This window comes from Vibrio sp. OPT20 (assembly GCF_963889365.1).
GTDB classification, from domain to species: Bacteria; Pseudomonadota; Gammaproteobacteria; order Enterobacterales; family Vibrionaceae; genus Vibrio; species Vibrio splendidus.
Window position 1 is genome coordinate 23,490 of record NZ_CAWPOA010000101.1, and the last position, 51,306, is coordinate 74,795.

General features: G+C 42.8%; 44 protein-coding genes and 1 pseudogene. 30 read left to right on the top strand and 15 right to left on the bottom strand.

Features of this window, described 5'->3' with window-relative positions; genetic code table 11:
- From AACR09_RS20090 to AACR09_RS20100, 3 genes are all read right to left on the bottom strand, one after another.
- Positions 1-1,122, bottom strand: a 1,122-nt coding sequence (locus tag AACR09_RS20090; protein WP_228010766.1) for a PqiB family protein, incomplete at its 3' end; no start/stop codon positions are given.
- Positions 1,109-2,482: a paraquat-inducible protein A gene (locus AACR09_RS20095; protein ID WP_193835576.1), complete on the bottom strand. Its 1,374-nt coding sequence runs from the start codon at positions 2,480-2,482 to the stop codon at positions 1,109-1,111. The genes AACR09_RS20095 and AACR09_RS20090, both read right to left, overlap by 14 nt.
- 78 nt (positions 2,483-2,560) lie before the next feature.
- Positions 2,561-4,357, bottom strand: a complete 1,797-nt coding sequence (locus AACR09_RS20100) for an ABC transporter ATP-binding protein (protein ID WP_017082219.1) — start codon at positions 4,355-4,357, stop codon at positions 2,561-2,563.
- An 89-nt stretch (positions 4,358-4,446) separates the two neighbouring features.
- Here AACR09_RS20100 and AACR09_RS20105 point away from each other — a divergent pair, with 89 nt between their 5' ends.
- The 14 genes from AACR09_RS20105 (at position 4,447) to rmf (ending at position 26,034) form a co-directional block, all read left to right on the top strand.
- On the top strand, positions 4,447-4,938 hold the full coding sequence (locus AACR09_RS20105; RefSeq protein WP_065682447.1) for a GAF domain-containing protein: 492 nt from the start codon (positions 4,447-4,449) through the stop codon (positions 4,936-4,938).
- A 97-nt stretch (positions 4,939-5,035) separates the two neighbouring features.
- Entirely contained in the window at positions 5,036-5,659 is a 624-nt protein-coding gene (gene proQ / locus AACR09_RS20110; protein WP_004733641.1) for an RNA chaperone ProQ, read from the top strand.
- Positions 5,660-5,676: 17 nt separating this feature from the next.
- A complete protein-coding gene (prc, locus tag AACR09_RS20115) occupies positions 5,677-7,671 on the top strand; it encodes a carboxy terminal-processing peptidase (RefSeq protein ID WP_004733642.1) in 1,995 nt (664 codons plus the stop codon).
- 275 nt (positions 7,672-7,946) lie between these two features.
- Complete coding sequence (locus AACR09_RS20120; RefSeq protein ID WP_004733643.1) at positions 7,947-8,630, top strand: hypothetical protein; 684 nt, start codon at positions 7,947-7,949, stop codon at positions 8,628-8,630.
- A 218-nt stretch (positions 8,631-8,848) separates the two neighbouring features.
- A complete protein-coding gene (gene pepN, locus AACR09_RS20125) occupies positions 8,849-11,455 on the top strand; it encodes an aminopeptidase N (RefSeq protein WP_193835577.1) in 2,607 nt (868 codons plus the stop codon).
- A gap of 222 nt (positions 11,456-11,677) precedes the next feature.
- Entirely contained in the window at positions 11,678-11,896 is a 219-nt protein-coding gene (locus tag AACR09_RS20130) for a DUF2835 domain-containing protein (RefSeq protein WP_004733645.1), read from the top strand.
- A gap of 228 nt (positions 11,897-12,124) precedes the next feature.
- Positions 12,125-16,966 carry an NAD-glutamate dehydrogenase gene (locus tag AACR09_RS20135; protein WP_193835578.1) on the top strand — a complete coding sequence of 1,614 codons (4,842 nt, stop codon included), beginning with the start codon at positions 12,125-12,127 and terminating at the stop codon, positions 16,964-16,966.
- Between the two features lie 371 nt (positions 16,967-17,337).
- Positions 17,338-18,348, top strand: a complete 1,011-nt coding sequence (gene pyrD / locus AACR09_RS20140; RefSeq protein ID WP_017077215.1) for a quinone-dependent dihydroorotate dehydrogenase — start codon at positions 17,338-17,340, stop codon at positions 18,346-18,348.
- Positions 18,349-18,553: 205 nt separating this feature from the next.
- Entirely contained in the window at positions 18,554-19,102 is a 549-nt protein-coding gene (locus tag AACR09_RS20145; protein ID WP_004733648.1) for a cell division protein ZapC, read from the top strand.
- A 539-nt stretch (positions 19,103-19,641) separates the two neighbouring features.
- Positions 19,642-21,762, top strand: coding sequence for a bifunctional 23S rRNA (guanine(2069)-N(7))-methyltransferase RlmK/23S rRNA (guanine(2445)-N(2))-methyltransferase RlmL (gene rlmKL / locus AACR09_RS20150; protein ID WP_017088510.1), 2,121 nt, complete (start codon positions 19,642-19,644; stop codon positions 21,760-21,762).
- Positions 21,763-21,787: 25 nt separating this feature from the next.
- Positions 21,788-22,048, top strand: a complete 261-nt coding sequence (locus tag AACR09_RS20155; protein WP_017077217.1) for a glutaredoxin family protein — start codon at positions 21,788-21,790, stop codon at positions 22,046-22,048.
- Positions 22,026-23,942, top strand: coding sequence for an ABC transporter ATP-binding protein (locus AACR09_RS20160; protein ID WP_102456310.1), 1,917 nt, complete (start codon positions 22,026-22,028; stop codon positions 23,940-23,942). Before AACR09_RS20155 ends, AACR09_RS20160 begins: the two co-directional genes overlap by 23 nt.
- 9 nt (positions 23,943-23,951) lie before the next feature.
- Positions 23,952-25,700, top strand: a complete 1,749-nt coding sequence (locus AACR09_RS20165; protein ID WP_193835579.1) for a DUF3466 family protein — start codon at positions 23,952-23,954, stop codon at positions 25,698-25,700.
- A 160-nt stretch (positions 25,701-25,860) separates the two neighbouring features.
- A complete protein-coding gene (gene rmf, locus AACR09_RS20170) occupies positions 25,861-26,034 on the top strand; it encodes a ribosome modulation factor (RefSeq protein ID WP_017074275.1) in 174 nt (57 codons plus the stop codon).
- A gap of 249 nt (positions 26,035-26,283) precedes the next feature.
- Here the strand turns inward: rmf and fabA are convergent, their stop codons facing one another.
- Positions 26,284-26,799: a bifunctional 3-hydroxydecanoyl-ACP dehydratase/trans-2-decenoyl-ACP isomerase gene (fabA, locus tag AACR09_RS20175; RefSeq protein ID WP_010440782.1), complete on the bottom strand. Its 516-nt coding sequence runs from the start codon at positions 26,797-26,799 to the stop codon at positions 26,284-26,286.
- Positions 26,800-26,869: 70 nt separating this feature from the next.
- The gene (locus tag AACR09_RS20180) at positions 26,870-28,522 is read right to left on the bottom strand and encodes an AAA family ATPase (protein ID WP_193835580.1); all 1,653 of its coding nucleotides are present in this window, start codon (positions 28,520-28,522) and stop codon (positions 26,870-26,872) included.
- Between the two features lie 188 nt (positions 28,523-28,710).
- On the opposite strand from AACR09_RS20180, the gene matP reads away from it, so the two are divergent.
- The 4 genes from matP to AACR09_RS20200 all read left to right on the top strand — a co-directional run bounded on the left by matP (position 28,711) and on the right by AACR09_RS20200 (position 31,279).
- Complete coding sequence (gene matP / locus AACR09_RS20185) at positions 28,711-29,166, top strand: macrodomain Ter protein MatP (RefSeq protein WP_004733655.1); 456 nt, start codon at positions 28,711-28,713, stop codon at positions 29,164-29,166.
- 23 nt (positions 29,167-29,189) lie between these two features.
- Positions 29,190-29,498: a DUF3634 family protein gene (locus AACR09_RS20190; RefSeq protein ID WP_017082208.1), complete on the top strand. Its 309-nt coding sequence runs from the start codon at positions 29,190-29,192 to the stop codon at positions 29,496-29,498.
- 105 nt (positions 29,499-29,603) lie between these two features.
- Positions 29,604-29,912 (top strand): hypothetical protein, encoded by a 309-nt coding sequence (locus AACR09_RS20195; RefSeq protein ID WP_193835581.1) that lies wholly within the window; start codon positions 29,604-29,606, stop codon positions 29,910-29,912.
- 146 nt (positions 29,913-30,058) lie between these two features.
- On the top strand, positions 30,059-31,279 hold the full coding sequence (locus AACR09_RS20200) for a hypothetical protein (protein WP_193835582.1): 1,221 nt from the start codon (positions 30,059-30,061) through the stop codon (positions 31,277-31,279).
- A gap of 98 nt (positions 31,280-31,377) precedes the next feature.
- On the opposite strand, the gene AACR09_RS20205 is transcribed toward AACR09_RS20200, so the two are convergent.
- Positions 31,378-31,980: a DUF2971 domain-containing protein gene (locus AACR09_RS20205; RefSeq protein WP_029224369.1), complete on the bottom strand. Its 603-nt coding sequence runs from the start codon at positions 31,978-31,980 to the stop codon at positions 31,378-31,380.
- A 446-nt stretch (positions 31,981-32,426) separates the two neighbouring features.
- On the bottom strand, positions 32,427-33,101 hold the full coding sequence (locus AACR09_RS20210; RefSeq protein ID WP_193835583.1) for a hypothetical protein: 675 nt from the start codon (positions 33,099-33,101) through the stop codon (positions 32,427-32,429).
- Positions 33,102-33,309: 208 nt separating this feature from the next.
- Between AACR09_RS20210 and AACR09_RS20215 the strand changes: the two are divergent.
- Positions 33,310-33,471: pseudogene (locus tag AACR09_RS20215) on the top strand (M15 family metallopeptidase); the annotation flags it as partial.
- A 439-nt stretch (positions 33,472-33,910) separates the two neighbouring features.
- On the opposite strand, the gene AACR09_RS20220 reads toward AACR09_RS20215, so the two are convergent.
- The 4 genes from AACR09_RS20220 to AACR09_RS20235 form a co-directional block, all read right to left on the bottom strand.
- Complete coding sequence (locus AACR09_RS20220; protein ID WP_193835584.1) at positions 33,911-34,069, bottom strand: hypothetical protein; 159 nt, start codon at positions 34,067-34,069, stop codon at positions 33,911-33,913.
- Between the two features lie 270 nt (positions 34,070-34,339).
- On the bottom strand, positions 34,340-36,064 hold the full coding sequence (locus tag AACR09_RS20225; RefSeq protein WP_193835585.1) for an ATP-binding protein: 1,725 nt from the start codon (positions 36,062-36,064) through the stop codon (positions 34,340-34,342).
- The gene (locus tag AACR09_RS20230; RefSeq protein ID WP_017088518.1) at positions 36,064-37,248 is read right to left on the bottom strand and encodes an FIST signal transduction protein; all 1,185 of its coding nucleotides are present in this window, start codon (positions 37,246-37,248) and stop codon (positions 36,064-36,066) included. Before AACR09_RS20230 ends, AACR09_RS20225 begins: the two co-directional genes overlap by 1 nt.
- A gap of 115 nt (positions 37,249-37,363) precedes the next feature.
- Entirely contained in the window at positions 37,364-37,729 is a 366-nt protein-coding gene (locus AACR09_RS20235) for a hypothetical protein (protein ID WP_193835586.1), read from the bottom strand.
- Between the two features lie 258 nt (positions 37,730-37,987).
- Here AACR09_RS20235 and ccoN point away from each other — a divergent pair, with 258 nt between their 5' ends.
- From ccoN to uspE, 10 genes are all read left to right on the top strand, one after another.
- Positions 37,988-39,415 carry a cytochrome-c oxidase, cbb3-type subunit I gene (gene ccoN / locus AACR09_RS20240; RefSeq protein WP_032497766.1) on the top strand — a complete coding sequence of 476 codons (1,428 nt, stop codon included), beginning with the start codon at positions 37,988-37,990 and terminating at the stop codon, positions 39,413-39,415.
- Between the two features lie 11 nt (positions 39,416-39,426).
- Positions 39,427-40,047, top strand: a complete 621-nt coding sequence (gene ccoO, locus AACR09_RS20245; protein ID WP_004733677.1) for a cytochrome-c oxidase, cbb3-type subunit II — start codon at positions 39,427-39,429, stop codon at positions 40,045-40,047.
- Between the two features lie 9 nt (positions 40,048-40,056).
- On the top strand, positions 40,057-40,230 hold the full coding sequence (locus tag AACR09_RS20250; RefSeq protein ID WP_004733679.1) for a CcoQ/FixQ family Cbb3-type cytochrome c oxidase assembly chaperone: 174 nt from the start codon (positions 40,057-40,059) through the stop codon (positions 40,228-40,230).
- A complete protein-coding gene (gene ccoP, locus AACR09_RS20255; protein ID WP_004733681.1) occupies positions 40,230-41,204 on the top strand; it encodes a cytochrome-c oxidase, cbb3-type subunit III in 975 nt (324 codons plus the stop codon). The genes AACR09_RS20250 and ccoP overlap by 1 nt, the downstream gene beginning before the upstream one ends.
- Positions 41,205-41,312: 108 nt before the next feature.
- The gene (locus tag AACR09_RS20260; RefSeq protein WP_004733683.1) at positions 41,313-41,792 is read left to right on the top strand and encodes a FixH family protein; all 480 of its coding nucleotides are present in this window, start codon (positions 41,313-41,315) and stop codon (positions 41,790-41,792) included.
- Positions 41,793-41,797: 5 nt separating this feature from the next.
- On the top strand, positions 41,798-44,170 hold the full coding sequence (locus AACR09_RS20265; RefSeq protein ID WP_193835587.1) for a heavy metal translocating P-type ATPase: 2,373 nt from the start codon (positions 41,798-41,800) through the stop codon (positions 44,168-44,170).
- Positions 44,170-44,406 (top strand): cbb3-type cytochrome oxidase assembly protein CcoS, encoded by a 237-nt coding sequence (gene ccoS, locus AACR09_RS20270; protein WP_004733686.1) that lies wholly within the window; start codon positions 44,170-44,172, stop codon positions 44,404-44,406. Before AACR09_RS20265 ends, ccoS begins: the two co-directional genes overlap by 1 nt.
- A complete protein-coding gene (locus tag AACR09_RS20275) occupies positions 44,396-45,070 on the top strand; it encodes a sulfite exporter TauE/SafE family protein (protein WP_004733688.1) in 675 nt (224 codons plus the stop codon). The genes ccoS and AACR09_RS20275 overlap by 11 nt, the downstream gene beginning before the upstream one ends.
- An 86-nt stretch (positions 45,071-45,156) precedes the next feature.
- Entirely contained in the window at positions 45,157-45,903 is a 747-nt protein-coding gene (locus tag AACR09_RS20280; RefSeq protein WP_004733691.1) for an FNR family transcription factor, read from the top strand.
- Positions 45,904-46,035: 132 nt separating this feature from the next.
- A complete protein-coding gene (gene uspE, locus AACR09_RS20285; protein WP_004733693.1) occupies positions 46,036-46,983 on the top strand; it encodes a universal stress protein UspE in 948 nt (315 codons plus the stop codon).
- 98 nt (positions 46,984-47,081) lie between these two features.
- On the opposite strand, the gene ttcA is transcribed toward uspE, so the two are convergent.
- From ttcA to AACR09_RS20305, 4 genes are all read right to left on the bottom strand, one after another.
- Entirely contained in the window at positions 47,082-47,975 is an 894-nt protein-coding gene (gene ttcA / locus AACR09_RS20290; RefSeq protein ID WP_004733695.1) for a tRNA 2-thiocytidine(32) synthetase TtcA, read from the bottom strand.
- A gap of 342 nt (positions 47,976-48,317) precedes the next feature.
- Positions 48,318-48,968, bottom strand: a complete 651-nt coding sequence (locus AACR09_RS20295; RefSeq protein WP_193835588.1) for a DUF2987 domain-containing protein — start codon at positions 48,966-48,968, stop codon at positions 48,318-48,320.
- A 123-nt stretch (positions 48,969-49,091) separates the two neighbouring features.
- Positions 49,092-49,940, bottom strand: coding sequence for a glucosaminidase domain-containing protein (locus AACR09_RS20300; protein ID WP_193835589.1), 849 nt, complete (start codon positions 49,938-49,940; stop codon positions 49,092-49,094).
- On the bottom strand, positions 49,933-50,787 hold the full coding sequence (locus tag AACR09_RS20305; RefSeq protein ID WP_102557211.1) for a hypothetical protein: 855 nt from the start codon (positions 50,785-50,787) through the stop codon (positions 49,933-49,935). Before AACR09_RS20305 ends, AACR09_RS20300 begins: the two co-directional genes overlap by 8 nt.
- A gap of 329 nt (positions 50,788-51,116) precedes the next feature.
- Between AACR09_RS20305 and AACR09_RS20310 the strand changes: the two genes are divergently transcribed.
- Positions 51,117-51,306, top strand: a 190-nt coding sequence (locus AACR09_RS20310; RefSeq protein WP_228010768.1) for an ATP-binding cassette domain-containing protein, incomplete at its 3' end; no start/stop codon positions are given.

Consider the following 51,306-nt stretch of genomic DNA (forward strand, 5'->3'; position numbering starts at 1 on the left):
GCCCGGTACCAAGGTTAAAAAGTTACCTGTCACTAAGTTGGCAATGTTTTTCATACCAGTGAGTGACAGTTCAGCTTCTTCTAAAACGAATTTACTGCCGCTATTCAAAAAGTCGCTGAATGCCGGTTGGATAGCCGCAGATGCGATCACGTTTTCGCGACCTTCGCTTAAAGATAAATCAGTGATCTGACCGATTTCAATGCCTCGATACATGATCGGAGCGCCAGTTGCGCTGATCTTGTTGTCATCTGGCACGGCTATCTTGATAGAGATACCACGACCGGCGGTTTTCAAATCTGGGTAGAGCTTGAACTTGGTGTTCATCTCGACGGGCTGACCTTCACCGGGAGAGTCAACCGCAATTGAACCGCCAAGCAGCGCGCTTAGGCTTTCTAAGCGCACATCGACGCCTGAAAATCCAATACTTGCACCTAAACCACTGACATTCCAAAAACGGCTTTGGTCGGTAATGATATGGCTGTATTCATCTTTAATCGACGCTTGGATCGTAACGGATTTCGCGTTGTCGTTTAACTGGTAGTTGTAAACCTCACCAATTGGAATTTTACGATAAACGATTTGAGAGCCAACAGACACACCGCCCAGATCTTTGGTCGTCAGTGAGATATTTAGACCTTCAGAGGCCAATAAATCAGAAGGGGACGATTCTAGAGCTTGGAAAACGGTTTCTGGTTCTTCTTTGGTTTCGCTAGGATGAATAGCAATGTAGTTACCCGAAACAAGCGCGTCTAACCCTGAGATGCCAGACAAACTCGCCGTTGGTTTTACGAGCCAGAAACGTGTGCCCTTTGAAAGTAACTTTTTCGCTTCTGGGTAGATGTCAGCATCGACATAGATGCTCGATAAATCTTTGGACAAGGTGATGTCGCGCACCATACCCACCTCTAAGCCTTGGTAACGAATCGTTGTTCGACCTGCGACTAAACCTGCGGCATCTGAAAAGTATATCTGCACACGTTGCCCTGCATCGTGTATCGATTTCATGACCAACCAACCGGCTAAGGCGACGGTTAATATCGGCAGAATCCACAAAGGTGAGATGCCTTTGTTTTTTCTTACTTCTGGTGAATATGACGTTTGTGATTGGTTATCGTTGTTCATTCACTGACTCATCTTTAGAGGTGTAGTTATCCCAAATTAGCCTAGGATCTAAGCTTTCCGCTGCCAGCATCGTGAGAACAACAACGACACCAAAAGCGACTGCACCATAACCTGGTGTAAAGTTTAAAATCTGTCCACGGTCGACCAAGGTCATCATGATCGAAATAACGAACAGATCCATCACCGACCATTTTCCCACCCACTTCACAATGAAATAGATGGTCATACGCTGCCTGTGGTAAACCGCGCGCTTCATCTTGATACAAATTAAGATGTACGTTAGGCCAAGTATTTTCGCAACAGGCACGACGATACTGGCAATAAAAATGATCGCTGCGATGCCATACATGTCGCTATTGATCAGCGAAGCGACACCAGAAATTATCGTGTCTTCTAGCCTTTGTCCGTTTGTAATAAGGATAGAAATAGGAATAACGTTGGCTGGTATGATAGCCACTGACGCAGCAAACAACAGAGCCCATGTCTTCTGTATAGAGTAGGGCTTACGGTGATATAAGTCATGGTGACAACGTACGCAAGTATGACCGTCAGGTTGAGAAAGGTGGCAGTTGTGACAGTGTACGTTCTTACTTTCTACAAAAGAGTAATCAGACTCTTGAGCCCAAGCTTCCCAATAGCGACGCACACTGATACGGCTTACCAGTAATACACTGAAAAGCTGCAGTAAAATCAATCCAACTAAACCAGGGCCGACAAAAATATCGGAGTAATCCTGCAGTTTGAAGCATGAGACAGCCAAACTTACCAGAAATACATCCAACATCATCCAATGCTTTAATGTCTGGATGATGGATAACGCATACCTAAATGGCGTGAAAATCTTAAAGCGCAGTGCTGCATGAGTGACGAGTACAGAGGTGCAAACGAGTAACGGGGCGATCGAACTGCAGAATAGGATGAGTAGGCCTAATAGAGGGAAGCCTTCACCCATTAAAGTAAAGACACCTGATGGTAACGTCGCAGGTATCATGACGCCAATCAGACGAATACTGATAAATTCAAAAAAGTGTGAGGGGATAAATAGCAATAAGCAGGTAATCGCGATTGCGAGGTTTCCAGACAGGCTAGGTGTACCGCCTCGGTAAAGCTGGGTGCCACACCTTGGACAATATGCGGATTTCCCCAGAGGGATATCCATTTTATCAACGGGGAGTTCGCAGCCCTGACAAAGGCGTACAGAGCTGCTATCGCACTGGTGCCCGGTTCTTAACGGAGACTTAGTTGCTAACGGAGACTTAGTTGCTAACGGAGACTTAGTTGTCAACGGAGACTCAGTTGACAACTGGTGCTGAGTCGATAAAGAGTTGGTTTCGGATGGGGAGGTCACGCGACCTCCCAAGTTGAAACACTAATCAAGCTGAAAACCTGATTTAAATGCCCAGAACTACACGGACTTAAATCCCTAGAACAATAAACATCAGGCGTGCGATTGCACACTGCCATAGAGTGTTTGATATAGTCCTTGTTGTTCAACCAATTCACCATGCGTTCCCGTCTGTGTGACTTGCCCATCTTCTAAAACATAGATTAGATCGGCCTGTTTCACCGCTGATAATCGATGAGCCACTATCAAAGTTGTGCGATCTTTCAAAAACTCGCTTAGTGCTTTATGCAGTGCTGACTCTGTTGCTGTATCCAGTGCAGATGTCGCTTCGTCAAGAATAACAAACTTAGGATTACTCAGCACCATGCGGGCGATCGCTAAGCGTTGTCGTTGACCGCCAGACAGTCGAACGCCATTCCTACCAATTTGCGTATCCAAGCCATTACTCAGCTGTTTGATAACATCTTGCATTTGAGAGACTTCAAGCGCCCGCCACAACGACATTTCATCGTATTCAGCACCAAGGGTCAGATTATGCCTTAATGTATCGTTAAAGAGTATAGGTTGTTGTAAAACAACGGCAATTTGGCTGCGTATTATGTCAAAGCTGATGTCGTCCGTTGTTTCACCATTAAAGCGTATACAACCAGAGTCGGCTTGATAAACCCCAATTAACAACTGGATCAACGTTGATTTACCACCACCGCTAGCACCCACTAGGGCGACTTTTTTTCCTGCTGGAATGTGTAGCGACAGCCTGTTTAAAACAGTGTTTTCTAATGTGTAAGAGAATGTAACGTCTTCAATGTCGACTGTCACTTCTTTATGGTCATCAAAAGGGTTTACCTTGCTAACAGGGCGATGTTCTTCTTCTAGTTGCAGTAGGTCGTTAATACGTTGCAGCGCTGCTTTCGCGCTATACCAAGAGAATTGAATCCCTAGCAATTCTTGGACAGGGCCTAACATGAACCATAAATAGCCGAATACCGCAAAAATCTGACCTATCGTCAAGTCACTGAACAACACCATTAGCATGGCTACGGCTCGGAACAGTTCGAAACCTAATAAGAACAGTAGAAACGAAACACGGCCGGCAGCTTCCGATTGCCAAGCGTATTTATCAGCATCGATTCTTACTTGGTTTGCTTGAACTTTAAGTTCATCAAGAAAGATACGCTCCTTATTAGCGGCACGGAGTTGATAGATGCCATCTAAGGTTTCCACTAAGCGATTCTGAAAACGCTCAAAAGACTGGTTCTCATATTTTTTGAGGTGTTTAACTCGGCTGCCGAGTTTACGAGAAAAATAAATAACAACAGGATTGACCAGTAAGATAAATAGCCCAAGTCGCCACTCTAACCATAGTAGGACGATAGCGGTTCCGAATACCGTTAAGAAACTGATGATAAATTTAGAAAGGGTCGAGCCAATGAACTTATCAATGGTCTCTATGTCTGTAATTAGGTGGGCATTAATACCGCCGCTGCCCTTGGTCTCATATTGTCGGATGCTAATACGACCAAGTTTATCGATCATCTTGCTACGCATCTGGTAGGTGATCGTTTTGGAAACCAAAGTAAATTGGCGACCTTGTAGAATATTCAGCGCTTGGCTGGCCGAGCGCATTAAGATAACCAACAAGAGAGTAAGCGCAATATAACCAGTCGGCGTTTGCAATGAGACTGGAAGTAGATGATTCATCATCTCTAACCCTGAAGCTGGCTTATCAAGCAAAACTTCATCGACCATGAGTGGCATAAGCAGAGGGATAGGGACGCTAATCAGGGTTGCAATAACGGCAACAAAGTTAGCAAACAGTAATTTGGACTTGTGTTTTTTTACTTGAGTTATCAACCAAGAACGGCTAATAGTGTCTTCTGAATTGTTCATTGTAATGAGAATAAGTCCTATTTAGTTTGATGGCCGCATTTTACTGCGTTCTCTTGATAATGGAAGTCTCAATTTAATTGGAAGTTAATATGAAAATAGAACATTACCAACGCTTAACCAAACAAGCCGTTGCATTAATTGAATCTGAAACCGATCTAATTGCAAATCTTGCAAATATTAGTTCATTATTATTCATGGAATTGGATGAACTGAATTGGGCGGGTTTCTATTTAATGAAGCAGGATCTAGCTAAGGAAAAAGACGAACTAGTACTGGGTCCATTCCAAGGTCAACCTGCTTGCGTTCGAATTCCGGTAGGGCGCGGTGTGTGTGGAACTGCGGTTGCGACAAACACAGTTCAGCGTATTCATGATGTGCATGAGTTCGAAGGTCACATCGCTTGTGACGCTGCAAGTAACTCAGAAATCGTTATTCCATTCTCTATCGATGGCAAAGTTGTGGGTGTTCTTGATATCGATAGTCCAAATATTGGTCGTTTTTCTCAAATTGATGAAGACGGATTGACATTTTTTATGGCTGAAGTGGAAAAGGTGCTTAATTCGCACGCGAACAAGGCATAAATTATTCTCTTACTGTGGTTTTTCCCAAGCATCTCTCTATAATACGTAAAAATATTTTCTTAATGCTCGCGGAAAACCGCAAAAACCAGGAACCCACATGGAAAACACTGAAAAGTTAAAAAACAGCAAAGAAGTTATCGCATATATTGCTGAATGTTTCCCTAAATGCTTTACTCTAGAAGGTGAAGCAAAACCACTTAAAATTGGTATTTTTCAAGATCTTGCTGAACGTCTAAATGAAGACGAAAAAGTAAGTAAGACTCAGCTTCGTGCAGCGTTAAGACAGTACACATCATCATGGCGTTACCTGCACGGCGTAAAAGCTGGCGCAGATCGTGTTGACCTAGACGGCAACACGTGTGGCACGTTAGAAGAAGAGCACGTTGAGCACGCTAAAGCTACACTTGCAGAAAGCAAAGCGAAAGTTCAGGCTCGTCGTAAAGAACAAGCACAGAAAGCTCGTGAAGAAGGCAAAGCGAAAGCTAAGGCGAAGAAAGCTCAACAGCCTCGTCGTCAAGCGCCTAAAGCACCGAAAGTAGAAAAGCCTGTAGAAACACGCGCTTTGAACGCTGACGAATTCATCGCTGGCAAAGAAGTAAATGTGAACATGGGTACAGGAAACATGGCTGCGACCATTGTTGAAATCAATAAGGAAGATGTGCGTGTTCAGTTAGCAAACGGCCTACAAATGGTTGTTAAAGCGGAGCACTTGCGCGCTTAAAGGAGATACTCCTACGCATGAAATGCCGTTCAAAATTGACACTGATTGCTGCTAGCTTTTGTCTAGCAGCTTCAGCTCAGGCTCTTGAAGCCAAATTAGATCAGGACGATTTACCTTTACTCGTTCCTGAGGCCCAACACGAAACTGCTAGTAAACGTGTTACTTCTCGATTTACTCGTTCTCACTATAAACACTTCAATCTCAACGATGATTTCTCTCAAGCTATCTTTAATCGTTATTTAGAGATGCTGGATTATAATCGTAATATCTTCACTCAAGCTGATATTGACTCTTTCTCCTCATCATCTGTTCAAATTGATGATCAGCTGAAAGCGGGTAATAACCAGATTGCTTTCGATGTTTATAATCTTTCTATGCAGAAGCGTTTTGAACGTTTTCAGTATGCGCTGTCTTTGCTAGACACTGAGATTAAGTTTGATACCGATGAAAGTATTGAGCTCAATCGCAATGAAGCGGAATGGCCGAAAGATATCGCCGAGGTGAATGAGCTTTGGAGGAAGCGTGTTAAATACGATGCGTTGAACCTAAAACTTACTGGTAAAGAGTGGCCAGAGATTCAAGAAGTTTTGGAAAAGCGTTACAACAATGCGATGAAGCGTATCACGCAATCGCATAATGAAGATGCTTTCCAAATCTACATGAACGCATTTGCGCGTGAAGTTGATCCTCACACCAGCTACCTTTCTCCAAGAAATGCAGAGCAATTCCAATCAGAGATGAATCTATCTCTAGAAGGTATTGGTGCTGTACTTCAGATGACAGACGACTACACCGTTATTCGATCTTTAGTTGCTGGTGGCCCTGCGTCAAATAGCAAACAATTGAGCGATGGCGACCGTATTGTTGGCGTTGGTCAAGATGGCGAAGAGATTGTTGATGTTATCGGCTGGCGTTTAGACGATGTAGTGCAATTAATCAAAGGACCGAAAGGGACCAAAGTTAAGCTACAGATCCTGCCAGATGGTAAAGATGCAAAAAGTCACGTTGTCACAATTGTACGCGATAAGATTCGTTTAGAAGACCGCGCTGTTAAGTCAGAAGTTATCGAGAAAGATGGCAAGAAGATTGGTGTACTAGAAGTACCAAGTTTCTATGTTGGTCTTTCTAAAGATACAGACAAACTGATCACTGAGCTTAAAGGGCAAGGTGTTGAAGGCATTATTGTTGATCTGAGAAACAACGGTGGTGGTGCACTCACTGAAGCAACTGAACTCTCTGGTTTGTTTATCAAAGAGGGACCCGTTGTTCAGGTGCGTGATAGCTACGGTCGTGTCAAAGTGAACAGTGATACTGATGGCGAAATTAGTTACCAAGGTCCACTAACGGTATTGGTCAATCGCTACAGTGCTTCAGCCTCTGAGATCTTTGCGGCAGCGATGCAAGATTACGGTCGTGCAATCATCCTTGGCGAAAACTCTTTCGGTAAAGGAACGGTGCAACAACATCGCTCTTTGAATCATATCTATGATTTATTCGATAAAGAGTTGGGCTACGTTCAATACACAATCCAGAAATTCTATCGAATCAATGGTGGCAGTACGCAAAACAAAGGTGTAGTGCCTGATATTGCTTATCCAACGCCAATTGATCCTGCTGATACTGGTGAAAGTGTTGAAGATAATGCTCTGCCTTGGGACAGTATTGATAAAGCAAATTATTCAGTGTTACAGCGTAACGATGAAGAAATAATTGCTTTGACTGCCCAACATCAAGCTCGCATTGCTACTGACATGGAATTCGGCTTTATCGCGCAAGATATTGAAAAATATAAGGCAGATAAAGACGATAACGACCTTTCTTTGAATGAAAAGGTACGTCAGCAAGAGAGCGATGATGCGGATACGCTTCGTCTAGATCGTATCAACCAACGTCAAAAAGCCGCTAAATTAGAGGCATTTAAAACGTTAGATGATATTCCTAAAGACTATGAAGCCCCGGATGCTTATCTTGATGAGTCTGTTGCTATCATGCTGGATATGATCAAGAAATAGAGCAAATACCTGTTAAAAGGTGATTGTTTAAAGATGCACAATTTAAAAAGCGGGCCTAGGCTCGCTTTTTTTGTGTCTATGATTTGACAGGTATACCTGATTGTAACCGTTGAGATTGTCGCAAAGAACATTCAATACTCAGGGTCATTTAGCTCTATTTTGCGTCGAACAATGACATTTAAGTTACTTTGCACTTAAAATTTAGTGACTTGGATCATATTTTTTCGCTTTCTAATCATTACGTGCCTAAGCTTAAAGAAAACGAGGGGGTGCGTATGAAATGGATTCTACTATTTTTATCTTGTTTAAGTTTTGTTGCTTTTGGAAGTGAGGTCGCTTCGAGCGATCAACAATCAAAAAGTGATAGCAATCTATCTCATTTTGACCTTCCTCTGTTGCTTGGTGATTGGTATTTGATGAACCCAGATCCTGAACAAGGCACTGAAAATTTTAGAGCAATCAAGCTGACTCTCGACTCAAATTACTCTTTCTCTATTGATATTCAGAAGAAAGACTACAGTGTCGACCATTGGGAAGGTTTGTATAACGCTAATGAAGACACGATTATTTTGGGATTAAATACTTCTGAGCCTCAGGTTTACGCTTACAGCAGTAATCACAATATGTTGAATCTTAACGGTGTTATGTTCACCAAAGCCTTGCCTAACGCCCTGGCAGGAATATGGTCAAGTGCCGAACTGTCCGGAAGCGATTTGCGTGCCAGTAACATTCAAAAAATGGATTTAGTGCTTCAGCCTGACTTTATCTTCATGTTCCGAGTGTCCGATGAAGAAGGGGGTGAAGTGATTCGTCGCGGAGTGTATTACACCGAAGGCGACCAATTAGTATTGCTGTATGAAAATGGCGAACACGGTACTCGTTACACACTGAACAGTGATGTGTTGACGCTTCAAGGTGAAGAAGGAGACATGTTTGCGGTGCTCAATCGCATTCGTTAAGCACTATATCTCGCCGTAAAGTCGGGCTCGTTGATAATATGGCTCACAGTTCATTTCTTAGCCGTTCCTGTCTGATTTGATTGATAAAATAGCAAAACATGGAGGCATTTTCCTACAATGCCTCCTTTTTTCAATAATCCTCTTGTGTTCTTGGCGCTCAACCTTTAGATATATACAGTTAAAATATAATTACGTATAACGATCAAAAGGAACCCGTCATGGCACATACACCTCAAGCCAAATATCGTAAAGATTATCAATCACCATCTCACACTATTTCTGAAATCGATCTTACTTTCGATTTGTACGATTCGGCATCCATCATTACCGCTGTTTCTAGTGTTAAGCAGGAGAAAGAAAGCTCGACATTAGTACTTGATGGTGAAGGCTTGAAGTTGGTGTCTGTTTTGGTAGAAGGTACGGAGTGGACGCAGTATGAGCAGTCTGAAACTCTACTTACTCTGAATGACCTTCCGAAAGAATTTACGCTAACGATCGTGACTGAAGTCGACCCTGAAGGGAACAGCGCTCTTGAAGGCTTGTATAAATCGGGTGGTGCATTCTGTACTCAATGTGAAGCGGAAGGTTTCCGTCGTATTACTTACTATATGGATCGCCCAGATGTGTTGGCGAAATTCACGACAACAGTCATCGCAGACAAAGCTGAAAACCCATTCTTATTAAGTAATGGTAACCGTGTAGATGAAGGCGTAGCTGAAAACGGTCGTCACTGGGTGAAATGGCAAGACCCACATCCAAAACCTGCGTACCTGTTTGCTTTAGTTGCGGGTGACTTCGATGTACTTCGTGACGCATACACCACACAATCAGGTCGTAATGTCGATCTAGAAATCTTTGTCGACAAAGGCAACCTAGACCGCGCAAATCACGCGATGGTTTCTTTGATTAACTCAATGAAGTGGGACGAAGAGCGTTTCAATCTTGAGTATGACTTAGACATCTACATGATCGTAGCCGTTGATTTCTTCAACATGGGTGCGATGGAAAACAAAGGCCTGAACGTATTCAACTCTAAGTTCGTTTTAGCGAACGACCAAACAGCAACAGATACTGACTACCTAGGTATCGAAGCGGTTATTGGTCACGAATACTTCCATAACTGGACCGGTAACCGAGTAACGTGTCGCGATTGGTTCCAGTTAAGCTTAAAAGAAGGTTTAACGGTATTCCGTGACCAAGAGTTCTCTTCTGATCTTGGTTCTCGTGCAGTAAACCGCATCAATAACGTTCGTATTATTCGCGGCCCACAATTCGCTGAAGATGCGAGCCCAATGTCTCATCCAATTCGCCCTGAAAAAGTGATAGAAATGAACAACTTCTACACATTAACTGTGTACGAAAAGGGCAGTGAAGTGATCCGAATGATCCACACATTGTTGGGTGAGGAAGGTTTCCAAAAAGGCATGAAGCTGTACTTCGAACGTCACGATGGCACGGCTGCAACGTGTGAAGACTTCGTTGCGGCAATGGAAGATGCATCGGGTGTTGATCTGTCTCAGTTCCGTTTATGGTACAGCCAGTCTGGTACGCCGACGCTTTCTGTTGAAAGCCACTACGATGCAGAGAACAAAGAGTACACGTTAACGACTCGCCAAGTAACAGCGCCAACTCATGAGCAAACCGAAAAGCAGGCTCTGCATATTCCTCTAGACATCGAACTATACACAGCGTCGGGTGATGTGATTGAGTTACAATGTAACGGTCAGCCAGTTCACAATGTATTAGGTGTGAAAGAAGCGGAACAAACGTTTGTGTTTGAAAACGTTTCAGATCAACCGATCCCATCGCTACTTCGTGAATTCTCTGCGCCAGTGAAATTGGAATACGATTATTCAGATGAAGAGCTGATCTTCCTGATGGTGAATGCTCGCAATGAGTTCTCTCGTTGGGATGCGGGTCAAATGCTATTGGCGAAGTACATCCGCAGTAACGTTGAGAAGGTTCAACAAGGTCAAGAGTTTGAACTTTCAGCTTCTGTTGTTGATGCATTCCGTGGCGTACTGCTTAGTGATTCTTTAGAGCCAGCGTTTATTGCAGAGATGCTTTCTCTACCAAGTCATAATGAAGTGTCTGGTTGGTATGAGCGTGTCGATATCGATGCGGTTGCATCTGTATTGAAAGCGATGAAAGTGACGCTAGCGAAAGAGCTTGAAGATGAACTTGCTGCGGTTTACCACAGTAACGCATTAGCAGAATACACGATTGACCATGACTCAATTGGCAAGCGTACGTTGCGTAAAGTTTGTCTAAGTTACTTGGCTCATACTGAAAAGGGTAATGACTTGGTTGTCGCTATGTACCAGCAAGCAAACAACATGACAGACACAATGGCAGCAATGGGCGCGGCGAACAGTGCACAACTCCCATGTCGTGAAACTTTAATGGCGGATTACAGCGATAAGTGGAAACACGATGGTCTTGTCATGGACAAGTGGTTTGCTCTTCAAGGAACGAACCCAAGTTCAAACGCACTTGAAGTGATCAAGGCGTCTATGTCACACCAAGCGTTCAGTTTGAAAAACCCGAACCGTACTCGTAACTTGGTCGGTTCATTCTTAAACATGAACCCGGTTCAATTCCATGACAAGTCAGGACAAGGTTATGCGTTTGCTGGCGAGATCCTACGTGAGCTGAACAGCAGCAACCCGCAAGTGGCTTCGCGCTTGATTGACCCGCTGCTTAAGTTCCGTAAGTACGACGATGCCCGCCAAGCTCTGATCAGAAAAGAACTTGAGACGTTAAAGAACATGGACAACCTAGCAAAAGACTTGTTTGAGAAAGTGACGAAAGCACTAGAGGCTTAAGCTCGCGCTCATTCACGTAACTGTTTGTTAATAAGCGGCTTGCTAACAAACGGTTTACTAATAACAAAAAGTCATCAGTGGTAGAGAATATCTGCCACTGATTTTTTTGTTTCTGGGTCATCGAATTTTCGATAAGCTAGACAAGTTTTCAAGCTCAGTTGTACAGTCAGACATCGTTAAGTGCCAAAAAACACTGGTACTGTATATTTGCACAGGTATCGTATGAATCGCTATATTTTTCAACTTAACATTTCATATCAGCAGTTTTTGGCCAGCTATTCTGGTGCGGCAAGTAAAGTCCAAGTGATAACGACCACTGGATTACGTCTACAGCTACCTGCAACTCGGTTCAGACCTTTTCTTACACAAATAGGGGTTAGAGGGCAGTTTAGACTGACAACTGACCAAAAAAATAAGTTTATTAAGTTGGAAGCTCTGTAAACCTTGGCGTGCCTAGTGAGTTAAAAGGAATCTTAATCACATAATCAAACATTTCACCTCTTACCACCTCCAAAACAATTAACTATTTCTCAATAATGCTTTTACAATAAATGAATGCATTACCTTTGCTTAACTCGTTAGTAGAAAAGAGCTCAACGGCTCAATTCAAACACCAGCTTAAGTAAGCCCCCTAATAATAAAATATAATTCTAATTGTGGAGTGTGACTATGACCGCACGTGAAACTGTGGTTCCAGTTTTACTTGAAAAAGTGTACAAACTGATTCAAGACAAACTTGACCTTGCTCATCGACCTCTCGTAACTCAACTTGCTCAACACTTGTTTAGTAACGTTTCTCACGACGACCTGACTCAGAGAAACGAATCCGATTTATACGGTGCTGTAGTTAGCTTATGGCATCACATCAATGAAAAGAAAGCCGACGAAATCTCTGTTCGTGTTTTTAACCCGACAGTAAGTCGCCAAGGCTGGCAATCTACTCACACTATCGTTGAGATAGTGGTACCAGATAGCCCATTCCTCGTTGATTCTGTAAAAATGGCATTAACTCGCCTCGACCTCTCTTCTCACCTTATGCTTCACAACCCAACACAAATCTCACGTTCTGATAAGGGAAGTGTTGTTGGTGTAAGCAACAATGAAGGTGCATTCCAATCGCTTTTCCATATTGAAGTTGACCGTCTTAGTAGCAAAGCTGAAATGACAGCGCTTAAAACCGAGCTGCTGGATATTTTTACCGATACTGGCCTTGTGGTTAATGACTGGCTACAAATGGTAGAAAGACTTGAAGAAGTAACTAATCAAGTTGAACAGCAAAAAGAGACGATTCCAGTGGATAGCCAGCGTTTTGATGAAACGTTGGCGTTCCTTCGTTGGTTAGGCGAGCACAACTTTACGTTTATGGGCTACAAGGAATATGACCTTGTTTCTGTAAATGGCGACACGGAACTACAACCTACCAAGGAGCAAGGCCTTGGTTTGTTCGCAAATTCAGATCGTGTACGCAACGTTAAGCTGTCTGAGTTTTCTGACTCGGCACGCTTAGAAGCGAAAAAACCGTATGTATTGATCGTAACCAAGGGCAACACGGCTTCACGCATTCACCGTCCAGCTTACAATGATTACATTGGTATCAAGAAGTTTGATAAAAACGGCAAGGTCATTGGTGAGCACCGCTTTACCGGTCTTTACACTTCTGCCGTTTATAACCAGACCGTTGAAACCATTCCTCTAGTTCGCGAGAAAGTTGAGCGTATCTTAGATGCAAGTGGTTATCGTAAGGGTTCATACTCTTATAAAGCACTGCACAATATTCTAGAAAACTATCCGCGTGATGAACTGCTTCAAGCTCGAGAAGAAGAGCTACTTGAAGTGGGTACGGGCGTTGTACAAATGCAAGATCGCGATCTTCTGCGTTTGTTTGTTCGTAAAGACCCGTTTGGCCGTTTCTTCAGCTGTATGGTTTACGTAACAAAAGATCGTTACAACACCGAACTTCGTCGTCAAACCCAACGCATTTTAAAGCAGTACTTCGGTTGCGAAGAAGAGGTCGAATTCACGACATACTTCTCTGAAAGCCCACTGGCAAGAACGCACTATATTGTTCGTGTTGATAACAACAACATGGATGTGGACGTGAAAACAATTGAGCAAAATTTAATGGAAGTATCGTCTACGTGGGATGACCGCCTGTCTGAATCAATCGTTGCTAACTTCGGTGAGAGCAAAGGTCTTCCGTTATCGAAAGAGTACATGCGTGCATTCCCACGTTCGTATAAAGAAGACATGATGCCTGGTTCTGCTGTTGCAGATATCGAGCGACTAGAAGCTTTGAGTGAAGACAACAAACTTGGCATGCTTTTCTACCGACCTCAAGAAGAGGCGGCAGACTCTAAAGCTGTTCGTTTGAAATTGTTCTACCACAGTGATGAGCCGATTCACTTGTCTGATGTTATGCCAATGCTTGAAAACTTTGGCCTGCGCGTTATTGGTGAATCACCTTATGAAGTGCGCAAGACTAATGGGGTGACTTATTGGATCCTTGATTTTTCTATGCTGCATAAGAGTGACAAGACGATTGATCTTCGTGAAGCTCGCGATCTTTTCCAACAAGCTTTTGCTGCGATTTGGGCGGGTGAGTTAGACAGCGATGGTTTCAACCGATTGGTGTTGGGGGCGGGTCTTTCCGGCCGTGAAATCTCAATCTTACGTGCATATGCTCGTTACATGCGCCAAGTTGGTTTCCCATTCAGTCAACAATACATCGAAGACACATTGTCTCATTACCCAGATCTAGCGAAAGGGTTAGTGAGCTTATTCGGCAAGCGTTTTGATCCTAAATTGAAGGGCAGCGCCAAAGGCCAACAAGATCTTATCAAGAAGATCACTGAACAGTTGGATCATGTAGAAAGCTTGGATGATGATCGTATCATTCGTCGCTACATGGAAATGATCACAGCAACGCTTCGTACTAACTACTATCAGTTAGACGACAACAAACAGTCTAAACCTTGGTTGGCTCTGAAAATGAGACCAAGCGAGATTCCAGATATCCCAGCGCCGGTTCCTGCGTTTGAGATCTTCGTTTACGCACCAGACATTGAAGGTGTGCATCTGCGTGGCGGTAAAGTCGCTCGTGGTGGTTTACGTTGGTCAGACCGTCAAGAGGATTTCCGTACTGAGATTCTAGGCCTAGTTAAAGCACAACAAGTTAAGAACACTGTAATTGTACCGGTTGGTGCAAAGGGTGGTTTCGTTTGTAAGCGTCAGCACATGATGTCTGGCCGTGATGAAATTTTTGCTGAAGGTCAACGTTGTTACAAACGCTTCATCCGTGCGCTACTAGACGTATCAGATAACATTATTGAAGGCGAGGTTATCCCACCGAAGAGTGTTGTTCGTCACGATGAAGATGATCCGTACTTGGTTGTTGCTGCCGATAAAGGTACAGCAACTTTCTCAGATCTCGCAAACTCAGTATCTGATGAGTACAACTTCTGGTTAGGCGATGCGTTTGCCTCTGGTGGTTCTAACGGTTACGACCATAAAGCAATGGGTATCACTGCTAAAGGTGGTTGGGAATCTGTTAAGCGTCACTTCCGTGAAATGGGCATCAACTGTCAAACAACGGACTTCACCGCTATCGGCGTAGGTGATATGGCGGGCGATGTGTTTGGTAACGGTATGCTGCTGTCTAAGCATATTCGTATGCAAGCTGCGTTTAACCACATGCATATCTTCATTGACCCGAATCCAGAATCAGCATCAAGTTGGGTAGAGCGTGAGCGTTTGTTTAATCTACCTCGCTCAAGCTGGGAAGATTACAACAAAGATCTTATCTCCCAAGGTGGTGGCATCTTCTCTCGTCGAGCGAAGTCTATCTCTCTGACGCCTGAAATTCAGAAAATGCTAGGTACTAAGAAAGCATCAATGGCACCAAATGACTTGATCAAAGCGATCTTGTCTATGCAGGTTGATCTTCTTTGGAATGGCGGTATCGGTACATACGTTAAGTCTTCAAACGAGACTCATACTGACGTAGGTGACCGTGCAAATGACGTGCTTCGTATCGATGGCCGTGACCTGAAAGCTAAGGTTGTTGGTGAAGGCGGTAACTTGGGTATGACTCAATTGGGTCGTATTGAATACGCACTGACGGGTGGCCGCGTTAATACTGACTTCGTTGATAACGTTGGTGGTGTTGACTGTTCGGATAATGAAGTAAACATTAAGATCTTCTTGAATGGTTTAGTTTCTAACGGTGATCTAACCGTTAAGCAACGTAACCAAGTGCTTGAATCGATGGAAGATGAAGTGGGCGAAATCGTACTAGACGACGCATATTGCCAAGCTGAGTCTATTTCGGTTACTGAGCATCAAGGTGTTGGCTTAGTAAAAGAGCAAATCCGCTTTATTCACACAATGGAAAAAGCAGGGTACTTGGATCGCGGTTTGGAATACATCCCAGATGACGAAACACTGCTTGAGCGTGAAAAGCAGGGCCAAGGCCTAACAAGACCAGAGCTTTCTGTACTTGTTGCTTACGGAAAAATGGTGCTTAAAGAAGATCTTGTTAGTGATGATATCGCTAATGATGAATTCCATGCTCAACAGCTTATGCAATACTTCCCAACAGCGTTACGTCGTAACTATTCTCAGCATATGGATAACCATCCACTACGTTCTGAAATCATTGCGACGGCACTGGCTAACCAAATGGTTAACGAAATGGGTTGTAACTTCGTTACTCGTCTGCAAGAAGAGACGGGCGCAAATATCGTTGATATTGCCAATGCTTACGCGGCATCACGTGAAATCTACGGTCTTGGTAAAGTTCTGAAGAGCATCCGTGAACTGGACAATGTTTCAAGTTCCGAAGCTCAATACGAATTGATCTACCATGTTCGTCGTACACTTCGTCGTTTGGCTCGTTGGTTGCTAAGAAACCGTACTGGTAAACAGTCAGTGAAAGCACTGATTGAACTTTACCAAGGTGATGTTCTAACTATCACAGAGAAACTGGATGAAAACCTAGTGGCTTCTGAAGTAGAAGAGCATAACGCAATGGCACAGCTATGGATTGACCAAGGTGTAAACGCTGAGTTGGCTAATTCAGTCGCGCGTTTGTCTAGCTTGTACTCAGCACTGGATATATCCACAGTAGCTCGTGAAACAGGTAAAACAGTACAACAAGCGTCTAAGCTTTATTTCAATCTTGGTGACCGTTTGTCTCTGCACTGGTTCTTGAAACAAATCAATGGCCAAGCAGTAGACAACAACTGGCAAGCGCTGGCACGTGCAGCATTCAGAGAAGATCTGGATTGGCAGCAACGTCAGCTAACTGGTCAAGTGCTTAACTGCGGTTGTGCTTCAGACATCGATGTGATTAAAGCGCTTGATGATTGGATGGAAAGCAATTCGGTTTCTCTACATCGTTGGGAAAGCATCTTGAACGAATTCAAAGTGGGTTCGGTTCATGAGTTTGCTAAGTTCTCAGTAGCACTACGTGAATTGATGCTATTGAATCTGAACTGCATGTCAACAGACTAGCGATTAGATAAAAACGAAAAGAAACAAGGGCAGGCCATTAGGTCTGCCTTTTTCGTTTGGCCGAACAATGTTATTTGGCAGAACGGTGCTATTTGGCTGAATACTGAATGACGTGTCCAATTATTTCGTTGAGTCATTTGTGGTTAGTCAAGTTAGCTTCAAATTGGTCGAGCTAATTGATGCACGTTACATGAATGATAGTCAAATGGGCCATTCACTGGAGGATACGGTAACGTTTGCTTAATAATAAACCTCTTTCGTTAGCAAACTCGATTATCTTACCCTTACAGACAGTAATAGATTGAATAGTTGGGTAAATAAGTAAATAATATCGCCCCGTTTACACGGCGCTTTTTTCTATCGGAGGCACAATGCTTTACCGTCTAGCCAGAACTGGCTTTTTCCAACTTGATGCCGAAAAGGCTCATGATCTTGCAATCCAAAATTTCAAACGCTTCACCGGCACACCTATTGATCTTTTGTATCGCCAACAATTACCTCACCGACCTGTAGAGTGCATGGGTCTTACTTTTAAAAACCCAGTTGGCCTTGCTGCCGGCCTAGACAAAAACGGCGAATGTATTGATGCATTTGGCGCAATGGGTTTTGGTTTTGTAGAAGTAGGGACTGTTACTCCTCGTCCACAAGCAGGTAATGATAAACCACGTTTGTTCCGTCTTGTTGAAGCCGAAGGTATTATCAATCGTATGGGTTTTAACAACCTAGGCGTAGATAACCTAATTGAGAATGTTAAGAAGTCGAACTATGACGGCATCTTAGGTATCAATATAGGTAAGAACAAAGACACGCCAATTGAAAAGGGCGCAGAAGATTACATTATCTGTATGGAGAAGGTTTACCAATACGCGGGTTACATTGCGGTAAATATCTCTTCACCAAATACTCCAGGACTTCGTTCGCTACAATATGGTGAAGCACTTGATGATCTGTTGTCTGAACTAAAAACCAAGCAATCTGAATTAGAAGCGAAGCATGGCAAATATGTCCCGCTTGCTCTTAAGATCGCTCCGGATCTAAGTGATGACGAAATCAGCCAGATTTGCGAATCATTGATCAAAAATAAGATCGATGGTGTGATCGCAACCAACACGACATTGGATCGCAGTATCGTTGAAGGCATGAAGCATTGCGATGAAGCGGGTGGCCTAAGCGGGCGTCCAGTTCAATCTCGCAGTACTGAAGTTGTTCGCAAACTTCACGAAGAGCTGGGTGACCAACTACCGATCATCGGGGTAGGTGGCGTTGACTCTTACGTTGCTGCAAAAGAGAAAATGATGGCAGGCGCGAAGCTTGTACAAGTTTACTCTGGTTTCATCTACAAAGGTCCAGGACTTGTAGGCGACATCGTCAAAAATCTATAGTTCGCAAAAACGATCTTAGTCCAAAGACTACAATCCGGCATAGTCTTACTAAAAGAGACACTGTAACTCACTGAGTTGTAGAGAAAAGCGATAAGAAAGAGGAATTCATTTCCTCTTTTTTTTTGCCTATCGCACAGTAAAATTACTGTAATTGAAGGTAATTTTGCGTTTTACCTAATGGAATGGTTCAACAGTGTGAGACGAAATGATGCTTAAACCTAGCGATACATGGAGTTGGTATTACGATGAGCAGCAATGTTCATTGATGCTAAACCTCGGAGAGGATATGATTTTTAAAACGAATCTGGTCCGCAATAAGCTGGTGGACTGCGCTTTTAAAGATAATGAATTCACTGTTGATGATGCATCTTCCTACCAAACCTTCAAAGAACAAATTTCTGGCTTAGAACTGTCTGAGCCACGACAAGCAGAGCTTGCACTTTATTGTGTGGCTGCAAAGCGTTTCCATAAGCCTGTACAGCCTAAAAGCTGGTTCTTCGACTCACAAGGCGCTGGCCATGAATATCCTCAAGAAGGGGATATTGTACAAATGAATAACGAGCATAGTCTTGGTTACTTCATTGTATTAGAAGTAGGAGAGTGTGCGAGCCTATGTGCATTTGTAGACTTAGAAGAGTTCCTCCTAACGCCTTCAAAAGGGTTACGCTTTGGAGACTCGATTAAAGTCATGCACGATAGAATGACTGATGCAAATGCCATCCTTCATCAAACGCATATTGCTATGGTGGGTTAACCTCTAACCTAAAGCATCACTAGAGCATTATTTCGACCAACCATCGCTACGAATAAACCTGTAATACCTTCCCCATAATCGGCTTAATAGCCGATTTTTTGTGCCTAAAAAAGCCTATCTCAATAAATACGACGTAGTTCATTCATTTGAATGACGTTGTTCACTTATTTAATTTGCAAAAAACGTATCTTTTTTAACCTCAATTTCGACCAGTTCTCTCATTATCGATAGCGGGTTTCCTCTGTTTATTCCCTGTTTGGGGTCTTTTGTTGCTAAATTCCAACCTAAATTTCAGTTTGGTATATACCAATATTGGGGTGAATATAAATGCACTTAATGATTTAAGCCTATCGATGAGTGTTATTTCTGTGAGATTGAGAGTTGTTGTGCTGTAAGGGAGTGCGGGTAAGCGATCGCTTCATGACTGACCATTTGCTAAGCAGTTAGTAGAAAGATTCAATGAAAAGACGAGTTTAGTGTGATGCTCTAATAGCAAATTCAGGTATAATCGAGCTCATTTTTATCAATAAAAGAACACTATGAATCAATATCTAGCGGTTACCTCAAATGGCCTTGAGAATTTATTAGTTGAAGAACTAACCCAACTAGGGATTACAAACGCAAAACCTGTTCAAGCAGGTGTTAAATTCAAAGCCACCAATGAGCAAATTTATCGTTGTTGTTTGTGGAGCCGTTTGGCTTCTCGATTTGTACGTGTCCTTTCAGAATTCACTTGTATGGATGACATGGATCTTTACCTATCGACCACTGCGGTTAACTGGGTAAATCAATTCCATAGCACTAAGCGTTTCGTTGTTGACTTCAATGGTACGAACAACGAAATCCGTAATAGCCAATACGGTGCGATGAAAGTAAAAGATGCCGTTGTAGATTGCTTCGAGAAGAAGTCTTTACCGCGCCCATCTATTAGCAAAGAAAATCCAGATATTCGTATTCACGTTCGTCTACATCGCGATAAAGCGATTCTTGGTGTGGATATGGTAGGTAGTGGCCTCCATCAACGTGGCTACCGTCCAGAATCCGGTCGCGCACCCTTGCGTGAAACTCTTGCAGCAGCGATTCTTCTTCGTAGTGGTTGGGATGCAACGAAACCTTTCTTAGACCCTATGTGTGGTTCAGGTACGTTAGTGATTGAAGCGGCGATGATGGCTGCAAACATGGCACCAGGTGTGAAACGTCAGAAATGGTGTTTTGAATCACTAGAAGATTTCGAACCAGAGCTTTGGGCTGAAGTGAAAGCAGAAGCGAACGTTCAAGGCCGTCGTGGCGTTAAGAAAGTAGAATGTAAGTTCTTCGGTTATGACAACGACGAACGCATGATCAAAACGGCGCGTGACAATGCACGTCGTGCTGGCGTTGAAGAGTTGATTGAATTCGAAGTAGGTGACGCAGCAAAGCTTAAACGCCCTGCAGAGTTCAATGATGGTGTGATTGTGTCAAACCCTCCTTATGGTGAGCGTTTAGGTACAGAGCCTGGCTTGATTGCACTCTACACAGCATTTGGTGCTCAACTGAAGGCTGAGTTTGGCGGCTGCAACGCGTCTATCTTCTCAAGTTCTGATGAATTACTTAGCTGCTTGCGTATGCGTGCAGACAAACAGTTCAAACTGAATAACGGTGCGTTACCGTGTCACCAGAAAAACTACTCAATTTCAGACCGTCCTATGTCTGAGCGTCCAACTGGCGAGCAAGAACAGTTGATTGCTCCTGATTTCGCGAACCGTCTTAAAAAGAACATCGGCAAAATCGGTAAATGGGCGAAGAAAGAGCAACTAGATTGCTACCGTATCTACGATGCTGACTTACCAGAATACAATGTAGCGATTGACGTATATCCGGGTCACCTTGTGATTCAAGAATACGCAGCGCCTAAAGATGTGCCGGAAGACAAAGCTAAGCGTCGCTTAACCGATATCATCCGTGCTTCTATCCAAGTGACTGGCGTTGAAGCGAACAACGTCGTGCTTAAGGTTCGTCAGAAGCAGAAGGGCCGTTCTCAATACCAGAAGATGGCTCAAGACTCTTCTAACCTAGAAGTAAACGAATACGGCGTTAAGCTGATTGTTAATCTTCATGATTACCTAGATACAGGCTTGTTCTTGGATCATAAGATTACTCGTCGTCGTATTGGTGAGATGGCTGGTGGTAAAGACTTCTTGAACCTGTTTGCTTACACAGGCAGTGCTTCTGTTCATGCAGCAGTAGGTGGCGCTCGCTCTACAACGACTGTTGATATGTCGAACACATATCTTGAGTGGGCAAAAGAGAACATGGAACTGAACGGCCGTGTTGGTCGTCAACATCAATTTGTTCAAGCTGACTGCTTACAATGGTTGGCGAAAGAGCAAGGATCTTACGATTTGATCTTTATTGATCCACCAACATTCTCAAACTCTAAGCGTATGGATCAATCTTTTGACGTTCAACGTGACCACATCCAGTTGATGGAAGATTTAAAGCGTCTTCTAAGAGAAGAAGGCACGATTGTGTTCTCTAACAACAAGCGTCATTTCAAGATGGATATGGAAGGACTGGAAGAGCTGGGTCTTAAAGCTCAGAATATCTCGTCTAAGACGTTGCCTCTGGATTTCTCTCGCAACAAGCACATTCATAACTGCTGGTTGATTACTCATAAGTAATTAAGAGATTGTATAAGGATATATAGTGCTGACTCTCTACAGTACAGAAGGGTGCCATCTATGTGAGATGGCATTCAAACTCACGGAACAGCTGAATATAAGTCATCAGATCAATGTGGTGGATATCGCATTGGATGATGAGCTCTTCTCCCGTTACGGGGTCACTATTCCGGTACTCAAATTTGAAAGCTCTGACTTGTCTAAACACTCAGAGCTTAACTGGCCTTTTGGCTTGTTAGAACTTAACGATTGGTTAAAGAAGAATGGCATTACTTACAATTCATAATGGGCAATTAGCGTTTGGCGATCACCCATTATTAGATGGTGCGGATTTCGCACTGCAAGAAAACGAACGTGTGTGTTTGGTTGGCCGTAATGGTGCAGGCAAATCAACGTTGATGAAGATTTTGTCTGGCAACATCATCATGGATGACGGCAAGATGCAGATTACACAAGATGTGGTTGTATCTCGTCTAGAGCAAGATCCACCGCGTAATGAACAAGGTTCTGTTTACGAATACGTCTCGGGTGGTTTAGCTGAGGTAGGTGAGTTGCTTAAAGAATACCACAACTTACTTGATGTGATTGCAGAAGATCCTAGCGAAAAGAATTTAAATCGCCTTACTCGCGTTCAAGAAAAATTGGATCATGCAAATGCTTGGCGTTTTGAAGATCGCGTAAGTAATGTTCTTGCTGCACTTAAACTAACAGCAAATACTAAACTGACGGAACTGTCAGGTGGTTGGCAACGTAAAGCCGCACTTGCACGTGCGCTTGTATGTGACCCTGACGTATTACTGCTTGATGAGCCTACCAACCACTTGGACGTAGCTACGATCGAATGGTTAGAAGCTTTCTTAAAAGATTTCCGTGGTTCAATCATCTTTATCTCGCATGACCGTGCTTTCATCAAATCAATGGCGACACGCATTGTTGATCTTGACCGTGGCAAGCTAAGTTCTTTCCCTGGTGATTACGACAACTACTTGTTAGAGAAAGAAGAAGCGCTACGTGTTGAAGAGATGCAAAACGCAGAATTTGACAAAAAGCTAGCGCAAGAAGAAGTTTGGATTCGTCAAGGCATCAAAGCGCGTCGTACGCGTAATGAAGGCCGTGTTCGTGCTCTTAAAAAGCTTCGTGAAGAGCGTCAAGATCGTCGTGAAGTACAGGGTAAAGCGAACATCCAAATCGATACGTCTGCACGTTCAGGTAAAATCGTATTTGAAGCAGAGAACCTTAACTTTGCATTTGAAGGCAAAGAGATCGTTACAGACTTTAGTTTCAACATCATGCGCGGTGATCGCATCGCACTTATCGGGCCAAATGGCTGTGGTAAGAGTACGGTTCTTAAACTGCTTCTTGATCAACTTAAACCCGATTCAGGTCGCTTGCATTGCGGTACTAAGCTGGAAGTGGCTTACTTCGACCAATACCGTGAAATTCTAGACCCTGAGAAGTCGGTGATTGATAACCTAGCGGATGGTAAGCAAGAAGTGACTGTAGGCGGGCGTGAGCGTCACGCATTGAGCTACTTACAAGATTTCTTGTTCTCTCCTAAACGTGCTCGTACCCCTGTTAAAGCACTGTCTGGTGGCGAGAAAAACCGATTGTTATTGGCTCGTATTTTCCTTAAATCGAATAACTTGTTGATTCTCGATGAGCCTACCAATGATTTAGATATCGAAACATTGGAACTTTTAGAAGATTTGCTTGCCAACTATGAGGGTACGTTGCTTCTCGTGAGCCACGATCGTCAGTTCGTTGATAATACGGTAATGACGAGTTGGATATTTGAAGGTAACGGTGTAGTTGAAGAGTTTGTTGGTGGTTACCATGATGCTCAGAAGCAAAGAGCACAAGCACTTGAGTATCGTCAGGTTGAAAAGCCAGCAAAGACTGAAAAAGTTGTTGAGGAAACTCCCAAAACTGCGCCAGTTAAAACTAAACCTAAGAAGTTATCGTATAAGCTACAACGAGAACTAGAAGCGCTACCAATGCGTTTAGAAGAATTGGAAACTCAAATTGAAACTCTTCAGGAAGAAGTCAACGATCCAAGCTTCTTTTCAAAATCTGTAGAGCAGACACAACCAGTATTAGATAAGCTATCTGCAGCAGAGCAGGAGCTTGAAGTTGCTTTTGAGCGCTGGGAAGAGCTCGAGGCACTACAACAGGAAAGTTAAGAAGTAATAATGACTTGTACTAAATTTAAATTAACAACAGTTGCAGCCCTAGTTTTGGCTGCAACTAATGCGAATGCTGCGCTTTACAAGGTAGTTGAAGTTACGCCTTCTTTTGCTGATGAACCTGAAATATCTGAGATATTTGGTGTTGCAATTCAGCCAGGTAAAGCTGTCAACGTTAACGCAGTATTGCCAGCATTACCTGATGATGAGTTACTTCTAGGTTGTTTTGATTCTAATGCAACTAACTGTGCGGATAGTACATTTAAGCTCGCAGGCGAGACACGTAACACCGTTGAAGCAGTTAGCTACCGGGAAGAAGTTCCTTTCGCTATGGACGCACCGTTCCAATATATTCAAGACCGAGACGATTTTGAAGATTACTGCCGTCGAGAATTGAGATATTCAACCTGTGAAAGTTGGGCGGACAATCGTTGGGCTACTTGGAGTAAAGAAAGCGATCTTAGCTATGTAAATGCGAAAGCATTTATTGAAAACGGTAGCTCAATTAGTTCTTATAACGTAGCAATTACGGCGCTAGATGATTCAGGTGTGCCAGTAGGTATTGAGTCAAACGGCAATGATATTCGTTATAATGCAGTTACAACGGTGCCTCTAACTGCTTCATCTGAATCACGTGCTTTTGGTGCTTTAACCGTTAACGATGGTACCACCGACATAATCTATAACTTTGGTAGCATTTCTGTAAAAGGGCCTGCGACAAGTACTTCCAGCACGACATTTAGCTCTAAAGCTGCTATTTGGAAAGCTGGTGAAGTACACGAGTTTGATTGGACTCGTGGGGGGAATGCTCAAGAAGGTGATTACTTTGCTCAAGGAAGTATGCGTGGTCTTGCTGCAAACTCCGGAAAACTATATGGTGTAGGGTTTGATACCACTAATGGTAATAATGATCTACAAGACATGAATGCAAGTGTCTTTGTGAGTGATTCATTAGATATTTCCGGCGCTGTTTGGACAACAAAAATCATCAGTGGTGCAGAAGTTAATTCAGGCTCAAATAACGATGATGCTAGATACAGTAACTCTGTTGCAACTGATATTAACGATAACTTGTTCGCTGTTGGTTATTCCAAACGTAACGGCTATGTACCTGAGAGCGGTAGTGCAGGTAACAAGATTTTCGTTGTAACGGATGCTAAAAACCCGACTGCAACATACTTGTCTGGTGGTATCTTCTTTGGTGGTTCGAGCGGTGAAGCTAAAGCAGTTAATAACTTCAATGAGTTTGTTGGTCAGATTGACGCTGAGACGACTCGTGAAGTAGATGGTAGTGAGCGTAGACACCGTGGTTTTATTTACCCATATCAAGCGACTGGCACTGATGCATCAAGGATTGCGCTGTTTGAAAGCAAATCTTGGTGGTTAGATGATCTAACAAATGGTGCAAATGCAGATGGGCAAGATTACTCGAGTGCTAACAACCATTTCCGGGTTATTGATGCGACAGATATCAATGATGCCGGTGTCATCTCAGCCACCGCTATCAAGTGTACCGTTGGTGGAACAACACAAGCATATGATACAACGTCTCATAACTCGTATTGTGGCGGCGCTGCATCTAACGCGGTGGAAGAAGTCGTAGCTGTTAAGCTGATTCCAATTGCCGGAGCTACTAAAGCTGATATTCAAACTCGTAGCACTGATACGGAGAAAGTTGATCGTCAAGGCGGTAGCCTAGGTTGGTTAGGTTTGACTGTGCTTGGCCTGTTAGGGTTCCGTAGAAAATTTAAATAATTTTATCTCTTGAGCCCGAGTTCACAATTCTGAACTCGGGCTTTTTTTCGCCTTGAGAAAAGTGCAAAAGTGGTCGATTCTTAAAGTTGGAGTCAACAAAACTCCACGAAGTTGTAATCATTGTATGTTAGTAAACGAACACCCGTATGAGGACTGCACTATGAAGAGACAAAAGCGTGATCGCCTAGAACGAGCACAATCTCAAGGTTACAAAGCTGGTTTAAACGGCAGGTCACAAGAAGCTTGCCCATACAGCCAAATGGATTCTAAATCCTATTGGTTAGGTGGTTGGCGTGATGCCAAAGATGATAAGCATTCAGGTCTCTATAAGTAGATAGGGCGAACATATTCAAAGGTCAAGGCTCCATGTTGTATAACAGCTGGAGCCTTGTTAGTTTCTGAGAACCATACAAGGCCTTATAAACCGAGAACTGGCTGATTAGAAAGTGATTTAAGGTTGTTTCGCTGGTGGACATATAATTGATGAGAGTTACTTAGTTATATCTTAGCGCACTATAACTAAATATGTTGGAATGAAAATAAAGCAACCATTGGCTGCTTTATTAAAAATCTAACTATTAGACTAGAATGCTGATGTGTCTTGGAAAAGACCAACTTTCAAATCTTTAGCAACATAGATCTCTTTACCATCAACAAGAACGCGACCGTCTGCAAGGCCCATTACTAGGCGACGGTTAACAACACGCTTCATGTGAATTTCGTAAGTTACTTTTTTAGCCGTAGGTAAGATTTGGCCAGTGAATTTAACTTCACCAACACCTAGAGCACGGCCTTTACCTTTGCCGCCAACCCAACCAAGGTAGAAGCCAACAAGCTGCCACATTGCATCAAGGCCTAGACAACCAGGCATTACTGGGTCGCCAGGGAAGTGACAGTCGAAGAACCATAGGTCAGGAGTAATATCCAGTTCAGCAAGAATCAAACCTTTACCGAAATCACCTTCAGTCTCAGACATTTTAGTGATGCGATCCATCATCAACATGTTCGGTGCTGGTAGTTGAGGACCTTCTGGCCATAGTTCGCCTTGGCTTGATGCTAGAAGATCTTCGCGAGTGTAAGAATCACGTTTGTTTTGCATTATCAATTACTCCGATTTTTGATAGGTGCATATTAGTGAACAGGTGTACGCTAAACAAGTCCGATCAGTACTAGACAAACCAGTTTTTAATGCGTCCAACGATTCCAATAGGGTGCTCATGTCTTTCAAAGTTTTCAATACGTTCCGCGATTTTACTCAGAACGCTTTCTTGTTCTTCGTCCCTAAATGGTGCGTTCATAATAAGAGGAATCGCTTCATCTACATTAGACACAGACCAGATATGGAACTCTTTGTTTTTGATGCTTTCAATTAGGTCTGGCTTCAGAGCAAGGTGTCTTAAGTTAGATCTTGGAAGGATCACACCTTGTTCGCCAGTTAGCCCGTTGTGTTTACACACATGGTAGAAGCCTTCGATTTTCTCGTTTAGCCCACCAACGGCTTGTACACGACCGAATTGGTCGACAGCACCGGTTACCGCTATTTGTTGATTGATAGGGTATTCCGACAAAGCACTTACCAGAGAGCAAAGCTCAGCAAGGGAAGCGCTATCGCCATCAACTTCGCAGTATGATTGCTCAAACACAACAGAAGCAGCATATGGCAACGGATCTTCTAAGTTTAGCGAGCTACTTAAAAATGCTTGCATGATCATCATGCCTTTCGCATGAAGATTACCACCAAGTTCGGCTTTGCGCTCAACATCTGCAATATCACCATCACCAAAGTGAATAACACATGAAATTCGTGCAGGTTCACCATACGATATTGGGTGCCCCGGTACATCGATAACCGTTAGGCCATTAACTTGGCCTACTTGTTCACCCTCTGTTTCGATGATGACTTGGCCATCTCGAATATCATCGAGAGCACGTTCAGGAAGGTAAGACTCGCGGTTGTATTTGTGTTGTTGAGCTTGCTGAATATGGTGAATATCAATGTCACCATTGTCCGCTTCAACTAAAGCTTCGCTCAATAGCGCATTGTGCCAAATAGGGCATAAAGGGATATAGCTCTGATCTTCAGTCTCACGCGCGCCAGCGGTAAGAATCCCAATTAGTGCCTGTTGCGTAATGTATGGGAGGTTATAACGTTGCTGAAGCCATCTTAGATACCCAAGATATTGGGTCAAAGTATCGTGTGAAAGCTTAATATCTTGTTCTATTTCACTGAATAGACAGAACCCTGTTTGAATATCGCCATCTAGATAATCCAGATCACCAAGTTGAGCGCGGTCTCCGACAACAATCAACTTAATGTTGTATGTCAGTGCAGCGATAGGCGTTTGATTTAGATGCTCTGGAGAACTGCTAATTGGTTCGACTGCTTCACCGAGAAGTGCGGATTTCAATAACAACCAACTTCCTGGATTTGCAAGGATCAGATTCGCTGAGACAACGAGGTAACCATCGTTCGCTCTAGAAAGTAGACCTGGCTTTGTCGCTACAATTTCACCATTTTTAGACTGAACTTGGTCAAATAAAGTGGCTGCATTTAAAGATTCGGTTTTTATAACAGGCTGAGCATCGTCTTTTAATTCTGTCGTCAAAGATTCAACGATAAGTTGACGATAGATTGAGTTGTCAGGCGCATTAACAAGTAGAACTCGTGAAAGATTGGATAGGCGTACAAAACGGGTTAGCGCATCTCTAAATCTATGTTGAATATCTGAGAATGTGAAAGGAGAGATGTCAGGGAATTGCTCTAGTTGAGCGCTATATTCATCGTACTGAGGCGTTACATGTCGCCAATCTACTTGAGTCATTTAAATGTCTGATTATGATAATAAGGTAGGGAGTATATAGAAAAACCGAGGACTCATATAGGTCTATGTTGTAGTTACTAAACACTAAGCTAATATAAGTATGATCTTGGTCTATTCTTTCAAGACAAGAATTGTTAAGTGACCTATTATGGGTTACGCTGTCACTAGGTTAACTCTCGAGATTAGACATGAAATATCAGCAGCTTGAAAATTTAGAATGTGGTTGGAAATGGAACTACTTGGTAAAAAAATGGAAAGAAGGTGACTCGATCACTTGCCACATTGATTCAAGTGAAGCTGATGTTGCCGTGAAAGCTTTGTTGGAGCTAGAACACCAACCTACAGGGGTTCTTGAGTGGATCTCAAATAACATGTCGCCTGAGCTCGATAACAAACTCAAGCAAGCGATCAGAGCCAAACGTAAGCGCCATTTCAACGCTGAGCAAGTTCATACTAAAAAGAAGTCTATCGATCTTGATTATCGAGTCTGGGAGAAGTTATCTCAACGAGCAAACGAACTCGGTTGTACGTTATCTGATGCGATAGAGTATTTGGTTAGCGAAGCGTCTCGAAGTGAGCAGGCCAGCAAGACAGTTACTAGCCTTAAAGAAGATTTGAGTAAGCTCCTTTCTGACGATAAATAACCGTCAACAGTAGTGGTGACATTATGATGTATGTAATCTTAATTGGTGCAGCGTTGGTTTTTTGGTTAGTCGCAGTTGATCGGCCAGTATTGAAAATCAAATTTAGTGACGGGGCGATCGAACAAGTTAAAGGTCACCTTCCACCGAGCTTTAAGCACAACCTTCAAGAAATTGGCCACAATAATTCCTTCAAGGGTGAGTTGAAAGTGTATGCGAAGCGCTCTGGTTACAATCTCAAATTTACTAAAGATGTACCTAAAAGCGTTCAACAACGTATTCGTAACGTTTTTCCGCATAATGGATTTAAATCCAAAGGTTCAAAGAAAGCGTAATTGTCGAGAATTACGCGTTATCTGGTAAAACGTCATACTTAGTTAATTCTTCATCCTCCTTAACTGTAAGCATACTGTTCTCACCCCTAATAAAGAGAGAGCAGTATGAGATATCTATTATTCTTGTCGTGTTTTTTATCCCCATTCGTTTTTGCCGACGATGCATTGGTTAACCCCGTAGCCAAAAAAATTAAAGCCACAGTGCAGAAAGGGCTCAACAAGAGTAATATTGATTTTGATGGTTATTGCGACCTGATGATAGAAATGAAGCACTCTAAAGGTTATGCCAGAATTAAAAAGGTTAGGGCATCTGGCGATAGCAAAGCATGCAAACAAGCTAAAAAGCACTTACCGAGGAAGAAAAAGTTCAAATACAGCTTTCCTGAAAAGTACATCCGCCTCCATATCACATAATAATTCATGTCATGCACTATAACTAAATGACCTTAATTTTATTGAAACAATTACGTGAACCAATCTCTAATTTCTATTAATATTAGTTTTATTATAAAGGCAGGATATGCCGACAAAAGAGCATTTAGGGCAAAGGAAAGTCACTGTTGTTGTTAGCACATAAAAATTACCCCCCTGAAGTGATTGAGATATCTAGAAAAGTCTCAATCAATGTTGAGGCTCGCTTTAATCGGTGGTTGATCTCTCCGGAGTATAAACTCGAACAATCTACGGTAGATACATTACTGAGTTTGGAAAATAGATACTGTGATAGCGTTATTTTTGATGAATCTGACCGCATATCTCACAATCAACGTATTTTATTGCGTTGTGAACAAGATAGAGTTAACGCTCATCGTGAGAAAGTCGTCGCGAAGCAACAAACACTGCGTTACGTGGTCGATGATGTAAGTAATGCAGCCTCGGAGCTTATGCTTGAGAAGCTTCAAGGGACCTTAATAAGCACATTGTTTTCAGAGCTACCAGACTACAACCAGTTCGCTAATGTTGGCTATTCGCCATCCTTAAACTTTTCTAAGCTTCATGAAATATCAGCTAAAAGTAGTGCATTGAGTTCAAGCTTAATCGAGTTTGTTTCCAATCGTGAGTTCACTGAAAAGTACGGTAAAAAATCCAAGGTAATTCTCGATCCTAAAGTTGCAGCGCGGCAAATAGGTATCGAGAACTGTCGTTTGTTGTTTCCATTGCTGATGAGCCAACAGCTTATTAAATGGAGTGATGGCAACATCAAGCACATCTCGCCTAAGGTTTGGCAGCATCTGGTAGTGACTTCAAATGCGACTCGAATTCGACTTCAAGAAACGTCGGTAAAAGATCCTAACGTCGGTATTCTACTAGGTGTTTTGAGAGTTCTGCCTTTATTCTTGATTTGTAACCACTTTTCTTCAACTTTTGAAGATGCATTGGTAAAAACGATGCTTGGCTATCGTGAAGCAAGTGACAAGCATGATGAATATTATGCTTGTACAGAGGTGATACCAAACACACAGTTTCTCGAAGTAATGGTAGAGAAATTGGAGCTTAATCTACTAAAAAATCTCGTTGAATTTGTAGATTGGAGCCCAAGTAATCTGTTCATTAAGAGGGCGCTTCTAGAGGAAGTGAATGATATCCCCGTGCTTGAGCGAACAGTTTATGGCGCGGCTCTCGCCCAAGGTCGAAAGTTTTCTATTTTCGAAGCGTTGGACAACAGCGAATTGTTTAACGTTAAGCATCGTCCTTATTGGTTTTCCACAGTTCAAATGTCTATAACGACAATTGAACAAATGCAGTGTAGAGTGCCTGGACAACTGACGACGAACATGTAAAGGAAAAGGGAGCTACATTAATGTGGCTCCCTTTTTATTACACTGCAACTTCTGATAATTTGCTAGTTTTTCAATAATAATCAGTTGGTTGTGTTATTTTAGCTGACCACTTCGAATGTAAACGACTCTTGTTTGGCTGTTGCGTGCTTAACGGGAATACCAAGGCGTTGGCAAGTCATCAGAACTTTAAGCTTCCTGTCGGCAGGAGCGTGTTCAGAGAGGATCACAGAACTTAGGCATTCTCTATTAAGGTACAGCTTATTGCCGAGCATCTCCTCATCAGGCAACACCCAGCGATATTCCTTTTCGTAGCGCCAATTAGAATGCTTGATCTTAAATATTTCTACATCCAATTCAGATGTTTGGAATTCATTCAACGATTCTAAGTGGAACATGTTTGGGTCGTCTTCATACTGGACTCCAAAGCAATTGAGCTTGGCCTCACCATTATAACAATTGAGATCATACTCGATGCACATGCCTTTAAAGTTGTCGCCATACTGAGACCATAGTATTGGGTGGTCACTTGACTGAGAAAAACACACAACCTTGAAATCGTTCTGAAGTTCTTTGTCGAGCAGATGGTTAGACTCAAATGGGTTATTAAAGGTCTTAGCGTAATCAAACCATAACGAACATTCGGCAATAGATTGTATGTTTCTGTCGTGGAGAGATCTGAACTTATAAAGTTTAGGCAACATATCAAACACCTAGTTTACAACATTGCTTGATGTTAACACTTTAATTCATAACTCATACCCGAATGCATAGCATTTGATTGCTCAATCACCAAATTTATTGGCACAACTGTTTGATAGATCAAAATTTAAACACGAAATAGTGACCGGTTTAAGTGGTTTATTTTGCGTAAAGGTTAAGCTTTCAAGTTGTAGCTTTTTAGAAAGATACAACGTAACTTGTTGGATTGCTCGGAAGTTTTAACAACTCCTTCTTGAGGCTGAAATTAGCTACAGCCCAGAAAGGCCAAAAATTGATGACATACGGCCTTACCAATGAGAGTGCGATAGTGTGTTTAACGCTTTATCTAGCGACGACGTAAGTCGATTGGTTTGACACGTCTGTTGATGCAATGCCGAAGTGCGCTAACGGACAATTGATTTAGGTGTCAGTGTTTTATCTGAAGATATTAATGCCACAGCGTTTGCCCTTTTAAGTGTGAAGGATCACGCGGTAACTTACGTAATGTGAATTCATCTCTGAGATAAGATTTAGCGAAGTTCTTTCGCTTCTTTCCCAATGCTGGCAAGTCGCCTAACACTTTAACAATACCTTTAACTTCCAGTGAATCAAAACTATAGCCTTGATCAAGAAGGAGCTCTAATACTGGATAGAGCTTTTTATATACCCGAGTTGCTTCAGTTTTTGAATCTCGTCTTACTTTTATCTTCGCCTGCAATGAATCGAGTAGAGAGAGCCTTCCCAAAATGCCAAGTATATTGGATACATTAATTATGACGTTCGTAACGTAGATACTTAGAACGAATTCGATGCAAAAGATAACGTAGTACTCAGTAATAAATATTTGGTCACTGTACAGGATGACCGGGTAAACATTCTCTAAGATCGTTATGCCAACAAAACTAACACCGATCAAGATTCGATAATTAGAACTGATAACGTCCACATTAGTGAATCGTAAGAACAAACAAATAATGACAACGTATGTGATAAATGCAGAAACAAAGGAGATGACTTGCTCACCAGTACTCGCCACCATTAGGTCAACATTAAAGAAAGTAGATCCAATGATTAGTAGTGCGCATAAGATAATTGCTTGCTTTTGGTCATTGTTTGTTTGCAAAATTTTGGCTCCGATTTAATACAGCGACGGAGTATAGATGAAACTTGCAACTACTTTTATACCATTGATTTAAAATGGTTATTTTGACTACCTGATTGGTAGTATTGATTGGTTCATTGGATCGAGAAACCGTGTTTTTGATAGGACTCGTTCTTTGCTACATAAAAACAAATGCTCATACCAACTCTATCAGGAGGGCTTAAGCTAACTTGACGGCCACAAACGTCCAAGTCGTCATCAACCCGGCCATGCGATTGATTTCGTGGATTACGATGAAAACAACAACGTGACATTGGACTTTTGGGGCGGTGAATGGAAAAGCATTAGAGATGGTCCACACGTTGAATTGAATCGTTTGGTGTACCCATGATTAGCGCGTTAATGAATCTTGTGATCGGTAGCGTAGCTACGTATAAACAGCTTAATCAAAAACTGAATCTTAGGTTCATCAAGCGGCCAGTTGCATCATCAATGAACACCAATAGACAGCATTTATCGCAGCGGCCTTCAAACCAGTCATGATAGGAGCCGTTAATTTGGATAAGTTTACCCAAGAAATCAAGGTGGTAACGAGGCTGATAGATTCGAGGTTTACGTTGTGAATGTGGAAGCCACAGCCCGTCGGAGATCATCCATTGACGGAGTGTTTATTTAGAGACGGATAGATTGTGTAGTTGAGTCAGCTTTTCCAGAGCGAACGTTGGTGAGAAGTCAGAGTAATGCCCACGAATAAGCTTCAGCATTTCAATTCTGAAATGTTCTGAGTAGCGTCGATTACTTGGGCGTCCACGCGCTGCGTGTGTAAGACTTTACGCGCCAAGAGAGATCAGTTGGTTCACCAAACGTCGGATATGACGCGTAGATAGATTCAAAATGACAGCAGCGTCAACTTGGCGTAGTCGTTTTTCACGTACGTCTGTAAGCACCTTGAATCGATGAATATCTTTTTTACTCATAGTAATAAGCATCCGGATAACTCCTAAGCAGACCAATATAGGTAAGCTTAGGAGGACATTTTAAAATGGCTCAAACCGGACATTACTATCTGGGGCTTACAGATCCAATACGTATTATGTATATTATGTTAAATTGATTTTGGTGTTTATAAGGCAGGTATCTTTGTGTGATGCCCTGCCTCTTGTTTATCTACCAAATTGGCGTTCTATTTAACAGTAAGGCTATTTACCATAAAATACCTAATAAACATATATCCTAATCTTCGATTAAGAATACGTTTATTAGATTTCAAGCATTAATCGATCAATAGCCTCTGTGATCTCTTTGGTTCTTACTGGTTTGGTAACGAAATCATTCATGCCTACATCTAAGCACGAACATTTATCTTCTAGTGATGTGTGTGCTGTTAGCGCGACAATTGGCGTTGTGATGTTCGCATCTCTCATGTATTTAGTTGTCGTTAAGCCATCCATTACTGGCATCGATACATCCATCAAGATAATGTCTATCGAGTCGTTTCCTCTTTCAACAAAGCCAATTGCTTCTTCACCGTTACTTGCGATGAAAACTTCGTGGCCTTGTCGCGTTAGAATCAATTTAATCACCATTTGATTTGTAGGATTGTCTTCGACAACTAAAACTGAATAGCGGCTTCTGAGTTCTCTTGAAGATTTGTCCTCTTCACAGTGAGCTAGATTGTTCGTGACTCTGGTAAGTACTGGTAACTGTACTTCGAATTTAGAGCCTTTTCCTGGTTCACTCTCTACAGATATGCGTCCTCGCATTAGTTCTACCAGTCGCTTGGTTATTGCCAGGCCTAAACCGGTGCCACCAAATCTGCGTGTGATTGTGCTATCAGCTTGCACGAATGGGCTGAATAGCGACGAAAGTTGTTGTGAGCTAATGCCAATCCCGGTGTCTTCTACTGTTATATAGAATGAGCTCTGCAGGTATTTGATAGAAACATGGACATGCCCACGCTCAGTAAATTTAATCGCGTTGCCAATCAGGTTAAATAGGATCTGTGCCAAGCGACTTGGATCGATGTAATGAAGTTCATCTTCAGGGATATCGCTGGTTACCGTTAGCGCCAACCCTTTATCGTCTGCTGTCTTCTTTTGTTCAGATAATACAAAAGTTACAGTGTCTCTTACATTGCTCCATTGAGGTGCTAGTGAGAAACATCCAGATTCAATCTTAGAAAAATCCAATACATCACTGATAATTGCCAGTAGAAGCTCAGATGATGTGCTCATATTAAGCAGTATAGACTGTTGTTCGTCGTTCAGAGGTGTGGATTTCAGCGTGTCTATTAAGCCAATGATGGCATTTAGCGGGGTTCTTAACTCATGACTCATCATTGCTAAGAATTCAGACTTGGCCTTGTTGGCTCTCTCTGCATCTTTCCTTGCTGTGACGAGTTCTGCTGTTCGTTCTCGAACCGTTGCTTCGAGCTTTTCTTTGTTTTCAATGTCGAATACAGCACGCTCAATTAGTGGTCTAAAGCGGTTTAGGGTTGCTTTGGTTTCAACACTAAAGTGCTTGGTATTGGAGTGGATAAAGATGATTACGGATTGTGTTAGTCCGCTATCGATACCAGTAATTAGAACAGAGTTGATTTGATCGAGAATGATGGGATGTAAGGAATTGAACTCACCCAGAGACTTGGGTTCAAACAGGATGGCGCATTCTCCATTGATCACTCGAGATAGCTTGCCACAATCACTCCAATTCATTTGTTCGAAGACTTTGTTATTGGTTAGTAGGGTTTTGAAATTGCCTTCGTTCCCTACCCTAGATATTACGATAAAGTCATCAAACTTAATGTATTTTTTGAGCACAAATTCAAGACTATAAAATATCTCAGATATGTTACTTGCCTTACTGATCGCAGAGATGGTTGATAAGATCACCCTGTTCTCTTCAGCCAGTTTTCGCTCACGGGCTTTTAGTTTTTGCAGTTCAATACGTGCTTCTTGCAGCGCTTCTTGACCTTCAGAGCCCATTATTTTTTCAACCTATAAAACGTTGCAGACGATACCATTAAATTTCCGTGCGCACTCTCGCCGCCAGATAACCTTCCTTGTTCACCAAAGGTGAATGGGCATATGTATGGGAGTCCGTTAAGTGCTTGATTTATTTGATCGCATACTTCGTCCATATCTTGCTTAAGGTTCAACATTGGACCTGCACAGAAGATGTTGATCGCACCTAGTTTCTCTTCTAAATCCATGTCGTTGTAGTAAGAAGAGTGAATAATATTAGCGGCACGGCTTATCAATTGCTGTTTAGAACCCTGCATCAAATAAATGGTGTCGCCTTCACTGATATCTGTGAATAGCTCGATTCCATTGCACTCTGTTTCTCTAATTGAGTGGGACAATTTGAAATATGGGTAGTCGTATGAAGAGCCAACTTTTCGCCCTAGCGGATACACGGACGACTTTTCGAATATATAGCCATCATCACTACCACCTAGATGGAAATTGGTCCATTCGTTATAAACGGTGACGGCTGGTCTATGGTCAATCTCCAACAATATTCGGTTTCTTACTTTAGTCACGGTCCCAGAATAGCGAGTGGGCGTATGGCCTGCACTAAAAGACGAATAGATGGACTGAGAAGCAAATACCACAGTTAAAGACACGCCATTGATAGAGAGTGACTCTTCGGTAAAAATACTCCAGTTTCCAGAAACCTGATTGTCCGCCGCGCTGCCACCAATAACAGGTACCTCAGTACCAAACTTCTTATCGATAGCCGCCATGACCTTCTCTTCATTGCCTGGAGTGGAATGCAATAAGATAAGATCAGGGATCTCACCTTCTCGGTTGGCGTTCTTAAGTGCTTTGTCGATGGCGCTGAAGGTGCTTTGGTTTATGGAGTCGCTAAAATGCTCGATACCCGTACCATAGGCGTTGATCCCAGAGTCATAGATGATGAGTACGCCTATCACTGGGCCGGAGTGGAACCCAGTTTCGGTCATAATGCCGTGACAAGTGGTGCAGCCATGTATTGGGGTGTTAGGGAGAGCATCTACGAAATATCTCTGCACAGCGAGTGTTGAGTACTCTTCTGTGCAGTAGCAAATAAGACAGGCAATATCTTCAGGGTTTTCTACCCCATTGAGCAACTCATCTACTGCGATTTTATCGTCTAGGGAATAAGAGACTTTTGATAGAAATTTCATAGATTCCGGGAAACTTTATTAATGTCCTCTTTATAACACTTTAATGCATGGTGTTTCACTGATTTGGTACATATTTCTATCAAAAGAACCGAGGCGTGACTCAGTTTTCCCTCTATTACTCTTTAGAAAGGTTTACGGAAAACGTGCTTATCTGTTGTGGAAATGTAACTGTTATTGAGGAGGTCTTATCATTAGTTTGTAACAGCCAATTCGATGGCCCTTTTTCTTCTAGAATTCCACTCTCATTGTAGCTAATGATAAATTTGCCAGTTTTAGATGTTTCGATTGAATACCTTGATCTATCGCCCGAAATTAAAACATTATGATTATCAATACCAAATTCACACGGTTTTGAAATTATACAGCTTACTGTTTCGTTATTGTCGTATGTTACTGTTCTCCAAGTAAATGCCGCTATTAAAATAACCAACATGCCGATAATTTGTACGAGCCTGCCCTTTGTTAGCTTTTGTGCCGCCATTATAATCTTTACTCCTTGTTACAAAGTTCAAAGTTTTTAAATAAAAATCCAATTCCAGACCAAGCGTAAGGTTACTACTCTGTCATTGATTTGTTAATTCAAGTATAGTGTCGCGTTGAAAATGCCACTTTTTTTCAAAATCAGCAAGTGGAAATAAAGCCCTGAATAGGCTGAATTTCCTTTTCTAATTTGGGTGGCATTACGACGTGAGTCGTGTTGGAAGTAAAGTGTAGTAAATAAGAAATTGGAAGCATGCAAATGAGCCAAGAAAAGCAGCTTGAACAAAACTACAACTATACGGTCGTCCGTCAATTTACCCTCGTTACAATTTTGTGGGGTATTGTCGGTATGGGCGTTGGTGTTTTGATTGCCGCTCAATTAGTTTGGCCACAGCTAAACTTTGATACGCCGTGGTTGACGTACAGTCGTTTACGTCCCCTGCATACTAATGCGGTTATTTTTGCGTTCGGTACAAGTGCGCTGTTTGCAACATCATATTATGTTGTGCAACGTACCTGTCAGACGCGTCTCTTTGGTGGCCCTCTCGTAGCCTTTACCTTTTGGGGTTGGCAAGCGATTATCCTGTCCGCTGCAATTACTTTACCGTTAGGTTTAACCTCTGGTAAAGAATATGCAGAACTTGAATGGCCAATCGATATTGCTATTACTCTTGTGTGGGTAGCTTACGCAGTCGTGTTCTTTGGAACCATGATTAAACGTAGGACATCGCACATTTATGTAGCAAACTGGTTCTTCGGAGCCTTCATCATCACGGTTGCCGTGTTGCACATAGTTAACAGCTTAGCTGTTCCTGTATCTGCGTTTAAATCTTACTCGATTTATGCAGGTGCAATTGATGCAATGGTGCAATGGTGGTACGGACACAATGCGGTAGGCTTCCTATTGACAGCTGGTTTCCTAGGTATGATGTATTACTTCGTTCCTAAACAAGCTGGTCGCCCTGTTTACTCTTACCGTTTGTCGATTGTTCACTTCTGGGCTCTTGTGTCACTGTATATCTGGGCTGGTCCTCACCACCTACACTATACTGCACTTCCAGACTGGACTCAGTCTCTAGGTATGGTTATGTCTTTGGTTCTGTTTGCTCCATCTTGGGGTGGCATGATCAACGGTATTATGACTCTATCTGGTGCGTGGCATAAGCTACGTTACGACCCAATCCTACGTTTCCTTATCGTTTCTCTATCATTCTACGGCATGTCGACTTTCGAAGGCCCTATGATGGCAATTAAAACGGTTAACGCGCTATCTCACTACACGGACTGGACTATCGGTCACGTTCACTCTGGTGCGTTAGGTTGGGTTGCTATGGTTTCTATCGGTTCGGTTTACCACTTAGTTCCTAAACTATTTGGTCAAGAGCGTATGTACTCTGTATCCCTAATCAATGTTCACTTCTGGTTAGCAACGATTGGTACGGTTTTCTACATTGTTGCAATGTGGATTTCTGGTGTGATGCAAGGTCTGATGTGGCGCGCAGTTAACTCTGACGGTACATTGACTTACAGCTTCGTAGAGTCTGTAGAAGCTTCTTACCCGTTCTACTTTGTACGTTTCTTAGGTGGTCTCATCTTCCTATCTGGTATGTTCTTACTGGCATACAACACGTACAAAACTGTTTCTGCACCTAAAGATAGCCTTAAAGCTATCCCTCAACCGGCTTAAGGAGATTTAGAATGAGCTCAAATTCAAATAATCGCCATGAGTTGGTCGAGAAAAACGTAGGTCTACTCGCGATCTTAATTGTTATCGCAATCAGCTTTGGTGCTTTAGTAGAAATCACCCCGCTTATTTTCCAAAAGCAAACGACTGAACCTGTAGAAAACCTACGCGTTTACTCTGCTCTGGAAATGGAAGGTCGTGATATTTACATTCGTGAAGGTTGTAACGTATGTCACAGCCAAATGATTCGTCCTTTCCGCTCTGAAACTGAACGTTACGGTCACTACTCTGTAGCTGGCGAAAGTGTTTGGGAACATCCATTCCTATGGGGTTCTAAGCGTACTGGCCCAGATCTAGCGCGTGTTGGTGATCGTTACTCTGATGAGTGGCACCGTGTTCACCTTCTCGACCCTCGCGAACTTGTTCCTGAATCAAACATGCCTGGTTTCCCATGGCTTGCTGAGAATGTACTTGATGGCAAATTGACTAAGCAGAAGCTTGAAATCTTCCGTAATCAATTTGGTGTTCCTTACACAGACGAACAAATTGCTAACGCTAAACAAGATGTTGAAGGAAAAACAGAGATGGATGCAATCATCGCTTACCTTCAATCGCTTGGCCACGCAATGAAATAAGGAATAATTATGGACATTATTACATTTCAAAGTGTTTGGACTGTTACTGTTTTTGCTTGTTTCATCGGCATCGTTTGGTGGGCTTTCGGTAAAAATCGTAAGTCGCGCTTCGACGAAGATGCAAACCTAGTGTTCGCTGATGAAGCACCTGCGAAAGATAAAAATCAAGGAGTGACGAAGTAATGAGTACATTCTGGAGTATTTGGGTAACAGTTATCACAATCGGTACGCTGATTGGCTGTGCAGCCTTACTTCGTTGGTGTTCCAACGATAAAACAGGTGTAGAAGAAGGTCATGACATGGGCCATGAATACGATGGTATTCGTGAGCTTAATAACCCATTACCTAAATGGTGGACATACCTTTTCGTTAGCACAATTGTGTTTGCAGCTGTTTATCTTGCTCTATACCCGGGCCTTGGCAACTTTAAAGGTCTACTAGGTTGGACGAGTTCAAACCAAACAGTTCGTAGCGTAGAAGAGTCTCGCTCTGCAATCGCTGCAGCTCAAGCTAACAAACAGTTAGATGAGTACGCAAAAGAGCTTGATGACGCGAACACTTACTTTGGCGAAGCATTTAAAAAGCTAGCTCATGATGAGAACGGTCTTCGTTCTGTTCCTGACATTGCATCAGATGCTGACGCAATCAAAGTTGGTCAACGCTTGTTCCTGCAAAACTGTTCTCAGTGTCATGGTTCTGATGCTCGTGGTCAAAAGGGCTTCCCTAACTTGACTGACGATGCATGGCTATATGGCGGTGAACCACAAGCGATCGTTACTACCATCATGCATGGTCGTGTCGGTCAAATGCCAGCGTGGAAAGACGCACTTGGCGAAGAAGGCGTTAAAGAAGTGGTTAGCTACACTCTTAGCCTTTCTGGTCGTAGCGTGAACGTACGTGAAGCAGAGGCTGGTAAAGCACGTTTCGTAGTGTGTGCTGCGTGTCATGGTACAGATGGTAAGGGTAACCCTGCTGTTGGTGCACCTGACCTAACAGACCGCGATTGGTTGTTTGGCGATTCTCGTGCTGATGTAACTGAAACAGTAATGAACGGTCGTTCTGGTGTAATGCCGGCTTGGAAGGACATCCTCGGTGAGGATAAGGTACAGCTCGTCGCTGCCTACGTCTGGAGCCTCAGCAACTCAGATAAAGAGTAACATAATAATAACAGCCCCTTCTTAAGGGGCTGTCTTTCTTTTACAGTTATAACCTTAAGTGTTTGTAAAAATTAGTTTTATTTCATTGGATATATTGAGAATAATAATATGGTACAACCTTGGTATAAGCAGTTTTGGCCGTGGTTTTTGATCTTCCTAACCGTTGGCGTTTCCATGCTAACATTGGTTCGAGTCGCGATACTTACCAACCATTCAGTTAACGTTGTCACTGAAGATTACTATAAAAAAGGTAAAGGTATTAATGTCGACATTTCAAAAGTAAACGTTGCTAAAAAGCTTGGCCTATCAGCTTCAGTTAGCGAGAAAGGTAACTCAGTTATCATTACCCTAGACAAAGGCAAGCTAGACCACTTCCCTGCTATTAGCGCAATGTTCGTGCACCGAACGCTCCCTGACCGTGATTTTACTCAGCTACTGACCGCTGATGCGAGCGGCAACTACACGTTGACTCTGGACCATGAAATGCAAGGTCCATGGTTTATCGAGCTTTCTCCGCATGATTCTGAATGGTTAGTGCAAGGTCGCATGAACTTCCCAATTGATACTCCTACTCAACTAACGAACTAAAGCTTATGTGTGAATCCTGTTATCACTGCGGTGAAGATGTACCAGCGGAAACGGATTTTAAAGTAGAAATCTTAGGATCGGTTCGACCGATGTGTTGTCCAGGTTGCGAAACCGTAGCCCAGACAATCGTTGATAGCGGTTTGGTCTCTTATTACCAATATCGTACCGCTCCGGCTGAAAAAGCGGATCTAGTTCCAGAGCAACTTCTGGCACTCAGTCATTACGACAACGAAGATGTTCAATTGGAGTTCGTCCGTAACTCTGAAAACACATCTGAAGTGACATTGTCACTCGAAGGTGTCTCTTGTGCTGCTTGTGCATGGCTTATTGAAAAGCAAGTCTCTTCAAAGTTAGGGGTTGTTAGCATTCGTGTTAATACCACGACTAACCGCGCCCTGCTCAGCTGGGACAACACTCAGGCTAAACTGAGCGAGCTGTTGTCTGCAATCCATACCCTAGGCTACAAAGCCGCTCCATTCGAGGCTGATCAACAAGAAGCCGCCTATCATCGATCGATGAAGAATTATCTCTATCGTCTTGGTATTGCTGGTTTAGCGACCATGCAAGTCATGATGTTAGCTGTAGCGCTCTACCTCGAAGTATTTGGCAGCCTTGAACCTGAATTCAAAAGTTACTTCCGTTGGGTAAGTTTGATCTTCGCAACACCTGTTCTCCTATACTCTGCGTTACCTTTCTATATTAATGCGTGGCGCAGTATTAAAGGCCGAACATTGGGTATGGATGTACCCGTTTCGATCGCTCTGCTATTTGCTTACGTTGCGAGTTTAGTGGCAACAGTGACAGAGCAAGGTGAAGTGTTCTTTGAATCTATCTCGATGTTCACCTTCTTCTTGTTGCTTGGTCGTTTCCTTGAGATGCGCGCGCGTCGTAAAGCTGCAGCAGCTAGCGGTAACCTGCTTAAGCTCGTTCCTGCGATGGCGACAACGCTAGACGGTGAGCAAGTACCGGTAAAAACCTTAAAAGTTGGCGACCAGATTCGCGTTCTACCGGGTGAACATATTCCCGCAGATGGCAAAGTATTGTCTGGTAGAATTCATATCGATGAATCCATGCTGACTGGCGAATCTATCCATGTGGTTAAGAATGAAGGTGATACGGTCTTTGCTGGCACATTGAATGGTGATGAATCGTTTGAATTGGAAGTGATGACCTCTAAAGCGGATTCGGTTATTTCTAATATCGTTCGTCTTCAAGATGAAGCGCAATTGTCTAAACCCCGAATTGCTGAAATCGCCGATGTGGTGGCTCGATACTTTGTCGCGGTTATCTTAATCATTTCATTCGGGACTTGGTTCTACTGGCATCAAACACGACCAGAAGACGCTTTCTGGATCATGCTTTCAGTATTAGTGGCGACCTGCCCTTGCGCTCTGTCTCTTGCGACGCCGACGGCGATTACGTGTTCAACATCTCGTATGGGTAATTTTGGTATTTTGCTGCGCAAAGGTCACGTATTTGAAACCTTGTGCAAGGTAAACCACTTAATCATCGATAAAACCGGCACTCTGACGGAAGGTGACATCCGTATCAGTAAAGTTGAGACGTTTGCTGACCTTGATAAAGACACTTGTTTGCAAGTTGCAGCAAGCCTAGAGCAACACGCTAACCACCCTATCGCTAAAGCGTTCAAAACTCATACTTCAGATGATATCGAAGTGGAGTCGGTGAACAACGTGATTGGCTCGGGTATCACTGGTGAGTGGAATGGGCAAGAAGTGGCGATTGGTAGTAGCGAGTTCATTCTAGGTGAAGCTCAGCCATCTGAAAGTAACGGTATTTACTTGTCGATGGCTGGTCGTCATATCGCAACATTCACTTATGAAGACCCGATTCGTAAAGAAAGTATCGAGTTTATTAAGCAATTTAAAGAAGCGGGAATCAAAACTACGCTGCTGACTGGCGACTCTTTGATTAATGCGAAGCCTGTTGCAGCAGAGATTGGTATTACTGACATTGTTGCTAACGCGAAGCCGGAAGACAAGCTGGCTTATTTAAACTCTAGAGACGCAAGTGACATTACCATGATGGTTGGTGACGGTATCAATGACGCCCCTATTCTTGCCGGAGCTCACCTGTCTGTTGCTATGGGCGGCGGTACTGATGTGGCGAAAGCCTCTGCGGATATGGTGCTATTGGGTGATAAGCTCGATAGATTACTTAAGTCCCGTACTTTGGCGCTAAAAACGCGTAGGATAATCCGTGAAAACCTAGCTTGGTCACTAGGGTATAACTTACTTATTCTTCCATTGGCTGTCGCAGGTTTGGTTGCTCCATACATTGCCGTTGTTGGCATGTCTGCTAGCTCTATTATTGTAGTATCTAACTCGTTAAGACTTTTAAAAGAGCAAGGTAAATAATGGAAAGTTTATACATACTCATTCCAATTGCGATCGTACTTGTATGTATCGCGGTTGGAATCTTTCTATGGGCAGTGAAGAGCGAGCAGTTTGAAGACCTTGAACGCCAAGGCCATAACATTCTGTTTGATGAAGATACTAATGTTCATCATCATTCTGATAGTAAACCTGTCAAGAATGAGAAAGCTAACGTAGAAAGCCAAACTAACTTAGACAAAAAGAACGATGACGCCTGATTGGATCGGAGCCTTTGTTGTTGGGTTGATCGGCGCAGGTCACTGCATGGGAATGTGTGGTGGCATTGCGTCGCTTCTTTCAATTGGCAACAGTAAACCTTCCCCTGTCATTCCCCTGCTTTATAACCTAGGACGCTTGCTAAGCTATGCCGTGATTGGCGGTGTGATTGGCGGTGCAATTTCTTCTATAGGTCAGCTAAGCGATTTTAACGCTCTGCTAGGTTGGCTGCGATTATTTGCTGCTGGCTTTATGATCGTCTTAGGTTTGTATATCGGTAAATGGTGGTTTGGCTTGTTGTTCTTTGAAAAAGTTGGACAGAAGCTATGGCGTTATATCTCTCCTTTAGGCAAATCATTTCTACCATTGAAGCACCCTAGCCATGCTTTACCTTTTGGTTTTATCTGGGGTTGGCTTCCATGTGGTCTTGTTTACTCAATGCTAACGTGGGCGGCCGTATCAGGAAGTTGGTATAACGGAGCGGGTATCATGCTTGCTTTCGGTTTAGGTACTCTTCCAGCGATGCTCACGGTTGGAATGGGCGCCAATTTCCTCAAAAAACTGCAACAAGCTGACTTATTTCGCCAGTTTGGCGCAATTTTAATCCTCATTTACGGCTTCTATACCGGTTATATGGCGCTACAGCTCATTATTTATACCGTATAGCGGTGTCTTTAATCCGGTTTTTTTACTACCCTTTAGGATTAAGGAATGCTAAAATATTGACGTATATCAAATAGTGAAAGATTGTTATGATTTCTGAAAAGCCTGTGACGAAACGAGTTCAGTCTGGTGGCTGTGCGATCCACTGCCAAGATTGTAGTATTAGCCAACTCTGTATCCCATTTACTTTGAATGAATCTGAGCTAGATCAACTTGATCAGATCATTGAAAGAAAGAAACCTATTCAAAAAGGCCAAGAGCTATTTAAAGCGGGAGACGAACTGAAGTCTCTTTATGCTATTCGCTCTGGAACGATTAAAAGCTATACGATTACCGAGCAAGGTGATGAGCAGATTACTGCATTCCACTTAGCGGGCGATCTTGTTGGCTTTGACGCGATCACGGGTGACGAACACCCTAGTTTCGCTCAAGCTTTGGAAACTTCTATGGTATGTGAAATTCCATATGAGATTCTCGATGACTTATCAGGGAAAATGCCTAAATTGCGTCAGCAGATTATGCGTTTGATGAGTAATGAGATTAAAGGTGACCAGGAAATGATTCTGCTTCTTTCTAAAAAGAACGCGGAAGAGCGCCTTGCGGCATTCCTTTACAACCTTTCAACTCGCTTCTCTCAGCGTGGCTTCAGCCCTCGTGAGTTCCGCTTAACGATGACTCGTGGCGATATTGGTAACTACCTTGGTTTGACTGTTGAAACAATCAGCCGTCTGTTAGGTCGTTTCCAAAAAGCGGACATCTTGAGCGTTAAAGGCAAATACATCACTATCGAAGATCACGATGCGTTGATGGAACTTGCTGGCGTTTCAAAAGAATAGTCTAGATATCAATGATGTAGTTCAATAATGAGCTACATCATGTTTCTCTCTTAAAACCTCTTATATTTCTCTTATTCTCTCCATAACTACGCTACATTATTTATATGTTCGGTCTGAAAAGTAGGCTTAGTTATGAGTATCTATAACAAAATTTTAGTTGTCGCAGACATTAATCACGATGAGCAACCTGCTCTAGTTCGTGCTATCCAACTTGCCAAGAAAAGCACCTCAACAAGCCACATCACTTTCTTTTTGTCGATCTACGACTTCTCGTATGAAATGACATCTATGCTCTCTGTCGATGAGAGAGACGCAATGCGCAAAGGCGTAATTCATCAGCGTGAAATTTGGATGAATAAGGTTGCTGCTCCTTACCTTGATGATTCTATTGAATTTAACGTACAAGTGGTTTGGCATAATCGCCCGTATGAAGCGATCATTGCTGAGGTTTACAGTGGTGAGCATGACATTTTGATCAAAGGCACGCGTAAGCACGATACCTTAGAATCGGTCATCTTTACTCCAACCGACTGGCACCTATTAAGAAAGTGCCCTAGCCCAGTGTTGTTGGTTAAAAATGATTTCTGGCCAGAACACGCGAAGATCTACGCTTCCGTTCATGTTGGCTCTGAAACAGAAGCTCACTTAGAGCTCAATGATACGATGGTCGACAGATTACTTGAGATCACTGGTCGTTTGGATGCTGAACCGTTCTTGGTGAACGCCTACCCGGTGACACCTGCGAATATCACAATCGAATTGCCAGAGTTTGACCCAACCTCTTATACTGATGCGGTTCGTGGCCATCACTTAACCGCGATGAAAGCACTACGCCAGAAACACGGTATGTGTGAAGAGCAAACCGTGGTTGAGCAAGGCTTGCCTGAAGATGTTATTCCTCGTGTAGCGTCTGAACACAATGCTGCTATGGTTATCCTTGGTACAACAGGTCGTACTGGCTTGTCTGCCGTGTTTATTGGCAATACTGCGGAACATGTCATCGACAAGATTAACTGCGATGTACTGGCTCTTAAACCGTCAGGTTACGTTAGCCCTCTCGATCCGAACCTGTCTAAATAGCTGATTTTTAATTATAAAAAACGCCTCAAGCAATGCTTGAGGCGTTTTTGTTTATCTAAAGCTTGCGCGATTCCAACAACAGAATCGTTTATATCGCGTTATACGTTAGTTACGTCGATGAACATTGACTCATCAATGTTTGAAGACGAGATTTCAGCTTCTTCGAATTCGTATGCTTTGCGATCTTCGCTACGATCCAGTGGAAGGTTAATGAAATCAAACAACTCACGGTCAGCCAATTGGCTTGGGCTCACGTTCTGAATTGACTTGAAGACCTTCTCAACACGGCCTGGAGTCTGTTTATCCCAATCAATTAGCATCGCTTTGATGTTTTGACGTTGCAGGTTTTCTTGAGAACCACACAGGTTACACGGAATGATCGGAAACTCTTTATGCTCTGCGTATTTGATTAGGTCAGTTTCGCGACAGTAAGTCAGAGGACGGATTACAACGTTACGACCATCGTCAGAGCGAAGCTTAGGTGGCATAGCCTTAAGGCGAGCACCGTGGAACATGTTCAGGAACATAGTCTCAACAATGTCGTCTAGGTGGTGACCTAGAGCAATCTTCGTTGCGCCAATCTTCTCTGCAAACGAGTACAAAGTACCGCGACGCAGACGTGAACAAAGGCCACAAGTTGTCTTACCTTCCGGCACTTTTTCTTTTACCACTGAGTACGTATCTTTATCTACGATGTAGTAAGGAATGTTCAGAGTTTCAAAGTACTCAGGAAGAATATGCTCAGGGAACCCCGGTTGTTTTTGGTCTAGGTTTACGGCAACAACATCAAATTTGATGGGTGCTGCTTCACGCAAACGTAGCAAAATGTCTAGCATCGCAAATGAATCTTTACCGCCACTAATGCACGCCATTACTACGTCATTCTCTTCGATCATGTTGTAGTCGACGATGGCATTCCCAACATTTCTTCTTAGAAGTTTCTGAAGCTTGTTGAATTCAAGTGTATCTTTTTTATTTTCGTTTTGGTTCATTGCGACTCTCACACCGTCGTATTACCGACTGTAGATTGCTAGTGGGACTGTTTTAGGGCGTGGATTATACGGATTTTTATTTCAGGTTGGAACAGTAATGGCAGGATAAACAAGCCAACCAGGAGAAAGATTCCGCCTTATCATACGATCTGTCCTCTAGCGGTGAGAAAAATATGTCTTAATAAGAGGTTAGAATCAAAGATGAAAGGCCGTTGAGATATGTGATTTGGCAAGATTTAAAGGTTTAGGTTTAAGACTTTAAACGAAAACAGCCTGTTCAAAGAAGAACAGGCTGTTTCGTTAAGATCTTAAGCTGAGCAAACAGATTCTGGCTGGTCGCTATTATTGCGCTGGGATGTAAGGCAAAACGCGAACTGTGGCTTCTGGTAACGTGATGCTGTCACTTCCATTCAGTTCGTCCAGCGTGAATTTCGCACGCCCTTCTTCAATTGGGATTTGCTTACCGTTAGACAGAGCAATATTGCCTTCAAGTTTACTATCAAATTCTAGCGTCAAACCTTGAATATCGGGAGTGAACCAACTAGAGAACATGCCGCTAACGTCTTCTAGCATCGCTTGCATCTGTGGTAAAAGGTTTTCTAACTGTGCAACCTCAACCGTTCCAGCCAAAGGCTCCTGAGTCATTACGACGAGCGAATACGCACATTCTTGTTCTTGGGTTTGTACAAAGATAAGAGGGTTTGCTGAGCGTAGGTTTTTATCTACCGGTAGAAGCAGCTCATTCGCAGGAGACACTTTTAACTCTTCGTAATGCTCTTCTTTCTCCATCCAAGCTTTGCTGATGTGGCAGGTTTTCTGTGCTTGTTGGTCAACAAAGAAGACCGCAACTTTGACATCATCGTGCCCTTCTTTGGTATTGTTTTTCAGCTGAGTATAGAGTTTAGAATACGTGAACATGTATTCTTGCGCCGAAGCTGGGAGAGAAACGCCAAGGCTTAAAGTGGCTAATAGAGCGAGTACTGTCTTTTTCATTATTCTAATCTTGTCGAAGTTGAGCGTTTATAAATAGAAAGAGCAGCCAATGAGCTGCTCTTTTTGTGATGTTACTTGGTGTCAGCCGACTTTCGAAGGCAACCAAGTTGGTATCAAAATGAGTTACTTTTTCCAGTATACCTTGTTGTGACGGATCATAGCTTGTAAATCAGTCACATAGTCTGAACCTCGCTCAGAATATTTTAACAAGCCGTTGGTGAGCTCTGTCGCTGTTTCGGTTGTTAAAATATCATCGCCTTGTGCAGCAAGCTTTGCTCGAATGGCTCTTAAATCAGCGTAAGCACGGTTACGGTTAAGGTTCATGAAGTAACGATGCACCGATTCTTGGCTTGAAGAGAATGTTGCTACTTCATGCGAGCTACCTTCGTTACGTTGTAGCGGAACAAGTCCACAACCTTTGGTGTAACACCAGTGTCCGAAATAGTTGTTGGCTTTGGTGGCGAAACGCGATGTCCCCCAAGCCGATTCATTAGCAGCCTGTGTCAGTACCAGCGCCTCTGGCAGTACGTTGACACGGCTCAGCATCTCTGTCAGCCATACCTGATTTAAACCTTCACTAGGTACTGGTAAGCTGTACAACTTCCCTAGCCTTTTCGCATAAGACGCGTCTTCAGAGTCAATATTGCTCAAACCAGATTCAGATAGCTTAGTTAAAAACGCGCGTTCTTTGGTGATACGTTTGTTTTCAATATTGATGCTTGGGCGAAGGAACGAAAAGAATGTGTCTTTTTTCACGTTCACATCTTCGATAGCAGCAAAATTTGGTCGATCTGAAGCCACGGTCAAATCACCAAACTCACTTGATGTATTTGAACTTTGGTCTGCCGAACGTCGGCGCTCTTCTTCTTGGTAAATGTATGGACCAACCAGTGAAATAGACCCCACAATCGCTAGTGCAGTTACCTTTAGCGCAAGTGATTTACTTGCGCTGCCTTTGACATTATTACGCATCGAACACCTGAGGGTTTTTGTTTTTGTTACCATCGTTACTGTTGTTGCCGTCGTTATTACTGTCGCCGTTGCTGTTGTCGTCATCATTATTAGGTCGATCTGACGCAATAACCTTCAGTTTGATACCAAACATTTCACGGTAGATGATGCCTTTCACATGAAAGAAAAACGGAAGAACGAATATCAAGCCAATGCCGTACATCATTGCTGCCACGATGAACATCAGCATAACCATTAAGTAGATAGATGCGACGACGAAGATTTTCTTATTTACCGCTCTTAGAGAAAGCAGCAGCGATTGCATTGGCGGTACTTTCTTATCACAAATCAGCAGAATTGAATTGCTGAATGCTAGTGAGAAGTAGATAGACAAAAATGGCAAAAGCATACCTGCGATGCCTTGAAGCATGAGGCTGAACAAAGTAACGAGAATGACTGGAACCGTGAACTGTAAACCTTTTCCGATATGACGCACTTTGGTTTGTAAGCCTGCGACGTGGCTCATTGCCATTAAACAGATGCCAGCATAGATAGGCGCGCTGATTACTTCGTAGCTGAAGTTAGCAATAAAAATGGATTCAACGACCTGTGGTGTAAATGCCTCTGGGTCGATAACCGCATCTAAGATAATCGCGGGGTCACCAAGCTGCAGTTTTAGTGCGATATAAAAGATAGCCAATTGCACGAACATCAGCGCAACAATCGCAGGGGAAAACGAAAGAAAGTGACTTATCGTATGTTTCCAAGCTTCTTGGAATACAGCCGTTGCTTTGAGCTCATAATCGCCGGAAAGTGCACGGTCGATACTACCGCCCAAATTAAAATCTTTTTCGATGTCGTTGTTCATATTGATACCTAGGTGCGCCAACTAAACGAAGCCACCTAACTTATTGATAAAAAATTGCCTTCATTATACCCATATGTCGGCTGCAAACTAAAATATGAATCTGTAACAAGGCTTGCTTTTGCGTCTTAATGGTTAATAATTAGACACTTGTTAGGGTGTGAACCCAATAAATAACAGTATGGTAAAGGATGTTTACTTTTACCTGCGAATTTTTTTATCTATGAATGGTAAAAAATGCTTTGAATTCACGTTTTTGGTGATTATGATGCGCGCCTTAAAGGTGTATAGCAACAGGTCTCAAATAGAACCAAGGTGGAGAAAAACAGACGTTGAACGCTAAAAAATCAGTAGGAAAGCCAGTCGTACAGTTAACTGGCATTAGTAAAAGTTTCGATGGTAAGGAAGTCATCGGCAATCTTGATCTAAACGTAAATCATGGTGAGTTTCTCACGATATTAGGCCCGTCCGGTTGCGGTAAAACCACGGTACTAAGGATGATTGCAGGGTTTGAAACGGCAG

Coding starts and splice junctions, on each gene's coding strand:
- AACR09_RS20100 (WP_017082219.1), bottom strand. CDS start 4,357: ATGAACAATTCAGAAGACACTATTAGCCGTTCTTGGTTGATAACTCAA.
- AACR09_RS20105 (WP_065682447.1), top strand. CDS start 4,447: ATGAAAATAGAACATTACCAACGCTTAACCAAACAAGCCGTTGCATTA.
- proQ (WP_004733641.1), top strand. CDS start 5,036: ATGGAAAACACTGAAAAGTTAAAAAACAGCAAAGAAGTTATCGCATAT.
- prc (WP_004733642.1), top strand. CDS start 5,677: ATGAAATGCCGTTCAAAATTGACACTGATTGCTGCTAGCTTTTGTCTA.
- AACR09_RS20120 (WP_004733643.1), top strand. CDS start 7,947: ATGAAATGGATTCTACTATTTTTATCTTGTTTAAGTTTTGTTGCTTTT.
- pepN (WP_193835577.1), top strand. CDS start 8,849: ATGGCACATACACCTCAAGCCAAATATCGTAAAGATTATCAATCACCA.
- AACR09_RS20130 (WP_004733645.1), top strand. CDS start 11,678: ATGAATCGCTATATTTTTCAACTTAACATTTCATATCAGCAGTTTTTG.
- AACR09_RS20135 (WP_193835578.1), top strand. CDS start 12,125: ATGACCGCACGTGAAACTGTGGTTCCAGTTTTACTTGAAAAAGTGTAC.
- pyrD (WP_017077215.1), top strand. CDS start 17,338: ATGCTTTACCGTCTAGCCAGAACTGGCTTTTTCCAACTTGATGCCGAA.
- AACR09_RS20145 (WP_004733648.1), top strand. CDS start 18,554: ATGATGCTTAAACCTAGCGATACATGGAGTTGGTATTACGATGAGCAG.
- rlmKL (WP_017088510.1), top strand. CDS start 19,642: ATGAATCAATATCTAGCGGTTACCTCAAATGGCCTTGAGAATTTATTA.
- AACR09_RS20160 (WP_102456310.1), top strand. CDS start 22,026: ATGGCATTACTTACAATTCATAATGGGCAATTAGCGTTTGGCGATCAC.
- AACR09_RS20165 (WP_193835579.1), top strand. CDS start 23,952: ATGACTTGTACTAAATTTAAATTAACAACAGTTGCAGCCCTAGTTTTG.
- rmf (WP_017074275.1), top strand. CDS start 25,861: ATGAAGAGACAAAAGCGTGATCGCCTAGAACGAGCACAATCTCAAGGT.
- fabA (WP_010440782.1), bottom strand. CDS start 26,799: ATGCAAAACAAACGTGATTCTTACACTCGCGAAGATCTTCTAGCATCA.
- AACR09_RS20180 (WP_193835580.1), bottom strand. CDS start 28,522: ATGACTCAAGTAGATTGGCGACATGTAACGCCTCAGTACGATGAATAT.
- matP (WP_004733655.1), top strand. CDS start 28,711: ATGAAATATCAGCAGCTTGAAAATTTAGAATGTGGTTGGAAATGGAAC.
- AACR09_RS20190 (WP_017082208.1), top strand. CDS start 29,190: ATGATGTATGTAATCTTAATTGGTGCAGCGTTGGTTTTTTGGTTAGTC.
- AACR09_RS20195 (WP_193835581.1), top strand. CDS start 29,604: ATGAGATATCTATTATTCTTGTCGTGTTTTTTATCCCCATTCGTTTTT.
- AACR09_RS20205 (WP_029224369.1), bottom strand. CDS start 31,980: ATGTTGCCTAAACTTTATAAGTTCAGATCTCTCCACGACAGAAACATA.
- AACR09_RS20220 (WP_193835584.1), bottom strand. CDS start 34,069: ATGCTTATTACTATGAGTAAAAAAGATATTCATCGATTCAAGGTGCTT.
- AACR09_RS20225 (WP_193835585.1), bottom strand. CDS start 36,064: ATGGGCTCTGAAGGTCAAGAAGCGCTGCAAGAAGCACGTATTGAACTG.
- AACR09_RS20230 (WP_017088518.1), bottom strand. CDS start 37,248: ATGAAATTTCTATCAAAAGTCTCTTATTCCCTAGACGATAAAATCGCA.
- AACR09_RS20235 (WP_193835586.1), bottom strand. CDS start 37,729: ATGGCGGCACAAAAGCTAACAAAGGGCAGGCTCGTACAAATTATCGGC.
- ccoN (WP_032497766.1), top strand. CDS start 37,988: ATGAGCCAAGAAAAGCAGCTTGAACAAAACTACAACTATACGGTCGTC.
- ccoO (WP_004733677.1), top strand. CDS start 39,427: ATGAGCTCAAATTCAAATAATCGCCATGAGTTGGTCGAGAAAAACGTA.
- AACR09_RS20250 (WP_004733679.1), top strand. CDS start 40,057: ATGGACATTATTACATTTCAAAGTGTTTGGACTGTTACTGTTTTTGCT.
- ccoP (WP_004733681.1), top strand. CDS start 40,230: ATGAGTACATTCTGGAGTATTTGGGTAACAGTTATCACAATCGGTACG.
- AACR09_RS20260 (WP_004733683.1), top strand. CDS start 41,313: ATGGTACAACCTTGGTATAAGCAGTTTTGGCCGTGGTTTTTGATCTTC.
- AACR09_RS20265 (WP_193835587.1), top strand. CDS start 41,798: ATGTGTGAATCCTGTTATCACTGCGGTGAAGATGTACCAGCGGAAACG.
- ccoS (WP_004733686.1), top strand. CDS start 44,170: ATGGAAAGTTTATACATACTCATTCCAATTGCGATCGTACTTGTATGT.
- AACR09_RS20275 (WP_004733688.1), top strand. CDS start 44,396: ATGACGCCTGATTGGATCGGAGCCTTTGTTGTTGGGTTGATCGGCGCA.
- AACR09_RS20280 (WP_004733691.1), top strand. CDS start 45,157: ATGATTTCTGAAAAGCCTGTGACGAAACGAGTTCAGTCTGGTGGCTGT.
- uspE (WP_004733693.1), top strand. CDS start 46,036: ATGAGTATCTATAACAAAATTTTAGTTGTCGCAGACATTAATCACGAT.
- ttcA (WP_004733695.1), bottom strand. CDS start 47,975: ATGAACCAAAACGAAAATAAAAAAGATACACTTGAATTCAACAAGCTT.
- AACR09_RS20295 (WP_193835588.1), bottom strand. CDS start 48,968: ATGAAAAAGACAGTACTCGCTCTATTAGCCACTTTAAGCCTTGGCGTT.
- AACR09_RS20300 (WP_193835589.1), bottom strand. CDS start 49,940: ATGCGTAATAATGTCAAAGGCAGCGCAAGTAAATCACTTGCGCTAAAG.
- AACR09_RS20305 (WP_102557211.1), bottom strand. CDS start 50,787: ATGAACAACGACATCGAAAAAGATTTTAATTTGGGCGGTAGTATCGAC.